Below are 56686 nucleotides of genomic sequence, written 5' to 3'. Positions count from 1 at the left end.
ATCTCCCGGCGCAGCACGATCCGCTGGCGCGGAGTGGTCGTCAGGTCGTGGCTGGGACACGTCGGTTCGCAGAAGCCGCACTCGATGCAGGGGTCGGCGATCCGCTCCACGGCCGGGATGGTCTTCAGGCCGCGCAGATGGGCCTGCGGGTCGCGGTCCAGGACGATCCGCGGGGCGAGCACACCGGCGGGGTCGACGGCCTCCTTGATGCGCCACATCAGGTCGGTCGCCTTCGTCCCCCACTCCAGCTCCAGGAACGGCGCGATGTTGCGGCCGGTGGCGTGCTCCGCCTTCAGCGAGCCGTCGAAGCGCTCCACGGTCAGCTTGCAGAACTCGTCCATGAAGGCCGCGTACCGCTGGACGTCGGAGGGGTCGGCCGCGTCGAAGGCGAGCAGGAAGTGGAGGTTGCCGTGAGCGGCGTGGCCCGCCACGGCGGCGTCGAAGCCGTGCCGTTCCTGGAGGCCGAGCAGCGCCTCGCAGGCCTCCGCGAGCCGGTCCGGCGGCACCGCGAAGTCCTCGGTGATCAGGGTCGTACCGGAGGGACGGGAACCGCCGACGGCCGTCACGAAGGCCTTGCGGGCCTTCCAGTAGCCGGAGATCCGCTTCGGGTCCCGGGTGAAGGCGTTCTCCACGGACGCCACCGGGGCGACCGTGGAGAGGCCGTCGAGCACGGCCCGCGCCGCCCGTTCGTACGCCTCCAGGGCCGGGGTGTCCGGGGCCCGGAACTCGACCAGGAGCGCCGCCGTCTCCTTCGGCAGCTCCGCCCAGTCGGCGGGCACGCCCGCCACGCTCACCGAGGCCCGCAGCGTGTTCCCGTCCATCAGCTCGACGGCCAGCGCCCCGGCCTCGTTGAACAGGGGCACGGCCGCGGCGGCGGTCGGCAGCGAGGGGAAGAAGAGCAGGGCCGTCGACACCTCGCGGTCCAGCGGCACGGTGTCGAAGACGACCTCGGAGATGAAGCCGAGGGTGCCCTCGGAGCCGACCATCAGACCGCGCAGGATCCGCACCGGGGTGTCGCCGTCGAGGAAGGCGTCGAGCCGGTAGCCGTTGGTGTTCTTGATGGCGTACTTGGCGCGGATCCGGGCGGTCAGTCCGGCGTCCGCCTCGATCTCCGCCTTCAGCGCCATCAGCTCCGCGCACAGCCTCGGCTCGGCGCGCGCGAGCTCCTCGTCGGCCTGCCGGTCCGCCGTGTCGACCACGGTCCCGCTCGGCAGCACGACGGTGAGGGAGGCGACGGTCCGGTACGAGTTCCGGGTGGTGCCGGCCGTCATGCCCGAGGCGTTGTTGGCGACGACCCCGCCGATCGTGCAGGCGATCGCGCTCGCCGGATCGGGCCCCAGGACCCGCCCGTGCGGGGCGAGCGCGGCATTGGCCCGCACCACGGTGGTGCCGGGCCGGATCCGGGCCCGCGCCCCGCCGTCCAGGACCTCGACGCCCGCCCAGTGACGGCGCACGTCCACGAGGACGTCCTCGCCCTGCGCCTGTCCGTTGAGGCTGGTCCCGGCGGCCCGGAAGACCACCTCGCGGCCCTTGCCGTGGGCGTACGACAGGACGGTGGAGATGTCGTCGATGTCCTCGGCGACCACGACGACCTGCGGGACGAAGCGGTACGGGCTCGCGTCCGAGGCGTAGCGCACCAGGTCGGAGATCTTCGACAGGACCTTCCCCGGCCCGAGGAGCTCGGTGAGCTCCTCGCGCAGCCGCCGCGGCGTGCCGCGGGCCTGGAGCTCCGGCACGCGGTCGGGGGCGGGGGTCCGCTTCGTGCCGGGACGGAGGGCCCGCGGGTCGGGTTCGAGCAGCGGCATCTGTCGGCTCCCCTTCGGCGCGTCCCCGTGCCCGGCGGGTCAGCAGCCGCGCTCCGGGCCGGGGTCGACCAGGGCGGACAGCAGACCTTCGAGCACCTCGCGCTGTTCGACGGTCAATGGAGCAAGGATGTCCTCTGCGGCGGCCCGGCGCGCGCTGCGCAGCGCGCGCAGCGTGGCGCGGCCCGTGTCCGTGAGCTCGATGCGCACCACCCGGCGGTTGCTCGGGTCGGGCACGCGGCGCACCCGGTCGCCCGCCTCCAGGCCGTCGACGAGACTGGTCACGGCCCTCGGGACGACCTCCAGGCGGGCCGCGAGGTCGGCCATCCGGGGCGGCTCGCCGAAGTGCGCGACCATGCGCAGCAGCCGGGACTGCGCGGGCGTGATCCCGACCGGCTCCAGGTGGCGCTTCTGGATGCGGTGCAGGCGCCGGGTGAGGCGCAGCAGCTGCTCGGCGAGGAGCCCGTCGGTGTCGGTCCCGCTCGGACGGCCGGTCCCGCTCGGGCCATCGGTCCCGCTCGGACGGTCGAAACTGCTCGGACGGTCGGAGGTGCTCATGCGGGAACAATATCAGGACCATGTTCATTGTGAGCATAGGTAACAATGAGCTATGGTCTCATCGACCGTCGATCCTTTCGAAGGAGCCCATGCGCCCCCACGACCAGTCCGACTGGACGCCCCCGCCCCGCGACTCCGGCCAGCCCCAGGAGCCCGCCCAGGTGCGGCGGATCCTGCGGCTCTTCCGCCCCTACCGCGCGCGCCTCGCGCTCGTCGGCCTCCTGGTCGGCGCCGCCTCGCTCGTCTCGGTCGCCTCGCCGTTCCTCCTCCGGGAGATCCTGGACGTCGCCATCCCCCAGGGCCGCACCGGGCTGCTCAGCCTGCTCGCCCTCGGCATGATCGCCACCGCGGTTCTGACCAGCGTCTTCGGTGTGCTCCAGACCCTCATCTCGACCACCGTCGGCCAGCGCGTCATGCACGACCTGCGCACCGGGGTCTACGAGCAGCTCCAGCGCATGCCGCTCGCCTTCTTCACACGCACGCGGACCGGCGAGGTCCAGTCCCGCATCGCCAACGACATCGGCGGCATGCAGGCGACCGTGACCTCCACGGCCACGTCCCTCGTCTCCAACCTGACCGCCGTCGTCGCCACCGTCGTGGCCATGCTCGCCCTCGACTGGCGCCTCACGCTCGTCTCGCTGCTCCTGCTGCCCGTCTTCGTCTGGATCAGCCGTCGCGTCGGCCGCGAGCGCAAGAGGATCACCACCCAGCGCCAGAAGCAGATGGCCTCCATGGCCGCGACCGTCACCGAGTCCCTCTCGGTCAGCGGCATCCTGCTCGGCCGCACCATGGGCCGCGCCGACTCGCTGACCCGGTCCTTCGCCGAGGAGTCCGAGCGCCTCGTCGACCTCGAAGTGCGCTCCTCCATGGCCGGACGGTGGCGGATGTCCACCATCGGCATCGTCATGGCCGCCATGCCCGCCCTGATCTACTGGGCCGCCGGCATCGCGCTCGGCTCGGGCGGCTCGGAGATCTCGCTGGGCACGCTCGTCGCCTTCGTCTCGCTCCAGCAGGGCCTCTTCCGGCCCGCCGTGAGCCTGCTCTCCACCGGCGTGCAGGTGCAGACGTCCCTCGCGCTCTTCCAGCGCATCTTCGAGTACCTCGACCTGCCCGTCGACATCACCGAGCCCGAGGAGCCGGTCCGGCTGCCGGAGATCCGCGGCGAGGTGTCCTTCGAGAAGGTCGTGTTCCACTACGACCCGGAGGGGCAGGGCCGCCCGACCCTGGACGGCATCGACCTGACCGTGCCCGCCGGCGGCAGCCTGGCCGTCGTCGGCCCCACCGGCTCGGGCAAGTCCACCCTCAGCTACCTCGTGCCCCGGCTGTACGACGTCACCGGCGGCCGGGTCACCCTCGACGGGGTCGACGTGCGCGACCTGGACTTCGACACCCTCGCACGCGCCGTCGGCGTCGTCTCCCAGGAGACGTACCTCTTCCACGCCTCCGTCGCCGACAACCTGCGCTTCGCCAAGCCGGACGCCACCGACGAGGAGATCGAGGCCGCCGCCCGCGCCGCCCAGATCCACGACCACATCGCCTCGCTCCCCGAGGGGTACGACACCCTGGTCGGCGAGCGCGGCTACCGCTTCTCGGGCGGCGAGAAGCAGCGCCTCGCCATCGCGCGCACCATCCTGCGCGATCCGCCCGTGCTGATCCTCGACGAGGCGACCAGCGCCCTCGACACCCGGACCGAGCAGGCCGTGCAGAGCGCCATCGACGCCCTGTCGGCGGGCCGCACCACCGTCACCATCGCGCACCGGCTCTCCACCGTCCGCGACGCCGACCAGATCATCGTCCTGGAGGGGGGCGGGATCGCCGAGCGCGGGACGCACGAGGAGCTGCTCGCCCGGGACGGGCGGTACGCGGACCTGGTCCGCCGGGACGCCTGTACCGAACAGGCGAACGTGGGAGCGGTTGTTCCCCAGAACGTGTGATCGTGCCGGGATTCGTTGCCCCGCTCCCCGACGGCATCGGAAGATTACGGAGTGCGAGCGACGGGCTGCAGACCGCGACCGCACCGTCCCACTGATGTACCTGTAAGAGGAGAAGCACCACCATGAACGTCATCACCAACCTGCTCGCCGGCGTCCTCCACTTCCTGGGCTGGCTCGTCTGACGATCGCAGTGCCCGTCGCCGTCGGTCCCCCGTCCCAGGGGGCCGGCGGCGCCGCCGCGTGCGGGGTTCCCCGGAATCGCGCACGGACCGGGTTAGCGTGCGGCCATGACGTACCGGCCGCCGTCCCCGTACGCGCCCCCGCGCCGTCCCCGCCGCCCCTCACTGCCCCGACCGCCCCGCCGCGGCCGTCTCACCCGGCGCGGCCGGCTCGCGCTGCTCCTGGGTGCCGTCCTCACCGTGACCGCCACCGTCGCCGTACCGCTGCTGCTCACCCGCGACGAACCGGCCGTCGAACAGCCCCGCACCCTCCTCGTCCCGGAGGGCTGGCGGGCGGGCCAGGTCTACACGGCCGTCGACCGGGCCCTCCACCTGCCCGACGGCACCGCGCGGAAGACCGCCACCACCCCCGGCGTCCTGCCGCTGCCCGCCACGGCCGGCGGCAACCCCGAGGGATACCTGTTCCCCGCGACGTATCCGGTGCTCTCGACCACCACCCCGGAGGCGCTGCTGCGCTTCATGGCAGACACCGCGGGCAGGCACTACGGCACGGCGCGGATCGCCGAGGGGGCGCGGGCGCGCGGACTCAGCGTGTACGAGACGGTCGTCGCCGCCAGCATCGTGCAGGCCGAGGCCGACAACCCGGAGGACATGGCGAAGGTGGCCCGCGTCGTCCACAACCGGCTCGCCCGGGGCATGGCGCTCCAGATGGACTCGACGCTCAACTACGGGCTCGGCCGCAGCACCGTGGACACGAGCCACGAGGACATGAAGTCCGAGAGCCCGTACAACACCTACGCGCGAAAGGGGCTGCCGCCGACGCCCATCGGGAATCCGGGGGACGAGGCCATGGACGCCGTGATCCGTCCGGCGGACGGCGACTGGCTCTACTTCGTCACGGTGGCCCCGGGGGACACCCGGTTCACCGCCGACTACACGGCCCACCAGGCGAACGTCGCCGAGTTCAACGCCAACCGGGACGCCGAGAGGCGCTGACCGGGCGGCTCAGCCGGCCGGCGCGGCCACCGGTTCGCGGCGCAGCAGGCGGCGGATGTCGGAGACGGCCGCGCGGCCGGCCCGGTTGGCGCCGATCGTCGAGGCCGAGGGCCCGTAGCCGACGAGGTGGACGCGCTCGTCCCGTACCGCGCGCGTGCCCTCCACCCGGATGCCGCCGCCCGGCTCCCGGAGCCGCAGCGGTGTCAGGTGGTCGATCGCCGGCCGGAAGCCGGTCGCCCACAGGATGACGTCCACGTCGACGGTCCGGCCGTCGTCCCAGGCCACCCCGGTCGGGGTGATCCGGTCGAACATCGGGAGCCGGTCCAGGATCCCGCGCGCGCGTGCCGTGCGGATCGCGTCGTTCAGGGGAAGCCCGGTGACCGAGACGACGCTCTGCGGCGGCAGTCCGCGCCGCACCCGGTCCTCGACCAGCGCGACGGCCGCGCGGCCCTCGGCCTCGCCGAAGTCACCCTCGCGCCAGACGGGCTCGCGCCGGGTCACCCAGGCCGTCTCCGCGGCGACCTCGGCGATCTCCATGAGGTGCTGGGTGCCGGAGGCCCCGCCGCCCACGACGAGCACCCGCCGCCCGGCGAACTCCTCGGGCCCCGGGTATCCGGAGGTGTGCAACTGACGGCCCCGGAACGTCTCCTGCCCCGGGTAGCGCGGCCAGAACGGACGGTCCCAGGTGCCCGTCGCGTTGATCAGGGCCCGCGTCGCGTACACGCCCTCCGAGGTCTCGACCCGGAGCCGTCCGCCCCCGCCCTCCCGGACGGCCGTGACGTCCACGGGCCGGTGGACCCGCAGGCCGAAGGTCCGCTCGTACGTGTCGAAGTACGCGCCGATCACCTCCGAGGAGGGGCGCGCGGGATCGGCACCGGTCAGCTCCATGCCGGGCAGCGCGTGCATCCCGTGGACCTTGCCGTACGTCAGGGACGGCCAGCGGAACTGCCAGGCGCCGCCCGGCGCGGGGGCGTGGTCCAGGACGACGAAGTCGCGGTCCGGCTCCAGGCCGGTGCGCCGCAGGTGGAAGGCGGCCGAGAGCCCCGCCTGTCCGGCGCCTATGACGACGACGTCCACCGTCCTGACCGCTTCGAACCCGAAATCGTTCACGCTTCCACCAACCGGGGCGGGGGTGTGGTTCTTCCCCGGTCCCGTCAAGCCTCTGCCACCGGGCGTCTTTCCTTCCGGTGAACGCGCAGATCGGCGCGCGGGTGCGGGACGGGGCCGCTCCACCGGGCAGGTGCTGCTGCCCGCGGAGCTGCAGGAGCTGGTCGGCCAGGTGCGGGACAGGACCGCCATCGGCTTCCCGTGGATCACCGCCGACGACGGCATCAAGCTCTCGGCGTTCACCCTCAGGCTCAAGGGCGACGAGCCGCGCCCGGTCGTCATCGTGCCCGCCGGGTGGACGCCGCTCGGCTGGGCGCCGCGGCTCCACGGTGATCGACTACGCGCAGCAGCACTTCGGCCCGGGCAAGGTCGCGTTCCTCGGCGAGTCCTACGGGTCGGGCATCAGCCGGCTCGTGGCCGCCCACGACCCGGCCGGGTCGACGCGGTGGTGGCGCTCAGCACCCGGGGCGACCTGGCCGAGGCGCTGCTCGGCAACGACACCCGGCACCTGGCCGCCGTCGACGCGCTGTCGAAGTTCACCGGCGGCCCGGAGGAGCGGACGTTCGACCCGGCCACCCGGCAGCTCCTGGACGACTTCCGCGCGGGCCGCAACCTGGACGACGTACGGGCCTGGGCGACGGAGCGTTCGCCGCTCTCGTACGTCGAGGAGACCAACGCCGCCGGGGTGACGGCCGGACAGCCCGTCGAGGCGTCCTGGAAGCTCCAGGCCGCCTCGTACGACATCCCGGCCGGCCACAAGGTCATGCTCGTGATCAACGCCAAGGACGCGCTCTACTCCGACGACAACCCCGCCCTCGCCACCCTGAGCGTCGGCTCCGCCGCCGGCACCGAGGCGTACCTCGACCTGCCCCTCGGCTGACCCCGCGCACCCGCCCGCCGTGGGCCGTCCGACGGACCACGGCGGGCGCGTGCGGGTGAACACCGCGTGTGCGACGGCCCGCCCCCCGAGGGGGCGGGCCCCGCCGGGTGACCCTGACCGGACGCCACCGCACGGGCACCGCCGCGGCCGTCCACCGAGGAGCACACCAGTGAAGCGTCCGTCACGCCGGACGAGCGCCCTCTCCGGCGCGCTGTCCCTCCTCGCGCTCGCCGCCGCGGCGGCACCGTCCACGGCCGACAACGCCCCCGCCCAGGAGCGGTCCGCCTACGTGGTGGTCCTGAAGGACGGCGCGGGCGACCCCGGGACGGTGTCCTCGCGGCTCGCCCGGCGGTACGGGGCTCCGCCGACGGCCGTCTTCCGCCACGCGATCCACGGCTACGGCACCCGGCTCACCCCGGCCGAGGCCGAGACGCTGCGCGCCGATCCCGCCGTACGGTTCGTCAGCCCGCAGCACACGTACCGGCTGCCGCCCGCGCACCACCACCGGACCGCCGTCCCCTGCCGGGAGGCGACCGTCCCGGGGCAGTGCCTGCCGGAGTGGGCGGACCGGATCGAGGCCGACCGGTCCTCCGCCCGGTCCGGGGACGGCCGGGGCACCGTGACCGGCGTGAACGTGGCGGTCATGGACAGCGGCATCGACGCCGGCCATCCCGAACTGAACGTGCGGGGCGGCGCCGACTGCCTCAGCGGCAGCCCGGTCGTACCGGGCAACAGCCTGATCGTCGGCGACCCGCACGGCACCGAGGCCGCCGGTGTCATCGCCGCCGAGGACAACGCCGCCGGCATCGTGGGCGTGGCACCCGGCGCGCCGCTGTGGGCGGTGAAGGTCTTTCCCGACGACGCGAGCGGCCTCGGCTCCGACGAGGCGCTCCTGTGCGGGCTCGACTGGGTCGTCTCGACCCGGCAGGACCAGGACCCCGGCAACGACATCCACGTCCTCAACATGAGCCTGACCAGCACCGAGGACGGCCGCGACGACGTCGACGACGGCGCCTGCGGGACCGTGTCCGGTGACGCCCTCCACATGGCGATCTGCGCCGCGGTCCGCGCCGGCGTCACGCCCGTGGCCGCCGCCGGGAACGAGGGCGTCGACCTCGCCCGACGGGCTCCCGCCGCCTACCAGGAGGTCCTGGCCGCGACGGCCATGACGGACTTCGACGGCCGGCCCGGCGCGAAGGCCGCCCCGGACTGTTACGGGGACGACTACGGCCGCTTCGGAGAGGCCGACGACCAGGCCACCCTGGAATTCAGCAACTTCGTCCGCGGCGAGGAGGACCGGCTGCACACCGTCTCCGCGCCCGGCGTCTGCGTCCTGACCACCAGCTCCGACCCGGCCGGGTCCTACGCGGCCGTGGACGGCACCAGCTTCGCCACACCGGTGGCCGCGGGCGTCGCCGTCCTGTGCATCGCCCACGGGCCGTGCGGAACCTCGACTCCCGCGGACAACGTCTGCGTCCTCGCCGCCGACGCCCGCCGTCACCAGCGCCGCGACCCGGGCTACGGCTTCGACGGCGACGACCGCAGCCCGATCCCCGGCCGCTTCTACGGCCCCCTCGTCCACGCCGGCAGCTACTAGACCCCTCCTCGACCCCTCCTCGACCCCGGCACACCGCAAGACAGGAGCAGACGTGCACCGTTCCCGTCGCACCACCGTGCTGTCCACCGTCGCCCTGGCCGCGGCCCTCGCGCTCCAGGGCCTCGCCCCCTCGTCCGTGCGGGCCGCCGCCGGGGCCGAGCTGCCGGGCCGGTACGTCGTCGTCCTGGACGACACCACCACGGCCGACCCGGGCGCGCTCGCCGGACGCCAGCTCCGGGCCCTCGGCCGGGCGCCCGTGCCCAGGGCGGTGTTCCGGCACGCGCTCAAGGGGTACGCGGCGGACCTCACGCCCGCTCAGGCCGCCGAGCTCCGGCGCGCTCCGGGCATCCGGTTCGTGGCTCCCGAGCGGACCTACCGCCACACGACGGAACAGGGCCGTTCCACCGGGCCGGCCACCCGGACCGTGAGGCCGGGTGGCGAGGCCGCCGCACCCGCATCCCCGCCCTGCCGCACGGCGACCGACATCACCCGCCGCCAGTGTCTGCCCGAGTGGGCCGACCGCGTGGAGGCCGACAGGTCCTCGGCCCGCTCCGGCGACGGCCGCGGCTCCGTGACCGGGGTGAACGTCGCGGTCGTCGACACCGGCATCACCGGCGGCCATCCCGACCTGAACGTCCGGGGCGGCACCGACTGCGTCGCCGGACACCCCGTCGTCCCCGGAGGCAGCCTCTCCGACCCGGCGCTGTTCGGCACCGCCCTGGCCGGGGTGCTCGGAGCCCGCGACAACCGGCTCGGCATCGTCGGCGTCGCCCCCGGCACCCCCCTGTGGTCGTACAAGGTGTTCCCCGACGACGGAAGCACCGCCACCGACGCGGCCGTGCTCTGCGCACTGGACCGGGTCGCCGCGACCCGGACCGACACCGACCCCGGCAACGACATCCACGTGGCCACCGTCGGGTTCTTCAAATGGGACCTCACGCCCGCCGACGACGGCGCCTGCGGCGCCGACAACCAGGACGCCCTCCACCAGGCCGTGTGCGGCCTCACCCGCGCCGGCGTCACCCTCGTCGCCCCGGCGGGCAGCGTCCGCTACGACATCGACCTCATCCTCCCCGCCGCCTACGACGAGGTCCTCACCGCCACCGCCATGGCCGACTTCGACGGTCGCCCCGGCGGGCGCGCGGCCGCCGACTGCGGCGGCACCGCCCTGGGCGGCTCCGGCTTCGTCGACGACCAGATCGCCCTCCCGATGGCCGGTTTCGCGCGGACCGACGCCGACCGGCGGCACCTGGTCGCCGCCCCCGGCGTGTGTCTGGCGGCCACGGGGGCCGTCGCCGATCCGCTGCCGCGGCTCATCACCGCTGCCGGACCGGCCGCCGCCGTCGCTGCCGGGGTGACGGCCCTGTGCATCGCCGGCCGGAAGTGCCCGACGGACGACTCCGCCACGACCGTGCGCAGGATCGTCGGCGACGCCACCCGCCACCACCTCCGCCATCCCGACCACGGGTACTACGGCGACCCCCGCCACCCCGTCCGGGGCCGCTTCTACGGCCCCCTCCTGACGGCCGGCCTCTACTGAACCGGGCCTAGCGCCCGCCGGGCACGAGCAGCGGCGCGCCGCCCGGGGCCGAGGCCGGGCGCCCATTCGCGGCCGGGACTCCGAGCAGCGGGGAGGCGGGCGCCGACGCGAGGAGCCCGCGCGCCGCCAGCTCGGGAGTCACGCCCTCGCCGAACCAGTACGCCTCCTCCAGGTGCGGGTAGCCGGACAGGACGAAGTGCTCGACGCCCAGGGCGTGGTACTCCTCGATCCGGTCCGCCACATCGGCGTGACTGCCGACCAGCGCGGTGCCCGCCCCGCCCCGTACCAGACCGACGCCCGCCCACAGGTTCGGCGAGATCTCCAGCCGGTCGCGGTCGAGCGAACCACCGCCGTGCAGCGCCAGCATCCGCTGCTGGCCGACCGACTCGCTGCGGCCGAGCAGCTCCTGCGCCGCGGCGACGGTCTCCGCGTCGAGATCGGAGAGCAGCCGGTCGGCGGTCGCCCAGGCCTCGCGGGCCGAGTCGCGCGAAATGGTGTGCAGCCGGATCCCGAACCTGACCGTCCGGCCGCGCTCCTCCGCGAGCCGCCGGATCCAGTCGATCTTCTCCTTCACCTGCCACGGCGGTTCGCCCCAGGTCAGGTACACGTCCGCGTGCTCCGCCGCGACCGGACCGGCGGCCGCGGACGAACCGCCGAAGAAGATCTCGGGCAGCGGGTCCGGCGGCAGGGCGGTGAGCCCGCCGTCGATCCGGAAGTGCTCGCCCTGGAAGTCGTACGGCCGGCCGCCCCACACGCCGCGCACCACCGAGAGGAACTCGGCCGTGCGCGCGTACCGCCGGTCGTGGTCCAGGTGGTCGCCGAAGCGGCGCTGCTCGGCGGAGTCGCCGCCGGTCACGACGTTGAGCAGGAGCCGGCCCCGGGTGATCCGCTGGTACGTGGACGCCATCTGGGCGGCGAGCACCGGCGAGATCACCCCCGGGCGGAACGCCACCAGGAACTTCAGCCGTTCGGTGTGCTGGGCGAGTGCGACGGTCGTCAGCCAGGCGTCCTCGCACCAGGTGCCGGTCGGCGTCAGCACGGCCTCGAAGCCCAGCTGCTCGGCCGCCTTGGCGATCTGGACGAGGTAGTCGATGTCGGGAGCGCGGACCCCGGACACGGTCCGGTTCCGGGTGATCCCGCCGTCCGTGTAGGCGTGCCGGTCGACGAGGGTCCGGCCGTCGCCGCCGGTCGGCAGGAACCAGTGCAGGTGGACGGTCATCAGGAGGCCTTTCCGTAGCTGCGCGCCGGGGTGGTGGACGGCGGCAGGTCCTTGTCGAAGCGGGTGTCGACGTAGTCGGCGAAGCGGAACGTGCGGGGGACGAGCCTGAGCTTCACGAACGTGTCGGCGATCTCCTGCTCGGAGGCGACCGCCGCGTCGTCGAGGGCGACGGGGATACGGGTGCCGTAGCTGCGCTTCACGGCGGCGAGGGCCACCTCGTACGGCAGTCCGGTCTCCTTCGCCCAGACCTGGGCCCATTCCTCGGGGTGGTCGAACACCCAGCCCTGGGCGCGGCGCAGCCGCTCGACGAAGTCGCCGATCGCCTTCGCCTTCTCCTTGTCGGCCAGCGCCGAGGGCGCGGCGACCTGGAAGCCGAGGCCGTTGACGAGCCCGCGCCCGTCGCTCAGCACCCGGCCCTTGCCGCTCAGCAGGACCTGGGAGGTGTACGGGTCCCAGACGGCCCAGGCGTCGACCTTGCCGCTGGTGAACGCCGCCAGGGCGTCGGCGGGTTGCAGGAGGCTGACCCGGACGTCGGCCAGTTCGAGGCCGGCCTTCCGGAGCGAGGCGATCAGCAGGAAGTGGGCGGCGCTGCCCTGGGCGACGGCGACGCTCTTCCCCTTGAGGTCCCGCGCGGTGCGCAGCGGCGAGCCCTTGGGGACGAGGATCGCCTCGCCCGCGGAGTCGCTGTGCGTCGCGGCGATCACGGTGATCTTCGAGCCGGCTCCGGCGGCGAAGACCGGCGGGGTGTTCCCGACGGTGCCGAAGTCGACGGCCTTCGCGTTCACCGCTTCGAGGAGCGGTGGGCCGGAGGTGAACGTCGACCACTTCACCCGGTACGGGAGGTCGTCGAGTTCGCCGGAAGCGCGCAGGAGGGCTTCCGAGCCGCCCTTCTGGTCGCCGACGTTCAGGACGAGGGAGCCCTTGCCGTCGGTGGAGGTGTCACCGGCGGCGGAGGCGCCGGAGCAGGCGGAGGCGAGCAGGGCGAGCGGCACGAGCAGTGCCGCGGCGGACAGTCGGAACGACTTCACGGGTGTCTCCTCTGAGGTGGGGGTGTGCGTCGGTCAGGCCGTCGCGTGCTCGATCGACTCACCGTCGGTGACGCCCAGTTCGGCGAGCAGTCGGGCGCGGAGCGCGGTGAGCGCCGGATCGCCGGGGGAGCGGGGCCGGTCGAGGTCGACGGCGGTGTCGTACGCGATCGCCCCGTCCCGCATCACCAGGGCGCGGTCCGCGAGGAGCAGGGCCTCGTCGACGTCGTGCGTGACGAGCAGGACCGTGCAGCCGCGCCGCTGCCACAGCTCGGCCACCAGCCGCTGGGCCTTGATCCGTGTCAGCGCGTCGAGCGCGCCGAACGGCTCGTCGAGCAGCAGCAGGTCCGGATCCCGTACCAACGCCCGTGCGAGCGAGGCGCGTTGGGCCTCGCCGCCGGAGAGGGTCTTCGGCCACGCCCCGGAGCGGTGGCCGAGCCCCACCTCGGCGAGCGCCTTCTCCGCCACCGCCCGGTCCGGCTTCCCCGGCAGTCCCAGCAGGACGTTCCGCCAGACCTTCTTCCAGGGCATGAGGCGGGGCGCCTGGAAGGCGACCGCGCGGCGGAGCGGCACGAGGACCGTGCCGGATACCTCCCGGTCGAGCCCCGCGAGGATCCGCAGGAGCGTCGACTTGCCGCACCCGCTGTGTCCCAGGAGCGCGGTGAACTGCCCGGCGCGCAGGGTGAGGTCGAGTCCGTCGACGACGGGACGCCCGTCGAAGGAGCGGGTGAGACCCTGGAGGGTCACTGCCCGGTGAAGGTCGGTCGCCATTGCAGCAGCAGCCTTTCGAGAGTGCGGACGAGGGCGTCGGCGAGCAGGCCGAGGAAGGCGTACACGACCAGGCAGACGACGATCACGTCCGTACGGAAGAACTCCCGTGCCTGGTTCATGAGGAAGCCGATCCCGGCGTCGGCGTTGATCGACTCGCCGAAGACGAGCGCGAGCCAGGCCGTGGCGAGGGAGTACCGCAGCCCGGTCATCGCCCCGGGCAGCGCGCCCGGCAGCACGACGTGCCGGACCAGGCCCCACCGGCCGAGCCCCAGGGACTCGCCCGCCTCGACGAGGTGCGCGTCGACGCCCCGGATCCCGGCGTACACGTTCAGGTAGAGGTGGAAGGCGACGCCGAGGGCGATCAGCGCCACCTTGGGCGCCTCGCCGATCCCGAGCCAGATGATGAACAGCGGGATGAGGCCGACCCACGGCACCGTCCGCAGCATCTGCACGGGAGCGTCGACGAGGTCCTCCCCGAGCCGCGAGAGCCCGGACACCAGGGCGAGCGCGATTCCCGCCACCCCGCCGAGCAGCAGTCCCACGGCGACCCGTCGCAGCGAGACCCCCATCGCGGTCTGCAGGGTCCCGTCCCCGACGAGTTCGCCGGCGGCCCGGGCGATCGTCCCCGGTGAGGCCAGCACGTCCGCCGGGAGGATCCCGGCGGCGCTGCTCGCCTGCCAGAGGGCGAGCAGCAGCACCGGGCCCACCGCCCGGCGCAGCCAGCGCGGGACGGCCGGGCCGCGGCCGGGCCCCCGGGCGGGAGTCAGGGACTCGACATCCGGCAAAGGCGATATGTCGGGCGGAGTCGAGGGCAGGGCATGGTCGACCGTCATGACGGACTCCGGGGGAGAGGGAGGTGAAGGTACGCCTCAGCGCCCGTGGGCGCGGGACGGACACGTGCGCACGGCGATCAGGGCGTTACGGAGGTGGTACGGGTGAAGGGGCGTCAGCGGCCGCGGCGACACGCGGCGGAGGCCACCCGCAGCAGGTCGATGTGACCGCGCGTGGTGAGCAGGGCTGTACGCAACATGGCGCGAACGTAGCGGCCGTCACGCGCCGGGTCAACGGTGTCTCGGACGCTGGACGGCGGCCGGCACGGCCCGCGGCGGCCGAACGGCCCGAACCGACGTGCGACCGTGCCCCGCGCGTGATCACCACCCCTAGGGCCTGTCGTCACCTTCCCGTCTGCCCCGCGACGCCTGGCACGCGCTCTCGCCGCACCGGGCGAAAGCCCGAGTACGGTCCAGTACGCGGACTTCCCCCCGGCACGCCGAGAGCACGCACCAGACGCCGCAGGGCCGCCCTCCGGGCGACGACGGGAAGGTGACGACAGGCCCTAGTCTCCAGCTGATCAGACGCGTTCACGACGGAGGACACGAGATGACGTACCGGCGCGCGGCGATACCCGCACTGACCGGCGGACTACTGCTCACCGCGCTGCTGTGGTGGGCGGGTGCGAGCGTGGACGCCCTGCACCTGCCCGGAAGCGACGGGACGCTCGGCGTCGAGGCGGTCGCCGAGCTCCGGCGCTGGCTGGCCCCCTGGGCGTACGACCCGCCGGCCTTCCTCGACGCCGGTGCGGCGGTCTCCGGCTACGTCGGGGACACGGCGGGCGGCGACGACAGGGACTTCTACGGGGGCCTGTACACGACCGGCCTGCAGATCCGTTTCGGCGCCGTGTTCGTCTCCTTCGTGCTCGGCGCCCTCCTCCTGATCCGCAGGCTGCCGCCGGTCCGCGGGCGGACGACGGCCGCGTTCCTCGCGTTGTGGGCCTGGTGCGCGGTGGCCGGGACCCTCGCGGTCACCCTGTCCGCGCCGTGGCTGATCGCCTCCACCGGACACGGCGGTTACCGCTTCCTGCCCCAGCTGGCGAACGTGATCGCCTCCGGACGGCAGCTCCCCGTGGCCGTCGGGCTCGTCGTCGCGGGAGCGACCGTCCTCGTCGCACGGATCACCGCCGGGGACGCGGGCCGAACGAAGCGGAACGCCGTCCCGGCCCGCCCCGCGCGCCGGGCCGCCACCGCGGGGACCGCCGTGATCGCGCTGTCCCTGGTCGTCCTCTCGTACCAGTCCGTCGCCGCCTCCCTCCAGGAGTTCTCCCCGGCCGGCGGACTCCTCTCCGAACCGGGCGACCTGCTGCGCCAGTGGCTGGTGCTCGGCGCCTGGTCGGGTCCCCAGGGCGGCCCGCTGGGTGACTGGCTCCTGTACCGCGCGTCCGACGTCCTCCTGCTCGTCGTCGTCTGGTGGGCCCTGCGCCGCCTCCCCGGGCTCCTCACCCGCGCCACGCTCCCGGCGATGGCCGTCGGCGCGGTCTGCGCCACCGTCCTCGGCCTCCTCGCGAGCCAGCTCCTGAGGATCGTGGTGATCCGGACGGGTTCGGACCAGGACCTCCTCTACCCCACCGCCCTCCTCGGCAACGGCATCCCGGCCGCCCTCGTCCTCGGCCTGGTGGCGGGCGCCACCACCGCGCTCGTGCTCCGGGCGTCCCTGCGCGGGACCCCGGCCCCCGGCGCATAGGCTGCGACGCGGCACCGAACCCGACCCAGGAGCGCACCCCATGGACGACCGCGACCGGCAGTACCCCTACCCCGACGCGTTCCGGGCGGACGAGGCCCCCGCCCCGCACCCGCTGCTCGCGCCGGTCGCCGGGCTGCTCGGGACCTGGGCCGGGCGCGGGCGGGGCGGCTACCCCACGCTCGCCGAGGAGTTCGCGTACGAGCAGGAGGTCACCTTCAGCCATGACGGGCGCCCCTTCCTGCGCTACGAGGCACGGGCCTGGCTGATCGACGAGGACGGCACGCCGCTGCGGCCCTCGGCCCGGGAGAGCGGCTGGTGGCGGCTCCAGCCCGAGGGCCGGGTCGAGGCCCTGATCACCCAGCCCACCGGCATCGCGGAGATCGCCGCGGGCCGCGCGGACGGCACCGCCGTCGACCTCACCACCGAGCAGGTCGCCCTCGCCCCCACCGCCAAGCAGGTCGACGCGACCCGCCGCCGCTACACCCTCACCGGCGGGGACACCCTCGAGTTCGTCCACGACCTCGCCGCCGTCGGCCGGCCGCTCCAGCACCACCTGGCGGTGCGGCTGCACCGCGCGCACCGAGGCTGACCCCCGGTCCCGCACAATACGGGGGTGAACGATGACGACCCGTACCTGTGGCTGGAAGACATCTCCGGCGAGGCCGCCCTCGCGTGGGTGGCCGAGCGGAACGCCGAGACGGCGGAGGTGCTGGCCGCCGACGCCGGGTTCGCCCCGCTGAAGGCGCGCGTGCGGGAGGTGCTCGACGCCTCGGACCGCATCCCGTACACCGTCCGGCGCGGCGCGTTCCTCTACAACTTCTGGCGCGACGCCGAGCACGTGCGCGGCGTGTGGCGGCGCACCACCCTGGAGCGGTACCGCAAGGACGCACCCGAGTGGGAGGTGCTCCTCGACGTCGACGCGCTGGCCGCCGCCGAGGACGAGAAGTGGGTGTGGGACGGGGCACGGGTGCGCCGCCCCGCCTACGACCGTGCCCTGGTGCGCCTGTCACGGGACGGCGGCGACGCCGTCGTCGTCCGCGAATTCGACCTGACGACGCGGGAGTTCGTCGAGGGCGGCTTCGAGCTGCCGGAGGCCAAGACCCGGATCGGCTGGATCGACGCCGACACCGTGTTCGTCGGCACGGACACCGGGCCGGGCTCGCTCACCGACTCCGGCTACCCGCGCACGGTCCGCCGCTGGCGGCGCGACACGCCCGTCGAGGAGTCCGAGCTCGTCTACGAGGCCGCCGACGCCGACGTGTCGGCCTGGGGCTACCGCGACGACACGCCCGGTTTCGAGCGGGACTTCGTCGGCCGCTCCCTGGACTTCTTCCGCAGCGAGACGTACCTCCTGGAGCCCGACGGCTCGACCGTGCGCATCGACGTCCCCGACGACGCCCTCGTCCACGCCCACCGCCGGCACCTCCTCGTCACCCTGAAGTCCGACTGGCTCGGGCAGCCCACCGGCTCCCTCCTCGCCTTCGACTTCGACGCCTTCCTCGCGGGCGACCGCACCCCCGAGGTGCTGTTCACCCCGGACGAGCGGACCGCCCTCTCCGGGCACTCCTGGACCCGGCACCACCTGATCCTGGAGACGATGCGGGACGTCAGCACCCGCATCGAGGTCCTCACCCCCGGCCGCGACGGCGCCGGCTGGACGCGGACCCCGCTCGTCGGCGTCCCGCCGCTGTCCGCCGTCGGCGTCGTGGACACGGACCCGGACGTCTCCGACGAGTACTTCCTCGACGTGTCGGGCTTCCTCCAGCCCTCCAGCCTCCACCGCGGGCACATCGGCGGCGACACGGAGGTCCTCAAGCAGGCCCCGGACCGCTTCGACACCGCCGGACTCACGGTCGAGCAGCACTTCGCGACCTCCCCCGACGGCACCCGCGTCCCGTACTTCGTCATCGGCCCCGACCACGCCGTCACCGGCCCGGGACCCACCCTGCTCTACGGCTACGGCGGCTTCGAGGTGTCCCTCACCCCCTACTACGGCGCCGTCACCGGCCGCGCCTGGCTGGAGGGCGGCGGCACCCACGTCATCGCGAACATCCGGGGCGGCGGCGAGTACGGTCCCGACTGGCACCAGGCCGCGCTCGGCGCGGACCGGCCGCGGGCCTTCGAGGACTTCGCCGCCGTCGCCCGGGACCTCGTCGCCCGGGGCATCACCACCCCGGACCGGCTCGGCGCATCGGGCGGCAGCAACGGCGGCCTGCTCATGGGCGCCATGCTCACCCGCTACCCGGAGCTGTTCGGCGCCATCGTCGCGCAGGTCCCGCTGCTCGACATGACCCGCTTCCACAGGCTCCTCGCCGGCGCCTCCTGGATCGCCGAGTACGGCGACCCGGACGACGCCACCGACCTCGAACACCTGCGCGCGCTCTCCCCGTACCACCGCATCGAGGCCGACCGGACCTATCCGCCGGTGCTCCTGATGACCTCCACCCGGGACGACCGCGTCCACCCCGGGCACGCGCGCAAGGCCGCCGCCCGGCTGCGGGAGCTCGGCCACCCGGTGCTCTTCCACGAGAACACCGGCGGCGGTCACGCGGGCGCCGGGGACAACGAACAGGCCGCCCACAACAGCGCCCTCGTGCACACCTTCCTCCGGCGGCACCTCGGCTGAGCCCTCAGAGCCACCCCTGGCGCTGCGCCTGCAGCGCCATCTGGAAACGGCTCGTGGCGCCCAGCCGGGCCATGAGGACCTGGATCCGGCGGAACAGCGTGCGGCGGCTGACCCCGATCTCCCGGGCGATCACGTCGTCGCTCGCGCCCCCCGCGAGCAGCCACAGCAGCCGGCGGTCGGCGGGCAGCAGTCCGGCGGGCAGCACGCCCGCCGGACGGGCCGTGCGGCCGTGGAACGGCAGGGCGCTCCGCCAGGTCTGCTCGAACAGGGCGATGAGCGCGGAGAGGAGCCCGCACGGCTGCACGACCAGCATCGTGTTGTGCACGTCCGCCTCCCTGATCGACAGCGACACCAGTGCGTACGCCTCGTCGATGATCATGAGCTTGACCGGGAGCTGCGGCAGCACCCTGGCCTGCTCGCCCGCCTCGATGCACGGCTCGATCCCCGTCCGCATCTTGTCCGGGTGTTCGAGGGACGCCTGCGAGTAGATGACCCGCTGCGTCACCCCCCGGGCCAGCGTCGCCAGCGCGTCGTCGGTCGAGCCCGGGATGGGCGTGTACGGGGGCGTGTCGAACTGCCGGATCTGCTCGCGGGCACTGCCCCAGGCCTGCCGGCTCCGCGGCCCGATGGCGTCGCCGGTCACGACCTCCACGAGATCGTCGTTGTACGCGGCGAGCCGCTGCCGCCGGAACGACTCGAAGGCGCCGCCCACCGTGATCCGCGACTCGTCGAGCTCGGCCGCCCGGTGCCGCCCCAGGATCTCCAGACCCGCGGCCGGCGGCACCGGGGCCACCAGGTCCGGGCCCTGCGACGCCGGGCTCGCCAGGCCCGCGTCGACCAGCTCCCCGTACGCCGCGGACAGCGCCGCACCGTCGAGACCCGCAGCGGCACCGACGGCGCTCAGCGGCGCCGGACCGAGGTCCAGGAGCCGGACGTAGACCCGCCGGGCCTCGTCCCCGATCCCAAGGAGACGCAGCGCCTCACCGAGCTTCTCGTTCGCCATGGCCGCATTATCGACCGGCCCCGGACACCCCCGCCGCCCGGGGCGTGGCCGATTCGTGCCACTGACCGATCAGGGCACACGGCGGGCCCGCGGCGCCGTACCGTCCAGGTGCCGCCGACGACCGGCGGCCCAGAACGTACCCGGAAGAAGGTGCAGGACGTGGCGAAGGGTCGCAAGAACGGCCTCTACGAAGGCGTCAGCGAGGAGCTTTCCGCTCTGATGAGGACGGGGTGGGCGGACACCGAGCGGCACGACCTCGAACCGGCCGAGCAGGCCCCGTACGCGGCCGGACGCCGCGCCGCGCTCTCCGCGCTCTTCCCCGGCGAGCGCCTGATCGTCCCCTCGGGGAACCTCAAGACCCGCTCCAACGACGACACCTACCCGTTCCGCCCGTACTCCGGCTACGTGCACATGACCGGGGACCAGGCCCGCGACGGCGCCCTCGTCCTCGAACCCCGCGCCGACGGCGGCCATGACGCCTACTGCTACCAGCTGCCCCGCGACAGCCGCGACAACGACGAGTTCTGGATCGGCTACACGGCCGAGCTCTGGATGGGCCGCCGCCGCTCCCTCGCCGAGGCCGAGACCGTCCTCGGACTGCCCTGCCGCGACGTCCGCACCGTCACCGAGGACCTCGCCGCCGGCTCCGGCGTGCCGACCCGGATCGTCCGGGGCGTCGACCCGGCCCTCGAAGCCGCCGTCACCACCGACGAGGAGCGCGACGCCGAGCTGGAGGGGGCGCTCAGCGACCTCCGCCTCGTCAAGGACGCGTGGGAGCTCGGCGAGATGCGCAAGGCGGTGGACTCCACCGTGCGCGGCTTCACCGACTGCGTCGCCGAGCTCTCCCGCGCGATCGCCTCGTCCGAGCGGTGGATCGAGGGCACCTTCTTCCGCCGCGCCCGCCTGGAGGGCAACCACGTCGGCTACGGCTCGATCTGCGCCGCCGGCGACCACGCCACGATCATGCACTGGACCGACAACGACGGCCCGGTGCGCCCCGGCGAGCTGCTGCTCCTCGACGCCGGCGTGGAGACGCACTCCCTCTACACCGCCGACGTCACCCGCACCCTCCCCATCAGCGGCACCTTCACCCCGGTCCAGCGCCAGGTGTACGACGCGGTGTACGAGGCCCAGGAGGCGGGCATGGCCGCGGTGAAGCCGGGCGCCCCGTACCGCGACTTCCACGAGGCCTCGCAGCGCCACCTGACGGCGCGGCTCGTCGAGTGGGGCTTCATCGAGGGTCCCGTCGACCGCGCGTACGCCCTCGGCCTCCAGCGCCGCTTCACCATGGCCGGCACCGGCCACATGCTCGGCCTGGACGTCCACGACTGCGCGCAGGCCCGGACGGAGGAGTACGTCGACGGCGTCCTCGAACCGGGCATGGTGCTCACGGTCGAGCCCGGTCTGTACTTCCAGCCGGACGACCTGACCGTGCCCGAGGAGTGGCGCGGCATCGGCGTCCGCATCGAGGACGACCTCGTCGTCACCGAGGAAGGCCACGAGAACCTGTCGGCCGGTCTGCCGCGCTCCTCCGACGAGGTCGAGGCGTGGATGGCCCGCTTCGCGGGCTGACCCGCGCGGCCCCGGGGCCGTCCGTGCGAACGCGCGCGGCCGGCCCCGGGTGTTGCCCCGGAGTTCCTTCCGCCGTCACCCTCGACCGGGGCGACGCCTGGCGCCTCGACACCGGCGGACCGGGCGCGTCTGGCGGGCCGGCGTCCCGTACACAGGTACGGGCCGCGCGCGTCCGAACGAGAGAAAAGGAGGCGATTGTTCACCGATTCAGGTGACAGCGGTCGAGGCGAAACGTCCCTCCCCGTGGCGGGGCGGCCACGCTCGACGTGACACATGGAGCCACCCTGTGGAGCGTCCGATGCAGCTGATCCCCCGTCATGACCCGTACCTCGTCGTCCGCTCGGCCGACGGCGTCACGGTCGCCGCCCTCCGGGGCGAGCTCGACCTCGTCCTGGTGCGGCACCTGCGGCCCGAGCTCGACGCCCTCGCCCGGGAGTCCGACGCCCTGACCGTCGACATCCGGCGCCTCACCTTCTGCGACGCCACCGGGCTCGGACTCCTCGCCCACTGCGCCGGGCGCGTGCACCGGCGCGGTGCGCGCTGGCGTCTCGTCTGCGACCAGCCGTGGATCCTGAGGCTCATCCGGCTCACCGCGCTCGGCGACCTGCTCCGCCCCGAGCCGGGGTCCCCGGACGCCCCCGGTCAGCCGGGCCCGGGCGCGGCGGTCCCGCTCCCGTCCGAGCCCGGGGTGACGAGGCCCGTCTCGTAGGCGGCGATCACCGCTTGGCCCGGTCGCGGAGCCTGAGCTTCTGGAGGATGCGGCCCACGTGCGTCTTCACCGTCGCCTCGCTGAGCCGGAAGCGCGCGGCGAGTTCGGCGTTGGTGTGGCCGCGCGCCAGGGCCCTCCAGGACCTCCGAACGCCGAGGGCCAGACGATCGTCCTCGTCACCCACGACCTCGCGCTCGCCGAGGCCTGCGCGACGCGCACCATCGAACTCGTCGACGGCCGCATCACCCGCGACGTCCCGGCGGTGTCCCGATGAGCACCCGGCCCGTCACCGAGATCCGTCCGGGCGCGCGCCGGTCCGCCCAGGACCTGACGGGGACGCCCCCCGTCCCGACCGGCGGGAAGCGCGGCGGGGTTCGACGGCGCTGCCGTCACCGCGGAGCGGCCCGCCGCCACCGCCCGGGCGTCCGGAGTGGCCGCCGCCTCGGGCCCCTTCGCCGTCACCTCCCTGCGGCTCGGCGCGGACAGGACCGCTCCGCCCGGGTTCGCCCCGCCCCCGCTGACGGTCGAGGGCCGGGCCTCCGCCGCCGGGTCGGTGGACGCGGTCACCCTGACCGCGGGCCGGTGGGTCACCGCCCCCGGCGAGATCGTCCTGGAGCGCGGATCCGAACCGCCCGGCGCGGGCCCGGGTACCCGGGTGACCGCCGGCGACGTCACCCTCACGGTGGTGGGCGTCGCCGCGGCCCGTACGGTCACGGCCCGGGCGCTGCGGGCGGAGTAGCCGGGACGGTTCCGTACCGCCGGCGCGATAACGTCGCCGCATGTCTGAAGTCCGGTTGACCACGCCCTCCTTCCTCGTGCTCGGCATCATCGACAAGCTGGGCGAGGCCACTCCGTACGACGTGAAGGTGGAGGCCGCGCGGACGGTGGCCCCGTTCTGGTCGATGCCGCACGCGCAGGTGTACGCGCAGTGCGACCGGCTCCTGGAGGCGGGGCTGCTGTCGGAGGTGCGGCAGCCCGGCGGCCGCAACCGGCGCCTGATGAGTCTCACGGCGGAGGGGACGGCGGCGCTGCGCGGCTGGCTGGCCGATTCCGCCTTCGTCCCCGTCGAGGCCCGCGAACGCGGCATCCTCAAACTGTGGTTCGGCGCCAGCCCGCGCGTCCACGCCCCGGTCCAGATCGACGAGCACCGCAGGACCCTGGACGAGTACGAGGGACTGGCGCACGACGTCGGCGAGCTGCTGACGCGGGGGCAGCGCGAGGCGCTGGAGTTCGGCATCCGGTATGAGCGGATGATGGTCGATTTCTGGCAGTGGGTGGAGAGCCGCGAGCCCTGACCCCGCCAACAGCTCCTTGTTACCGACCGGTTGACCCCGGTCGCCTCCCGTCCTACCTTCCTCCATAGTCCAGGCAGGACTATGGAGGAAGGGGAACCGCCATGGGGCGTCCGACCGGTACGCGAGGGAGGTGGGGGAGGGCGGCCGCCGTGGCGGTGACCGTGGTCTGCCTGGCGTACGCGCCGATCGCCGTGACCGAGATCTGGCCGTACGCCCGGCCGGGAGCGCCCGCCCTCGGCGAGTGGCTCCTCGGCCGCTCCGTCTCACCGGAGTTCGTGGCCGAGGCCGTGCGCGACAGGATGGGACCGTACGGCCGCAGTCTCGTCCCCCTGATCGCGCACTCGGTCCTGGGCGGCCTCCTCATGCTGCTCGGCCCCGTCCAGCTGCTCTCCGCGGTCCGGCGCCGCGTCCGGCTGCACCGCGTCGCCGGGACCGTCTTCGCGGTCACCGTGTACGCGTCGATGGCGGGCGCCGCCCTCTACCTGGTGCGCACCCCGCCGGCGGAGGCCTTCAGCGGGGCCGCGTTCTGGATCGTCCTCGCCACCATCCTGGCCGGCACCGTCGGCAGCGTGACCTTCGGCGTCCTCGCCGCCGTCCGGGGCCTTCCGGACCTCCATCAGCGCTGGATGCTGCTCTGCTACGGCTTCCTGATGACCGCTCCGCTGCTGCGGATCGAATGGGGCCTGCTGCCCACGTTCTACCCGGGGCTCGACCTGGCCGACATCAATCGGGTCGCGATCATGCACCTCGGCGCGCTCGTCTCGTTCGGCGCCCTGCTCGCCTCCCGCGCCCTCGACCGGCGGGCCACCGTCCCCGGTGTGACCGGCACGTGGTGTCCGCCGCCGGTGCGGATCGGCGCCCATCTCGCGGGCGCGGCGGGCCTGGTGTGGATCACGGTGGCGTTCCTCGACGAGGGCACCGCCGGACGGCGACTGCTCCTCGCGTACCTCGCCCCGTACGCCGTGACATACGCCGTCATCGCCGTCCGGGCGGCGCGCGCCGGAGCCCGGGGCGCGGACTGGGCGCGCGAGGAGTGGTCACTGCACCTCGCCGCCCTGTGCCTGGCTCCCGCCTTCTCGGCGGTGACCGTGCCCGTACTCGAACGGACCCTGAGCCTCGGCCGGCTCACGGCCCTCGTCGCGGGCGTCGGCATCGGCTGCGGCATGCTCGCGTACGCCGCCGTCACCGTGGTGAGCTTGCGGATCCTGTACGCGCGCGAAGTCCTGAGACGACAGCGGGAGTTCGCCGATCTTCCCACGAGTCCGGCGAACGCTCCGGCCGCGGCGGGCACCACGGCGGAAGGAGCCAGGGGTTGAGCGCCACCGGGCTGGAGACGGCCACCCGTGCGGAAGCCCCCGACGGACGTGCGCTCTCGCCCGCCGTCGTGGTCCTGAGCGGCGTCGTCGGCGGCATCAGCGCCACCGTCGGCACCCTGCTCGCCGTGGCGGCCCTGACCGGGCACGCGGCGGGCGCCTGGGTGTCGCCCGAGGCGCTGAGCCCCGGCCTCGTCGGGGCGGCCATGGCGGGCGTGGCACCCGCGCTGTTCACGATCGGCCGGGCGCGCGTCTGGGAGGAGGTCAGGAGCCTGGTGCTGCCGCTCGCGATCGTCCTCGTCGGCCTGTTCACGGTGACCCTGCTCAACGCCGGAAGCCTCCAGGCCGTACGCGGCGGCCCGCTGTTCCTCGCCCTGTTCAGCCTCGGCTGGGTCGCCGTCCTCGGCGTCCTCGCCCTCGCCGCGGTCGGCTGCCTGGCGGCGCAGTACCGCAGGCGGCCATCCGGCACGGGAACGGCGGGACGGCGTCCGGTCGCCCCGCTGCCCGCCTGGTCGAAACCGCCCCTCGCCGTGCTCGGTTCGGGCTGGCTCGGCATCGGCGCCGGCCTGCTGTTCCTCCCCGCCTTCTGGGGAGGCCTGCTCCCCTGGACGGTGAACCGCGCCGACGCACAGGGCCTCGGCGTGTGGGCGCTCGCGCTCGGCGTCGGCGTCCTCGGCTCCCTCGTGGAGGACGACCTGGCCCGCATACGGCCCGCCCTCGGGGCCGTTCCGGCGGTGGCCGTCGCCCTCGCCGCGGTCCTCGCCGCCCGCGCCTCCGCGGTCGACTGGACCTCGGGCCCCGGGGCCGCCCTCGTCACCCTCGTCGCCGGACTCCTGGTCACGGGCCTCTCGGGCCGGTGGCTGCTCGCCCGCGCCGTCCGGGCGGGCGAGGGCGGCACTCCCTAGAGGGTGCCCGGGGCCATCCGGGCGGCCCCTAGGTCCTGTCGTCAAACTCCCGTCGTCGCCCGAAGGGCGGCCCCGCGGCGTCAGGTGCGTGCTCTCGGCGTGCCGGGCGCGAGCCCTCGTACTGGACGTACTCGGGCTTGTGCCCGGTGCGGCGAGAGCGCGTGCATGGCGTCGCGGGGCAGGCGGGAGTTTGACGACAGGGCCTAGGAGCGGGCGGACTTCCACTCGTCGTGGAGGAGACCGAGCAGGACCTCGTCCAGGAACTCGCCCAGCACCCAGGCGGAGGAGCGCAGCACGCCCTCGCGGACGAAGCCGTTGCGCTCGGCCGAGCGCAGCATCGCGGCGTTGTCCGCCAGGGTCTCGATCTGCAGCCGTTGGAGGCCGCGCACGGCGAAGCCGTAGTGGCAGAGGACCGCGACCACGTCCGTGCCGTAGCCCTTGCCGCGGGCCGACGGGAACAGTCCCAGGCCGATGTGCGCGTTCCGGCTGTGGTTGTCGATGCCCCACAGGTTCGCGCTGCCGACCAGCGTGCCGCCCTCCAGCTCCACGACGGAGAAGGAGACGTTCCGCTCGTCGGTGTCGTCCACCACGAGCCGGGGGTCCTTCGCGCCGGGCGTGATCGGCCGCCACGGCGCGGCCTCCGCCCGCGAGCCGTTGACCACGTCGTCGTAGAGCTCGGTCCGCAGGAGCGGGATGTCGTCCTCGTGCCGGGCCCTGAGCCCGATCGTGGTCCCTCGCAGCATGCGGGATTCCTATCGGACCGGACTCGCTGCGGCAAACGAACAGGCGTGCGCGCGCGGCTCACGGACGCCAGCGGGGCGCCCCGTCGTCCGGGGTGTCCGGGCTCCCGAAGTGGAAGGGGACCGCGAGGTGTTCGGCCAGGGCCCGGCCCGCGGAGCCGGCGGCCGCCGCCTCCGGGTGGAGCAGTCCCCGCGCCTGTGCCTCGCCCAGGTGCCGTACGGCCGTCTCCCGGTAGATCGTGGCGAGGTGGTGCTCGCCCGCGGGCTCCGAGGTGATCGCGAGGAGGATCACGAACCAGTCGTGGACGGTGTCGCCGTCCCAGACCGCCTCGACCGCGACCACGCGCCCCGGACAGCCCGAGACCCGCGCCGCCAGCGACTCCAGGTCGAGGGGGCTCAGCGGGGTGCGCGCGATCCGGTCACCGTGGTGGAGGTACCGGTCGTGGACGACCCTCTCCGCGTCGTGGAGTCCCAGACCGCGCCCCCGGCAGGTCTGCCAGACGATCCGCACCGCCTGGAGCCGGGCGTCCTGGAGGACGTACCCGTCGACCTCCGCGCGGATGCCGTCCGGCAGCAGCTCCCACCACGTGGACGTCGTCGACTCGGTCATGCGGATCCTCTCCCTGTTCCCCGGCCACTGAGGCTACCCGCAGGTCGGAGGCGTGCGCCCGCGGGTTTCCGTCCGCCCGGCCGAGGCCGAAATCCCGTGGCGCGCACGGCCGGTGGGCGTGAAGATGACCGGATGACCCAGCGCGCGCGGCCCGTGGATGCCCTGATCGTCGTCGACGTCCAGTCGGCCTTCGTCACCGGCGAGGGGGCCGTGCCCGCCGCCGGCCGGATCGTCGACCGCACGAGCGACCTGATCGAACGGGCCCGGCGGGACGGGGCGTTCATCGCCCACCTGCAGAACGACGGGCCGCCCGGCGCCGAGGACGAACCGCACACGCCTGGCTGGGAACTGCACCACGCCGTGGAGCCCGGACCCGCCGAGGTCGTGATCCGCAAGCCCTACGACGACGGCTTCGAGGACACCGCGCTGGGCGAGGCGCTCACCGGGGCGGGAGTGCGGGCGGTCGCCGTCTGCGGCGTCATGTCGGAGATGTGCGTGCAGGCGACGGCACGTACGGCCCTGGCGCTCGGCTACCGGGTCGTCGTCCCGCACGACGCCCACGCCACCCAGGACATTCCGGCGGCGCCCGGCATCGGTGAGGCCGTACCGGCCGCGACGGTCTCCCGCGTCGCGGCGTACGCCCTCGGGAGCGACGCGGAGACGACCGTCACGGCGGCGGACGTGACGTTCACGGCACCCTTGGCGCGCTAGGGTCGCGCGCGGGCGCCCTTCTTCACTCCTCGTGCTCCGGCTGGATGCCCGCGAGGAGGTTGAACGCGCCGGTGAGCAGATTGAGGGTGACCACGCCGACCACCTCGGCGATCACCCGGTCGCTCCAGCCGTGGGCCCGTACCTCCGCCACGTCCTCGTCCGAGAGCGAGCCCGGTTCGGCGAGGACCCGCAGCGCCAGGCCGATCAGGGCCGCCTCGCGCGGGTCGGTCGAGGTGCCCTGACGGGCCAGTTCGATGTCGGTCGCCGTCAGTCCCGCCGCGAGGCCGGCCTCGCGGTGCGCCTCGCGGCAGGTGCCGCAGCCGATCCACTCCTGGACGGCGAGCGACAGCTTCTCGCTCAGGGCGCGCGGGATCCTCACCCGCTTCATGGCGCGCGAGAGGCCGAGATAGCCGTCGAGCAGAGCCGGCGAGTGCGCCATCGTGGACACCATCTCGCCGGCGGAGCCGTGCCGTTCGACGATGTCGGTGAGCAGCTCGCGTGCCCGGCCGGGTGCTTGCTCGGGGGCGAGCGCGGTCAGTCTTCTCGTGGTCATGGAACCCCTCCTCTATATACCCTTGGGGGGTATAACTCGCCGGGGTGGCGAGAGGTTCCCGGGACGGCGGGGCCGAGCGCCGCGAGATAGGCGCGGAGCAGGGCGGGGCGGGCGAGCGGCGCGACGAGACCCACGTACCCGTCGGGCCGCACCAGACACAGGTCGCCGGGGTGGCCCAGCCGGCCGGCCTCGAAGGCGTCCCCGGGCGTCACCGGCAGGATCCGCACCGGAGCCGCGAACCGGGCGCACTCCTGGCGCAGGGCGTCGACCACCGCGGGCTCGGCCCGCGCCGCGTGCAGGACCAGCGTCCACCGCTCGTACGCGAGCAGGGTGTGCATCCGCCGCGCGACGGGGCCGCCGGCGACGACCCTGACGTCGGGCATGCGGTCGCCCGCGCGGGGTCCGGTGCGGTGGTACGGGGCGGCGAGGTGCCAGGACAGTGCACCGCCCCGGTGGTCGCGGCGCCGGTCGAGACGGTGCCGGAAGCCGTGCCGCCGGGCGAGCGTGCCGGGCACCGCGGCCGTGAACGCCCGGTGCCCCAGCGGGGGTAGCGGCGGCTCCATGAAGTCGAACCGCATCGCGCGGACGTACCGGACCGCCGTCCGCCGCTGCTCGTCGCCGTACGTGTCCAGGAGCCCCTCGCCCGCGTGTCCCCGGTGCACGGCGGCGAGCTTCCAGGCGAGGTTGTGGGCGCCGAGGATGCCGACGTTCACGCCGTGGCCGCCGACCGGGGCCCAGGCGTGCGCCGCGTCCCCGGCGAGCAGCGCGCGGCCGTGCCGGAACCGGGCGGCGAGCCGGTGGCCGAGGTGGTCGTGGTCCGGTCGGAGCGGCTCTGTCGCGTCGAGGCGGAGCCCGGGAATGCGGAGGGTGTCCGCGACCAGGTCGCGCAGTTCGGGCGTGGTGGGCGTGGTGGGCGTGGTGGCCGCGGCGGCCGGCGTGGGGTCGGGGGCGTCGCGGAAGCAGAAGAAACGGAAGCCCCCGCCAGGCAGCGGGAAGACGAGCAGGGAACGGTGCGGGGCCAGGAGGAGGTGCCCCCGGGCGGGCCCTTCGCCGAACGGCCGGGCGGGGCGGGCGTCGCCCTGGACGACCTGGAGGCCGGTGCGGCGGCCCTCGAAGGGGATGCCGAGCCCGTCCCTGACCACACTGGAGGCGCCCTCGCAGCCGACGATCCACGCAGCCGCGGCGGACTCCACCCGGCCGTCCCCGTGACGCACGGTGAACTCGGCCCGGTCCTCGTCGACCTCGACGCCGGTCACCTCGGCGTTCCACTCGACGCGGGTGCCGAGCCGGGCGAGCTCCTCGCGCAGGAGGCGTTCGACGTCGTGCTGTGCGACGGTCAGCGGGCGGGCGTGGGCGGAGAGCGCCCAGCCGGTGGTGAGCTCGCCGAGGAACCGGTCGCGCGCGTGGATCGTGACCGCGTCCGGCCCGACGCCGTGGCACCGGAGGAGCCCGCCGACCCCGAGGGCGTCGAGCGCCGCGCGGGCCCGCGCCCAGAGCACCAAGGGGCGGGCCTCGCGCCCGGCCGTCGGCGCCTTGTCGACGATCCGCACCCGCAGCCCGAGACGGCGCAGGCCGACCGCGAGCGTGAGGCCGGCCGTCCCCGCCCCGACCACGCACACGTCCACGCCCCCGGCCTCACCCGCGCCGCCACCCATCCGGTCACCCGCTCCCCGCTCGCTCTTCCCGCCGATCAGGGTGGGGGCCGAAGATCGGCTTCGACAGGGCGTGCGGCGGGGGCGCGGGAATCACGCCGACCGGAGGAGAGGACCACCGGTGCATCACGTGTTCCGTTTGGGCGACGGTGGCCAGTTCACGACAGCGGTGACGGTCCGCCCCGCGGGCGGGCGAAGCGCCCGGGGGTGGTGCCCACGAGCCGCTTGAACGAACGGTTCAGATGCGACTGGTCGTAGAAGCCGGTCGCGGCCGCCACGTCGACCGGCGGCCGTCCGTCGAGCAGCAGCCGCCGGGCCCGGTCGATCCGGCGGGCCGTCAGATACTGGTGCGGGGCGATGCCGAACGCGCCGCTGAACGCCCGTACGAGATGCGCGGGATGGGCGTGGAGCAGCAGGGCGGCCTCGTCCAGGGTCACGCCCTCGACGAGGCGGGCGTCGAGCAGCTCCCGCAGCCCGTGCGCCACACCCGGATCGGCCCCCCGCGCGGGCGTGACGAGCCCGCCTCGCAGGTGGCCGCGCAGCCGGTCCCCGATGAAGGCGAGGCGGCTCTGCGCCTCCAGTTCGTCCCCCGGCTCCGCGAGCGCGGAATGCAGCTGCCCGACCCGCTGCCGCAGCAGCGGGTCGACCAGGTCGGGCGCGTCGACCGCCGGGCCGATCAGGCTCTGGTCCAGCTGCGTCAGATCCAGGTAGAGGACCCGCTTCCGGAAGCCGCCGGAGGTCGCGGGCGAGCCGTTGTGCGGGACCTGCGGCGGAAGCAGTGACACCGTGTCGCCGGGCGTGCCGCGCTCGTGCCGGTCCAGGTCGTAACGGACGGCGCCGTCGTCGACGATGAGCAGCGTCCACACGTCGTGCACGTGCATCGGATACGCGTGCTCGGTGAAACGCGCGTGGAAGACCTCCACGACACCCGGCACGCGCGGGCGCCACGCGGAGACCTCCTGCCGGGTCACCGTACGGGCCGCCATGCAAGGAATGTACAAGACCGCGCGCCGGGTCCGGCGGCAGTCTCGGAGCATGACGACGACCGACCACACCTCCGTACGATTCGACACCAAGATCGCCGTGCTGCTGCGCGGCGACCTGGAGACCTGGCAGCGCCTGAACGTGACGGCATTCCTGGTCAGCGGCCTCGGCACGCAGCTCCCCGAGGTGATCGGCGAGCCGTACGCCGACGCCGACGACACCCCGTACCTGCCGATGTTCCGTCAGCCCGTCCTGGTCTTCGAGGGGACGAAGGAGACCCTGACCGCCGCCCACGGCCGCGCCCTCTCCCGCGGACTGCCCCGGGCGGTGTTCACGAGCGACCTCTTCACCACCGGAAACGACCGTGAAAACCGCGCCGCCGTACGGGCCGTCGGCACCGGGCAGCTCGATCTGGTGGGCATCGCCGTGTACGGGCCGCGCAACGCCGTCGACAAGGTGCTCAAGGGGGCCCGGATGCACCCCTGAGGGCCCGGGCCTTCATGCCGTCGGCCCGCCCACTCCAGAGCTCAGCCCGCCGCGCGGTCCGCGCACTCCAGAAGGATCGGGAGCGCGGCGGCCAGCGCCTCCGTGCCGTGCGCGTACGGCAGCCTGAGCCGGTCCCGGAAACCGTCCACCGGCGAGAACGCCGCCCCCGGCACGACCGACACCCCGTGACGCCGCGCCAGCTGGGCGAGGGCCTCCGTGTCGGCGCCCGGGATCCGCACCCACAGCGCGGGGCCGCCCGCCGGCCGCGTCCACTCCCAGTGCGGGGCCGCCCGGCGCACCAGCGCCTCCGCCGCGTCCCGCTGACCCCGCAGCTCGGCCCTGCGCCGGGCGCGGGCCTCGGGCAGCCGCTCCAGGAGCCGGACGGCGACGAGCTGGTCCACGACCGAACAGGCCAGGTCCACCGAGGTCTTGATCTTCGCGAGCCGGGCCACCACCTGCGGCGAGGACCGCACCCAGCCCACCCGCAGCCCGCCCCAGAACAGCTTCGAGAGCGTGCCGACGGTCACCGTCGAGGCCATCGGGAGACCGGCCACCAGCGGAACCGGGGCGGTGGCGTCGTCGTCCTCCCCGTCCCCCAGGGCGAGTTCGGCACAGGCCGTGTCCTCGACCGCGAACAGCTCCCGCTCCGCCAGGACCCGCCGCCACTCCCGCCGCGCCGCGCCGTCGAGCGTGCGCCCGGTCGGGTTGTGGACCGTCGGCTGGAGGTACACGAGCCGGGGCCGCCCCCGCGCGCACAGCCGCCGCAGCTCCGCCGGACCGCCCCCGCCCGCCCCCTCCCCGTCCGGCCCGTCCCCGCCGACCGGGACGAGACGGGCGCCCCGCGCGCGCAGCGCCTCCAGGGCTCCCCGGTACGTGGGGTTCTCCACCACCACCGTGTCGCCCGGCTCGACCAGCGCCTGCGCCACCAGCCACACCGCCTGCTGCGAACCCGAGGTCACCAGGATCTGCTCCGCCTCCGTCGGCACCCCCGCCGCCCGGTAGTACGCGGCGATGCCCTCCCGCAACGCCGCGATCCCGTACGGGTGGTAGCCGTCGTCCCCGAGCAGACCGCCGAGGTCGCCGTGGGTCAGCGCCCCGACGGCCTCGGCGACCGCGGCGAGCCCGGGCAGCGCCCCGCTCGACAGGTCAGCGGTGCCCGAGCCCCCCGACCGCGCGTTGAAGCTGACGAGCCGGCCCTCCGCGACGTACCGGTCGAGCGCACCCGACCCGCGCAGCCGGGAACCGCTGCCCCGCACGCTCTCCAGCCACCCCTCGCCCTCCAGGAGCCCGTACGCGGCCGTCACGGTGGACCGGCTCACGCCGAGCACCAGTGCCAGTTCGCGCTGCGAGGGCAGGACGCTGCCGCCGGTCACGTCCCCGCGCTCGGCCAGCTCCCGCAGCGCGTCCGCGAGCCGGCGTGGCAGCGGCCCCGGCCCCTGCGACGACCAGCCGGTGAGGAGTCGGGACAAACGGGTCGATGCAATCCGGGCCATGGCACCCATCCTGCTCCACGGCCGCTCGGCGATCTCCGCGACGCAGGCCAATCCGCCCCGACTGGTTGTTGTCTACACAGGTCGCCCCGACGGAGGATCGACACCGGCGGGACCGGGGCACGGGACCGGGATGCGGGTACGGGACCGGGAGAAGGGTGGAGGCATGGCGACCGTCGTGCTGGTCGGCACACTGGACACCAAGGGGGAGGAGTACGCCTGGCTGCGCGAGCGGCTCAGGGAGTACGGCAGCGACGTCCTCCTCGTCGACACCGGGATCCTGCCGCCGCCCGCCTCCGCGCCGGCGGCCGACGTCCCCGCCGACGTCGTCGCGCGGGCCGCGGGACACGACCTGGCGCGGCTCCGCGCCGCCGGGGACCGCGGGGCGGCCGTCGCCGCCATGGCGCAGGGCCTCACCCGGATCGTCGTCGACCTGTACCGCAAGGGAAAGCTGCACGCGGTGCTCGCCGCGGCCGGCAGCGGAGGCTCCGCGATCGCCGCCCAGGCCATGCGGGCCCTGCCCATCGGCGTCCCCAAGGTGCTCGTCAGCACCATGGCCGGCGGTGACGTCTCCCCGTACGTCGACAGCAGTGACCTCACCATGATGTACAGCGTCGTCGACATCTCCGGGCTCAACGCCGTCTCCTGCCAGGTCCTCGGCAACGCCGCCGCGGCCGCCGCCGGGATGGCCCGCCGCCACGAGCGCAACCACGACGAGTCCGCGGGCCGGGGACGGCCGGTCGTCGCGGCCACCATGTTCGGCGTGACCACCCCGGCCGTCGACACGGCCCGCGCCCGGCTCGCCGAACTCGGCTACGAGGTCCTCGTCTTCCACGCCACGGGCGCCGGCGGCCGGGCCGTCGAGAAGCTCGCCAGGGACGGCATGCTCGACGGCGTCCTCGACCTGACCACCACCGAACTCGCCGACGAGCTCCTCGGCGGCGTGCTCAGCGCCGGACCGTCCCGGCTCACCGCCGCCGGGGCCGTCGGCATCCCGCAGGTCGTCGCCCCCGGCGCGCTCGACATGGTCAACTTCGGTCCCGCCGCGACCGTCCCCGACCGGTTCGCCGGCCGCCGGCTCCTCGTCCACAACGCGACGGTGACCCTGATGCGCACCACCGCGGACGAGATGGCCGAGCTCGGCACCGGAATGGGCCGCAAGCTCCGCACCGCCCGCGGCCCCGCCGAGGTCTTCTGGCCCCTGCGCGGCGTCTCCGCCGTGTCCGTCGCCGACGGGCCCTTCGCCGACCCCGCGGCGGACCGCGCCGGGCTCGACGCGCTGCGCGCCGCCGTCCGTGGCGGCGAGGTCCGCGTCCACGAGCTCGACGCCCACGTCAACGACCCCTCCTTCGCGGTCGCCATGGCCGACCGCCTCCACCAGCTGATCGCCGAGAACGCCCGCGCCGCCGCCCGCTGACACACCGAGGAGCGACCACCGTGAACACCCCCCGGACCACCATCAGCCGCCAGGACGTGCTCGACCGGTTGCGCGCCCAGGTCGCCGCGGGCCGCCCGATCGTCGGCGCGGGCGCGGGAACCGGCCTCTCCGCCAAGTGTGCCGAGGCCGGCGGGGTCGACCTGCTGATCATCTACAACTCCGGCCGCTACCGGATGGCGGGGCGCGGCTCGCTCGCCGGTCTCCTGCCGTACGGGGACGCCAACGCGATCGTCCAGGACATGGCCCGCGAGGTGCTTCCCGTGGTCCGCGACACCCCTGTCCTCGCCGGCGTCTGCGGCACCGACCCGTTCCGCCGCATGGACCTCTTCCTCGACGAGCTCAAGGCCATGGGCTTCGCCGGCGTACAGAACTTCCCCACGGTCGGCCTGTACGACGGCACCTTCCGGGTCAACCTGGAGGAGACCGGCATGGGGTACGGCCTGGAGGTCGACATGGTCCGCGCCGCCCACGAACGCGACCTGCTCACCGCCCCGTACGTCTTCGACCCGGAGCAGGCCGCCGACATGGCCGCCGCCGGCGCCGACGTCCTCGTGCCGCACGTCGGACTCACCACCAAGGGGGCCATCGGCGCCGGCACGGCCATGACGCTCGACCAGGCCGCCGCCGCCGTCCAGGAGATGCACGACGCGGCCAAGCGGGTGAACCCCGACGTCCTCGTCCTCTGCCACGGCGGCCCCATCGCCGAGCCGGAGGACGCCCGCTACGTCCTGGAACACACCAGCGGCGTCGTCGGCTTCTTCGGAGCGTCCTCGATCGAACGCCTGCCCACGGAGCGGGCCATCACGGAACAGACCCGCGCCTTCAAGGACCTCGCCACCGGCTGACCGCTGTCGGTGGCGTGCCGTACAACTGAGAACTGGGGACCAGGCAGGACAGCAGGAACAGGGGACTTGTACGTGGACACTTTCGCGGACCAGGGGCGTGTCGACCGCGCGCCCCTCGTCGGACGCGAGCGGGAACTCGACCGGCTCGACGCCCTGCTGCGCGCCCGGACCGGCGGCGCGGGCCCGGCGGCCGTGGACGTCACGGGCGAGCCGGGCATCGGCAAGACCCGGCTGCTCACCGAGTTCGCGCTCCGGGCCGGACGGCACGGACCGACGGTCCTGCACGGCCGGGCCGGAACCGTCCACGAGCCCGCCACCCCCTTCCAGCCCCTCGTGTTCCAGCCCTTCGTGGACGCCTTCGCCGACCTGGACCACCGCGACCGCGCCGCCGCCCCCGACCTGGCCGCACTCGCATCGCTCGTCGAGAGCGCCGAAGACGTGCGGCGGATCGCCGCCGCCCTGGCCCGGGTCGCCGCACCCGGACTCGTTCTCGTGCTCGACGACCTCCACACCGCGGACCCCGCCTCCGTCGCGCTCGTCGACCACCTCCTCCGCCATCCGCCGAGGTCGCCCGTCCTCCTCGTCCTGGCCCGGCGCGAGCGCCAGACCCCGCCCGCCCTGGCCTCCGCCCTCGCCCGCGCCGACGACACGGGGTCCCTCGCGCGACTGTCGCTCGCCCCCCTGACGCCCGAGGAGTGCGCCGTCGGCCTCGGCGCCGGGCTGCCGCCCGCGCTGGCGCGGGAGATCCACGCGGCGAGCCGCGGATACCCGCTCTACTACCGCGCGCTCGCCCACACCCGCGCACACGGGGCCGAGGCCCCACCCCCGGGACCTGCCGCCACCCTCCTCGCCGAACTCGCCCCGCTCGACCGGGCGCAGCGATCGACCGTGGAGGCGCTGGCGGTCCTCGGCGACAGCGCGACGCCCGAACTGCTCACGACACTCACCGGCCCCGACCGGACCCCGCACCCGACAGCGGGGGAGGCAGCGGGGGCGGCCCCGCACCCGGAGCCGGGGGTGACGGTGGACACCGCTCCCGAGGGGGCATCGGCCCCGGTACCGGGGAGGGCCGTACGGGGCGCAGGGGTGTCTCCCGAGCCCGGGACGGTGGTGTACCCCACGTCCGAGGCGGCTCAGGTCTCGGCGCCCGGCGGCCTTCGTGCGGGTGCCGTCCCACGGACCGGCCGCCCAGCGCCCCGGCCCCTCGCTCCGGAGGCCCTCGGGGTCGCGCTGCGGGAGCTCGTGCGGCGGGATCTCGTCCGGTGGGGGCCGGACGGGCACGGGCTCGCGTTGCGGCATCCCGCGCTGCCCGAGCTGGTCCTCGGCGCGCTCGACCCCTGGCGCCGGCGGGAGCTGCACCGGCGGGCCGCCGCCGCGCTCGCCGCGGCCGGTGCGCCCGTGACCGAGCGCGCCCCGCACCTCGTCCGGGCGGCCGCCGTCTGGGACCCGGCCACCGCGGCCGAGCTGACCGAGGCCGCCGAGCGGATCGGTGCGGCCGACCCCGCCCGCGCCGCCGAGTGGCTGGGCGCCGTGCTCGACCTGCTGCCCGCCGCTCCCGAACACCGCTCCGCCCGGAGCGAGCTGACGCTCCGGCGGGCCCGCGCCCTCGGCTCGGCGGGCCGCGTCGCGGAGAGCCGTGACCTCCTCCACCACCTCATCGACGGCGGCCACGGCGAGACGGACGGACCCGGCGACGCGGAACCGCGGACCTCCGCCGTGCTGCTCTGCGCGTTCACGGAGCGCCACCTCGGCCGCTACCCCGAGGCCGACGCCCTGCTCCGCCGCGAGCTGGAGCGGAGCCCCGGCCCCCGGCCGGACCTGCGGACCCGGCTCGTCGTCGAGTGGGGCTGCCGCGCCCTGTTCGCCGCCCGCTACCCCCAGGTCCGCCCCACCGTCGCAGAGAACCTCGACGCGGCCCGCCGGCGCCGCGACGACACGGGTACGGCCGAGGTCCTCACCCTGGCCGCCCTCGGCGAGGCCTACGAGGGCGAGACCGCAGCCGCCGGCGTCCACGTCACCGAGGCCGCCGCCCTCACGGACGCCCTCACCGACGGCCGACTGGCCGAGCACGCCGAGTCGTTGGTGCGCCTCGGCTGGAGCGAGGTCTTCCTGGAGCGGTACGGCGCGGCCGAGCGGCACACCACCCGGGGCATCGCCATGGCCCGCCGCGCCGGACGTCCCTTCGCCCTCTCGCAGCTCCTGCTCTGCTCGGCGTACGCCCACCTCCTGACCGGCAGGGTCGGCACCGCGCTCGACCAGGCCGAGGAGTCCCTCGCGGTGGCCCGCACCCTGGGCGGCGCCGAACTCATCGGCTTCTGCGGGGCGATGCGCGCCACCGTACTCCTGCACGCCCGGCCCCTCGGCGACCCCGAGGCGCCCGCCGCCGCGGCGGAGGCCGCCGCGACCGTCGGGACCGCCGAGGGCTGGTGGGCCACCCAGGCCCGCTGCATGCTCGCCCACACCCTCCCGCTCGACCAGGACCCGCACCGGGTCCGGGAGGTGCTCGTGCGCGCGGGGGGCGACCGGAACCTCTCCCGGCTCCAGCCCTCCCTGCGTCCCGGCTACCTCGAAGTCCTCTCCGGCGCGGCCCTCGCCGCGGGGGACCTCCCGGAGGCCGAGCGGACCGCCCGTCTGGCCCTGGCGGAGGCGGAGGCGCTCGGGCTGCCGCTGCAGCGCGGCGCGGCCCGCCGCGCCCGGGGCCGGGTCCTCGCCCGGCGGGGCGAACCGCGCACCGCGGCACGGGAGTTCACGGAGGCGGCACGGGACAGCGCGCGTTCGGGCGCGGTCCTGCGCGAGGCGCACAGCCTGCTCCTCGCCGCCCCGCAGCTCCAGGCCTCGGGCGACGGTCCGCAGGCCGCCGCCGCGTGGCGCAGGGGCCGCCGGCTGGCCGCGGACGCGGGCGCCCGCATGCTGGTGGACCTGGCCGACCGCACCCGGCCCGCACCGCCCCGCGGTGACGGCGGGGGCGGTGCGGGCGGGCGGCTCGCCGTCCTCACCCCGCGCGAGCGGGAGATATCGGCCCTGGTGGCCGAGGGCCTCACCAATCAGGCGATGGCCGACCGGCTCTGTCTGAGTCCCCGCACGGTCGAGAGCCATGTCGCCCGGGTCTACCGCAAGACGGGGGTGGAGACCCGGGCGGGCCTGGCCTCGCTGGTCGTCAGGGACGGGGCGGCGGGCGGTCAGTCCTTGCGGGGGTAGGTGGCGGTCACCCGGCCCTTGGCGTCGGCCTTCAGATAGGCCACGCCGTACGTGTCGGACAGGTAGACGGTCAGCCCCGCCTCGTTCCCGACGAGCGTCGACGCCGGGGTGAGGACGAGGTAGCGGCTCGTCGGCTCGTCGATGCCCAGCTCCTTGTCGGCGCGCTTCATGAGCGCCGGCAGCGCGTCCCACGAGAACGCGTCCAGGTCGGCCGGGACGGCGCCGGGGAAGGCGGTGCCGCCCGGGCCCTCCCGGACGGCCACGTCACCGCCCCGGTACACGTACCGGTCGTACCGCTGCGTACTGCCCTTGACCAGCGACTCGGCCACCGCGTAGTCCGGGTACACGACGAAACCGGTGACCTTCGTCCCGCCCGAGGCCGCCTTGACGGCCGCCACGGCGGTCCGGACCCCGGCGATCGTCAGCAGGTCGGGCTTCTCCGAGGCCGTCCCCTTCGCGGGCGCCGACGACGCCGGCCGCCGTGCGGAGGGACCCTGCTGCGAGGGCGGGGCGCTGCTGGGCCCGCTCCCCGGGTCGGCCGGCCGCCATTCCCAGCTCATCGCGGCAACGGGGACGCCGACGGCGAGCACGACCACCGCGGCCGACCCCAGGAACCGGGCGACGCGCCCGCGCCGCCGGCGTCCGCCGGCGGGCACGGGACCGTCCCCCACCGGAGCGGTGGCGGGCGGGCCGCCGGAACCGGACGACCCGGAGGCCCCGGACGACCCGGACGACCCAAACGACCCGGAGGACCCGGAGGACCCGGACGGCGGGGCCGGGACGGCATCGGACGGGGCCGGCGGCGCCAGGCGGAACGAGGTCGTCCCGCCCCCTCCGGAGGCCGTCCCCACCCCGAAGCCCGTCCCCTCCCCAGAGACGCCCCCCTCCCCGGAGACGCTCTTCTCCTCGGCGTGCGGGGCCTCCCGGGCGGACGGCGTCTCCTCGGCCGGCGGCGCCTCCTCGGCGGCCGGAGTCTCCCGCACCACGTCCGACAGCGCGCGGTCGAGCGCGTCCGCGTCGGGCCGGGCCGCCGGATCCCGTACGAGGAGCCGGGTCAGTACGCCGGTCAGCGCGCCGGCCCGCCGCGGAGGGGGCACGTCGTCGGAGAGGACGGCGGCGAGGGTGGCCAGGGTGTTCGCACGGCGCAGCGGATGGTGGCCCTCCACCGCCACGTACAGCAGCATGGCCAGCGACCAGAGGTCGGCGGCGGGGCCGCTCGCGCCGCCCCGGATCCGTTCGGGCGCCATGTAATCGGGCGAGCCGATGATCGAACCCGAGGCCGTCAGGACGGTGGACTCGCGGATCGCCGCGATGCCGAAGTCGGTGAGCACCGGCCGGCCGTCCGGCCGCAGAAGGACGTTGGCGGGCTTCACGTCACGGTGCTCGATGTCCCGCTCGTGGGCGGCGCGCAGCGCGGACAGCAGCTCCCGGCCGAGCACGGCGGCCTCGGCCGGAGTCAGCGTGCCCCGTTCCAGCCGGTCCTGGAGGGAGCCGCCGGTGACCAGCTCCATCACCAGCCACGGATACGTCCCCTCGCCCGCGTCCACGATGTGATGGATCGTCACCACATTGGGGTGGTCGATCCTGGCGAGGGCACGTGCCTCGCGCAGCACCCGCGCCCGCAGGGTGCGGGCGCCCTCGACGTCGTGCTCGGCCATCGCGGGGTCCGGCGGACGCACCTCCTTGACGGCCACGTCACGGTGGAGGGCCAGGTCGCGGGCGCGCCACACCGTCCCCATCCCGCCGCCCCCCAGCCGCTCCACGAGTTCGAAACGGCCGTCGATCACTCTGCTCACTCGCACCCCTGCACTTCGGTCACACTCCGCTCCTCGAGGCGACGCCGGCCGCCCGGACCGGTCCCGGCCCCGCCCACCTCGCCGTACGCGTCCACCTGATAGCGCCCGGACGGCCCGTACGGCTCGGGGAGCCTGCGCAACGAGGCCCGCGCGCCGTCCGGTTCTCCGTCGTCCCCGCCCGGCAGCGCGCGTGCGGCCTCCCGCAGGGCCTCCTCCTCGACCACGTCGGCGGCGTCCGCGCCCCACACCTCCCGTACGCGCCGGGCCCGGGCGTGCAGGGAGTGCGCGGCGGCGGCGTGGTGGCCGGCCGACCGCCACAGGTCCGCCGCCCGTTCGTAGGCGCGGGCCGCCTTCTCCGGCGACCCCGCCGCGCAGAGGGCGTACGCGGTGAGGTGGCTCAGGGCCGCGCCGTGGCGCCGGTCGTCCCACCGCCGGACCTCCGCCGCGGCGCAGGCGAAGTCCCCCGCGGCCCGGCAGGGTTCGCCGAGGCACAGCGCGCAGTACGCGAGCCAGGCCCTGGCCCGTACGCGTGCCGTCTCGTCGTCGCCGTCGTCCTCGGCGAGCCCGGACAGGGCCTCCTCCAGCACGGCGGAGGCCTCACGCCAACGACCCCGCTCCGCCCGTGCGATGCCGAGCGCGAGGCGTGCGAGGGTGCTCAGCCTGCTGTCCCCCGTGACCGCGTCGGCATGCCGTACGGCCTCCGCGAGGAGCGCGACCTCCGCATCCCCGTCGGGCCCGCTGTCGGACAGGGCCAGCGTCCGCGCGAGGGCGAGGCCGTGCCGCGCCCGGTCGGCACCGCGCAGCGGCGTGGCGGCCTGGAGGACCGCGGCCGCCTCGTCGTGGGCGCCGGTGGCGCGGAGCACCCCGGCGAGGAGGAGCTCGCTCTCGGCGGCCTGCCACGGCCGGCCGCCGGCCCCGTGGTCCGCCACCGCCGCCCGCAGCTGGACGAGGGCGGCGGCCGGGTCGTCGGGCACGGTGACGCGGCCGAGCAGCGTACGGGCCTCGGCGAGCGCGCCGAGGACGGCGGGGTCCGCCCGGTGAGGCGTGGCGAAGGCGATCAACCGCCCGAGGTCCCCGCGCAGGTCGGCGGCCTCCGTCGCCGGGTCGGGGCCGGTGTCGAGGAGGTCCGCGCGGGCCCGGCAGCGCAGCAGGAGCACCGTGGCGGTCTCGGCGGCGCTGGCCTGCCCGGTGCTGTGCAGGACCGTCGCCCGCTCGCCGAGGGCCGCGAGCCCGGCGCAGACCGTCGCGCCCGGCTCCGGGTCGCTGAGCAGCGCCCGCGCCCGGGAGACGAGCGCCTTGCCGCGCCGCCCGGCCCGTTCGTGCAGGCCGGCGGCGCGGGAGAAGAGCGGGCCGGCGGCCTGCCGGGCCCGGCCCCGGCAGTCGAGCGCGGTCGCGTCCAGGGCGTCGGCGTGGTCACCGGGGGTGAGGGAGCCGCCCGCGCGCCGCAGGGCGGTCGACGCCCGTTCCCAGGCGCCGCCGGCCGAGGGGTGTCCGTCGGCGGTGAGCCGCCGGGCCCGGTGGAGCAGCTCGTGCGGGTCGGCCGGCCCCTCGTCGGCGCGGGCCCCGGGGCCATACAGGGCCACGCCGGGGAGGAGGTCGTCGGGCGAGCGGCTGCTCATGCGGGGCTGCTCCGGGGAGGGGGGAGGGACGCGAGGTCCGTGCACAGAGGTCCGACCGACTCTCGCACCCCTGCCCCGCCCGCACATCCGTAGAACTACGGAACCCTCGCGGGCGCCCCCTCGGCACGGTCGGGGCCCCCGGGGGCCGTACCGATCGGCCGCACTGCGCAGCGCCCGCCGTCAGCTCCTCGGATAGGGTGATTCGGTAGGGATTGCGCCCCCTGGGGCCAGGCCGATGCGTAGGTCGAGGCGTTGGAGACTCATCAGTCGTCGAGCAGGGTTCCGCAGCCGCCCCGGGCGGCCGTCGGGGATGCGGGCGTGCTCCGCGAGCTGCTGCCGATCGCCCTCTGGCGGGAGGACGCCGAGGGCCGCATCGTCGAGTGGTCGCTCGCCGCGCAGGATCTCCTCGGCCACCGGCCCGAGCACGTCCTCGGGAGGCTCGCCGCCCCGCTGCTGGTCCCCGACGCGAACCGCGAGCTCGCCGGCCGGCTCACCGACCGCGTCCAGGCGGGCGAGACCATGGTCGGCACCCTGCCCGTCCGCCACCGCGACGGGCACATGGTCCCCATGGAGATGTGGATCGTCCCGGCCGCCGACCCGGAGGGGCGCCCGGGGGCGATGCTCATCGCCGTGGAGACCTCCGAGGTCCTGCGGATGCGGGAGAACCTGGCGGCCATGGAGAGCCTCTTCACCCAGTCGCCCATCGGGCTGGCGCTGCTCGGCCCCGATCTGCGGTTCCTTCGCGTCAACGACGCCCTGGCCCGGATGAACGGCGTGTCGGCCGCGCGGCACGTGGGCCACCTGCTCACCGAGGTCGTGCCGGGCGTCAACGCCGACTCGCTCGAAGCGCTCATGCGCCAGGTCCTGGACAGCGGTACGGCCGTGGTGGACGCCCGCCGGGTCGGCCGCACCCCCGCCGACCCCGAGCGCGACCACATCTGGTCCTGCTCGTACGCCCCGCTCGTCGACCGCGCCGGCACGCGGCCGCTCGGGCTCATCGCCTCCCTGGTCGACATCACCGAGAGCCAGGAGGCGCACATCGAGGTCGAGCGGGCCCGCCACCGGTTCGCGCTGCTCGCCGAGGCCGGGGCCCGGATCGGCACCACCCTGGACCTGCGGCAGACGGCCGAGGAGGCCGTCCGTTTCCTCGTGCCCCAGCTCGCCGACTCGGCCGACGTACAGATCCTGGAGTCCGTACTAGTACCCGACGATCCGGCCGACTCCACCCGCGGAGTGCTGCGCCGCCTCGCGGCCCGCTTCCCCGACCCGACCGCCCCCACGGCCCTCCTCGTCCCGGGGCAGACCTTCCAGATCCCCCTGGACTCCGTCTACGAGCAGGTGGTCGGCCGCGGACGGCCCACGAACCTCTACACGTCCGACATCCCGGCGCTCTTCACCGATCCGCGCACCGAGGCGCTCCGCGCCTACTTCGCCACCCGCATCGGCTCGGCCCGGCTCGTCCCCCTCGTGGCCCGGGGGCAGGTGCTCGGGGCGATCACGGTGACCCGGCTGCGGACCCGTGAGCCCTTCGACGCGCAGGACTGCGTCCTCATCGACGAGGTCGTCGCGCGCGCCGCCCTCAACATCGACAACGCCAGGCTCTACACCACCCAGCGGGAGGCCGCCCTCACCCTCCAGCGCAGCCTCACCAACAACGAACTCCCCGACGTCACCGGCCTCGAACTCACCGGCCGCTACCTCCCCGCGAGCTCCCACGACGTCGGCGGCGACTGGTTCGACGCCATCGCGCTGCCCGGCGGCAGGACGGGCCTCGTCATCGGCGACGTCATGGGACACGGCATCCACGCGGCCGCCGTCATGGGCCAACTGCGCACCGCCGTGAGGACCCTGGCCCGCCACGACATCCCGCCGGCGCGCATGCTCAGCTCCCTGGACGCCGTCGTCGCCGACCTCGGCGAGGACGAGATGGCGACCTGTGTCTACGCGGTGCACGACCCGGCCACCGGCGGCTGGGTCATCGCCCGCGCGGGCCATCCGCCGCCGGCCGTCGCCACCCCGGACGGCACCATCACCTTCCTCGACGGACAGCCCGGGACCCCGCTGGGCACCGGAGCCCACGACTTCGGCACGCAGGAGGTCGTACTGCCCCGGGGCGGTCTCCTCGTCCTCTACACGGACGGCCTCATCGAGGCCCGCGACCGGGACCTCGACCAGGGCATGCGGCAGCTCGCCGAGGCGCTGAGGCCCCCCGACCGGCCCCTCGGCACGCTGTGCGACGAGGTCCTCGGGCGGCTCCTCGCGGGATCCGCCCAGGACGACGTCGCGATGCTCCTGGCCCGTACGACCCGCTGAACTCCCCTACCCGAGGGTCCGGTGGAGGTCACGCAGAAGGGCGATCTCCGCGCCGTGGTGCAGGAGTTCCTGGTTGACCCACCAGACGATCTCCAGGAAGGGGTTCTCGGCGTCGCTGCCGTGCGGGTACGTGCAGTGGCCCACCCTGTCGAGGGCCTCGTCGTCCACGGACAGCAGCGCCCCGCGCCAGGCGGTGGCGGCGGCGTCGAAGGCCGCGACGGCGGTGGCGACGTCCCCGGCGACCACGTGGTCGTCGCGGGTCAGGGCGCGGCTGCCGTCGGTGTGGTCGGCACGCAGGGCGAGCATCTCGGAGAGGTGGCTGAGCCGCCAGGCGATCGTCGTGAACGGCGGGGGCGTGGGGTGCGGCGGAGGCGTCGTGTCCCGCCCCCACTCGCCGGCGCCCACCAGGAGCGTCGCACCCTTCCCCGGGCCGTCGGCGTGCCGCCGGACCGACCAGCAGCCGGGGACGGGCTCCCACAGGTACTCCGCGTCGGTCATCGGGCCGACCTCGATGTCCGTGCCGTTGCCGCTGTCCATGACCGGTCCCGCCATGCGGTCGGTGAGCCGCTTCCGGGCGAAGTCGAACTGGTCGAGGAGGGGGATGAGCCGCTCGGGCAGGGGCACGGGAACGCTCCGGATCACGCGGGGGACAGGGCGGTCGTACCCTGCCACAGGATGTCGTCCGGCGCCCCTGAATATCGCGTGCGTCCAGCGACCTCGAACGAGGCTGCTGGGCTTGTCCTTTGACGGTCCGTCACGCCGACGGGACGGCTGCGGGGCGGTCGTCGCATGCCGATAGTGGCGGCTGCGGGGCGGTCGTCCGTACGCCGCCAGGACGGCTGCGGGGCGGTCGTCCGTACACCGACAGTGTGGCGGCGGGGCGGTAGCTCCCCCCTCGCCCCCGTGGCGTCTCAGGCCCGGTCGATGTGCACGCTCGTCGACTTCACCCGGGCGGTGGCCTGCATGCCGACCTCCAGGCCCAGTTCCTCCACCGCCTCGCGGGTGAGCAGCGACACGAGCCGGTGCGGCCCGGCCTGGATCTCGACCTGGGCGGCGACGTCGCCGAGCTTGACGGCGGTCACGATCCCGGGGAACGCGTTGCGGGCCGAGGTGTACGACCCCTCCTCGTCCCCGGCGGAGCCCTGTCCGACCTCGATCGAGAAGGCGGCCAGGTCGTGGCCTTCGATGAGCCGCCGGCCGTTCTCGTCGCGGTGGGTCGTGACCCGGCCCGCGTCGGCCCAGCGGCGTGCCGTGTCGGGGCTGACGCCGAGCAGACGGGCCGCCTGACCGATGGTGTAGGACTGCATGGCGGCCACGCTAGGGCGTAGTGGGTCTCATGTGCAAGGAATTCACGCCCATTTCATGGCATGTGCCAACCTACTTCGGGTGGGCCGCCGAAGCGGGGCCGTCGTTCAGACCGCCCTCGACCGCCGCCCGACCGCCTCGACCAGCGGGAGCAGCCGGTGCGCCACCCGCTCGCGCAGCGCGATCTCCGTCCGGGTGCGGACCACCCCGGGCAGCTGGATCAACCGCTGGATGACATCTTCCAGGTGCCCGGCGTCCCGGGCCACCACCCGGGTCAGGAGATCGCCGCCGCCGGTGATCGAGAAGGCCTCCACGATCTCCGGCACGCCCGCGAGCGCGTCGCCGACCTCGTCCAGGTGCCCCTGGGTGACCTCGACGTGCACGAAGGCGAGCACCGGGTGCCCGAGGGCGGCGGGGGAGAGGACCGGACCCGTCGCCGTGATCACCCCGTCCCGCTCCAGGCGGTCGATCCGCGCCTGCACGGTGCCCCGCGCCACCCCCAGGATCCGCGCGTACTCGCGCACGCTCGTCCGCGGCTGCTCGATCAGCAGACGCAGGATCCGCGTGTCGAGTTCGTCCACCGCCATGCTCCGTCGGCCTCCTTCGCCCCGGCTCGTCCGGTTTCCGACTGTACCCATGCCCCGGCGGGCGCCACGCCCCGGTGCGCCGTCCCCGGAGCGGGTCCGGGGGTGTCGTGCCCGCTGTTCCGTTCGCGGGACGGCGCGATCCGGGAGAGGCTCGTCGGAATGGGCTGAGGCGCGGCGCGGCCGCGCACGGGCGGCGGGAGCGACGACGAGTGGACGCGTACCGTGATCAGGAGCAGGAGGGGACGCCCCCGCGCGAGGACGCCGGGCCCTGGGGTGCGGAGACCGCGTGGGGCGATGCCGTCCTCGACGCCGTCTTCACCCAGTCGGACATCGGACTCCACGTCCTGGACACGGACCTGCGCATCGTCCGCCTGAACGCCGTCGTGGCCGGACTCCACGGCATCCCCGCCGACCGCATCCTCGGCATGCCCGCGGTCGACGCGTACGCCGCGTTCGCCGGCGTCCGCGTCGACGAGGCCGCCCTGCGCAGGGTGCTCACGACGGGCCGCTCCGCGACCGACCGGCTCGTCACCGGCCGCTCGCCCGGCACCGAGCGCACGAACCACGTCTACTCGACCTCCGCGCACCGCCTCCAGGACGGCGCGGGGCGTGTGCTCGGCGTGGTCGTCACCAGCACCGACGTGACCGACCGCGAACGGGCCCAGGCCCGGCTGCGGCTCCTGCACGACGCCCACGAGCGGGTCGGCACCAGTCTCGACGTGGAACGCACCGCGCAGGAGCTCGTCGACGTCACCGTGCCGGAGTTCGCCGACTCGGTCGTGGTGGCCCTCACGGACGCCGTCCTCCGGGGGCAGGACCCCTCCCTCCAGTCCCGGGACACGGTCCCGCTGCTGCGCTGCGCCGCCACTGGCAGGACGGAGACCGGGCCGCGGGTCCCGGAGGCCGGTGTGGTCCTGCTGCCGGGGATCTTCGGCGACCGCGCGCCGACGGCGGACGGCCCGTTCCCTCCGGCGGGGGACCGCCCGTTCCCTCCGGCGGAGGACCGCCCTCCGACGCCGGACCGCCCGTTCCCTCCGGCGGCGAGGGGTGGCGACCCGGCGACGCGCCTCGTGGTGCCCCTGACCGTACGCGGACAGATCTTCGGCGCGGTCGCCTTCCGGCGCCGCGCCGACGCGGAGCCGTACGGCCCCGACGACCGTGCCCTCGCCGACGCACTCGCGTCCCGTACGGCGAACTGCCTGGAGAACGCGCTCCGGTACACCCGCGAGCACATCGTCATGACCGCCCTGCAGAGCTGGCCGCCGCCCCGGGAGGAGGCCACCCAGAGCGCCGTGGACGTCGCCCGCCGCCACCGCGCCGGCGGCACCGGAGCCGGCTCCTGGTGCGACGTGATCCCCCTGCCGGGCGCGCGCGTGGCCCTCGTCGTGGGCCAGGTCGAGTCCCCGGGGCCCGGCGCCGTCGCCACCATGAGCCGGCTGCGGACCGCCGTCCACAGCCTGACCACGCTCGACCTCGATCCGCACGAACTCCTCGCCCGCCTCCACGCGACCACCCTCCGGTTCGCCGCCGAGGGCGACGGGACGGCCGTGGCGAGGACCGCCGCCCCGCCGGGCCCCGGGGGCGTCCACCCCACCGCAGGCTGCACGATCGCCGTCCACGACCCCGTCGACGGGCGGCTCGACATCGCACGCGCCGGCGCCTCGCTGCTCGCCGTCGTCCACCCCGACGGGTCCGCGGACACCCGGCCGCTCGACGAGGGGCCCCTGCTGGGCGGCGAAGGACCGCCGTTCGCCTGCGCGACGCTCTTCCCGCCCGAGGGCAGCACCCTCTGCCTGGCCTCCGCCGGCGACGGACCCCGGACGGAGGACCTCCTGGCGGCCCTCGCCCACCCGGAGCGCGACCCGGAGGCGATGGCCGGCGACGTGGAACGGCTCCTCGCCCGCGACCGGGTCCTGCTCGTCGCCCGTACCCGCCGTCTGCCGCCGGACGAGCTCGCCACGTGGGAGGTGCCGCACGACCTGTCCGCCGTGGGCGCCGCGCGGGCGCACGTCGAGGACCGCCTCGGGCGGTGGAACCACCCCGCGGACCCGTTCACGGTGACCCTCGTCGTCAGCGAACTCGTCACCAACGCCCTCCGCTACGGCGCCGCGCCGATCACCCTCCGCCTCATCGCCGACGGCCGGTCCCTCACGTGCGAGGTGAGCGACGCCGGACAGGCCGCACCGCACCTCCGCCATGCCAAGGCCGTCGACGAGGGCGGTCGCGGCCTCCTGATCTGCGCGTCCCTCGCGGACAACTGGGGCGTGCGGTACACCGACGACGGCAAGACGGTCTGGGCCGAACTCGGCGGGGACGGTCCCTGAGGGATATCTCGCCCGGCTGGTCCGTTGGTCCCCGCATGGCCGAGTGTGCGCGCGATCCACTGGGCCAATGGCCCACCGGACCGGTGATGATTTGAGCCAGCGGCACCCGGATGGTTTCCTTGTCGTATCCAGGTACTTTCGGCGCCGCAGCGCCGGGGCGGCGACGAGGCCGGTCCGGACCGCGGCGCCTTCGTCGTGTCCGCGTGCTCCCACCACCCCGGGACGCCGCGCGACAGGGCGGAAGGCAAGACAAGGGGGCGGCTGACCGCCGTGAAGAGGATGTTCGTGGCGCCGGATCCGGGGCGCGTCAGATTGAGGAACTCACTGCGGGCCGTCCTGGGGATCGCGCTCGCCGTCGCACTCGCGGAGCTCGCCGGGCTCTCGCTGACCGCTTCCATCACCGGCGGCCTCGCCGCGCTGCTCGCGCTGTTCACCGTGGCCGACACCACCGTCCGCGCCCAGGCCGTGACGACCCTGCTCCTGCCCGCCGCAGGGTTCCCGGTGCTCGCCGTCGCCACCGCGCTGCACGACCTGACCCTGCTCCGGGACCTCGCGTTCCTCGCGGTCGTCTTCTGCGGCGTCTACGCCCGGCGCTGGGGCCCGCGCGGTCACGCGCTGGGGATCTTCGCCTTCATGAACTTCTTCACCACCCAGTTCCTGCACGCCGTGCCCGGCCAGCTCCCCGAGCTCTACGCCGCCGTCGGCATCGCCCTGGCCGCGGCGGCCACGGTGCGTTTCGTCCTGTGGCCGCTGGAGCGCCGTACGCCCCCCGCCGCCGTTCCGGCCCCGCTGCCCGGCTCCGGCCTCGCCCGCGTGACCACCCGGCAGGCCGTCCAGGCCGCCGCGGCCTGCGCCGTGGCGCTGGCGATCGGCCAGGTGCTCTCCGAGGACCGCTGGTACTGGGCCGTCGGCACCACGTGGTGGATCTTCGTGAACACGGTGTCGCGGGGCGAGACGCTCGTACGGGGCTTTCGACGGGTCCTCGGCACGGTGATCGGCATCGCCGTCGGCCTGGTCGTCGCCATCCCCCTCCACGGCGCCCCGGCGCCCACCGCCGTCCTGGTCGCCCTGTGCGTCTTCGGGATCTTCTACTCGGCGCCCGTCTCGTACAGCTGGATGATGCTGGCCGTCACGGTGATGGCAGGCCTGCTGTACGGGCTCCTCGGCGTGCTCGACCCGGCGCTGCTCGTGCTGCGCCTGGAGGAGACGGCCGTGGGCGCGGTCTCCGCCGCGCTCGCCGTGCTCCTGATCCTCCCGGTCACCACGCACGCGATCAACGACGCCTGGATCCAGCGGGCCCTCCAGGGCGTGCGGGCCGCCACCTCCGCCTCCCTGCGGCGCCTGTCCGGCGAACCGGACGCCGACCCGACGCCGCACGCGGCCGAGCTGGAGCTGCTGCTCGGCCGCGTACGGCTCTCGCTCGCACCGCTGGTGCACCCGCTCAGCCCGTTCCGCGACCGGAAGGCCCGCGCCCGCCAGGTCCTCGCCCTCCTCGACGAGTGCGCCGACGAGGTGCGCGGACTGGCGGCGGTCGCGGCCGATCCCGCCGCGAGCCACGACGCCCGGCTCGCGGCGGCCTGCTGGCGCGTCGAGGCCGCCGTGGAGCGGCTCACCTCGCCGGACGGCGACCGCGGAGCCGGCCAGGGCGCGCCGGCCATCGAGGCCGCCCCGCCCGCCGGTCAGGGCGCGCTCGGGCACGTCAGCGGCCTGGAGAAGCTCCTGGCCGCCCTGGACGAACCCCTGCGCACACCCCCCGGCTCGCTGCTCGTCCGCTCCTGACCCCCGGGGACGACCGATCGCCCCGAGCGCCCGGGCGGCCTGTTCCGGCCCGCCTCCCCCCGTTTTGGTCTAGACCGACTGCTACCGTCGGCCCGACGAGACGACGGCCGGTCGCGCGCGACCGGCCCCGGGGCAGGGGAGGCGCCGTGGGCGGCACAGGGACGGATCAGGGCCGGAGCGCCGTACGGGCGTACATCGGCTCCTTCACCTCGGCGGGCGGCCTCGGCGTCCTCGCCGCCGACGTGGACCCGGACACGGGCGCGCTCACCGTCACCGGCGGCAGCGACGCCGTCCCCGACCCCTCCTTCCTCGCCCTCGACGGCCCCGTGCTGCACGCCGTGTCCGAGACCGGGGCGGGCGCCGTCGCCGCCTTCGACGTCACCGGCCCCGCACCCCGGCCGCTCGGCGCCCGTGTCCCCGTGGGCGGCTCGGGCCCCACCCACCTGGCGCTCGCCGCCGGACACCTCCTCACCGCCAACTACACCTCCGGCAGCGTCACCGCGCTGCCCCTGGCCGAGGACGGCACCGCCCGCCCCGCCACGACGGTCCTGCGGCACGAGGGCAGCGGCCCCGTCGCCGACCGCCAGCGCGGCCCGCACGCCCACCAGGTGCTCCCCGACCCCAGCGGTGGCTGGATCCTCAGCGTGGACCTCGGCACCGACTCCGTACGGATCTGCGCCCTCGACCCCGCGACCGGGACCCTCACCCTCCACGGCGAGACCGCGCTGCGCCCCGGCACCGGACCGCGCCACCTCGCCTTCCACCCGGCCGGCACGCACGCGTACGTCCTGAACGAGCTGGAGCCCACCCTCACCGTCTGCCGCTGGGACGCCGCGACGGGCGTGCTCGAACCGCTCGGCGAGACCCCCGTCGTCCCCGAGGGCACGGCCGGCCCCAGCTACCCCTCCGAGGTGGTCGCCGCCCCCGACGGCCGGTTCCTCTGGGCCGCCGTGCGCGGCGACGACACCCTCGCCGTGCTCGCCCTCGACGCGGACGGCGCGCGGGCCCGCCTCACCGCCACCGTGCCCTGCGGCGGCACCTGGCCCCGCGACCTGACCGTCGACCCCTCGGGCCGGCACCTGTACGCGGCGAACGAGCGCTCCGGCGACGTCACCTGGTTCACCCTCGACCCGGAGACCGGAATCCCCACGCGCGCGGGCGCGATCGAGGCTCCCGCGGCCTCCTGCGTCGTCCTCGGCTGAGCCGCCGGGCGCCCACCGTACGACTCCGCCGGGCGCCCTCCGTACGACTCCGCCGGGCGCCCACCGGACACGACGAAGGGCCCGCACCGGACGCATCCGGTGCGGGCCCTCCGTACGACAGGAAGCCCGTGGCCTCAGAGCGACGGCGCGCCCTGCGGCTGCTGCGGCGGAATGCCCAGCGCGGCCGTGTACTGCGAGAGCACCAGCTTGCCGATGGCCGGGTAGGCGCCCAGCGGTTCGGCGGCGGCGCACCCGGCCTCCTTCGACGCCTCGTCGAGGAGACCCTCGGCCAGCTCCGGGCCGATCAGGTACGGGGCGAGGGCCAGCTGCTCCGCACCGGCGACGCGCAGCTGCTCGGCGACGGAGGCGATGGAACCCTCCTGGTCGAGCGCGGCGGCCATCACCGGGACGGCGAGGCGCGCGGCGAGCAGCATGCCGGTGATCCCGGCGGCCTGCACGGCCTCCTCGCCACCGACCGTGGCCAGGATGATGCCGTCGGCGGCCGTCGCGACCGTGAACAGGCGGGCACGGTCGGCGCGGGCCAGACCGGCCTCGGACAGCCGCACGTGCAGCGCCTCGGCGAGCAGCGGGTGCGGGCCGAGCACGTCGGTCAGCTCGGCGGTGTTTCCGCCGTCCATGAGGGCCTGGCGGACCTGGCGCATGTGGGCGCTGTCCGGGCCCGCGAGCAGCGGGACGACGACCGCGGCCGGGCCCGCGGGGGCGGTGGCCTCGCGGCCGGCGGCCAGGGCCAGCTCGTACCGCTCGGTGCGCAGCGTGGCGGTCGCCGCGAGGACGGTCGTGAGCGAGGGGTACTCGGTGTCGTCGCCCTCCAGGAAGCCGATCGCGGCCTCCAGGCCGGGCAGCTCGGAGCGGGCGATGCTCACGACCTCTTCGGCCAGCGAGCGTATGGCGGCGGACGGCGCGCCGGGCACGGCGAGAACCAGCGCGGGAGCGCCCTCGGGCGCCGCCGCGGGTTCGGGGCGACGGTGCCGCCCGGACTGGCGGGGTCGAGGCATTCGTACAGGCAGGCCGGAAGCAGGCCCAGTGGGGGAGCTCATGGCGCCGCATGCTACTGGTTTCGCCCGCCGCGCCGTTGGCTGAGGTGCGGTCACGCGCCTTCTGCCCCTCTATGTCCGCTCTCGGTGCGGGCTTCCGTTCCGCTCCGCTCGCGCTCCCGTTCCACTTTCCCCTCGCGCCCGCGCCGGCCGGACCCGCTCCCGCTCCTACGCACCGTCTCCCACCTGGGCGGACGGTCCGTCCGATGCCGGCCCGGAGCCGAACACGCGGAGCAGCGAGGGGTCTTCCGGCAGGCGGAGGGAGCCGGTGGCGAGCGCGGAGGCGAGGGCGACCGCCCCGGTGAGCGGATCGCCCGCCGGGGCCACCCTCCGCGCCGTCGGCAGCAACTCCCCGAGAGCGGCCCGGAGGGGGGCGAGCAGCGGCTCGCCCATCCTGAACAGCCCCCCGGTGAGGGCCACCGACGCACCGGGCTCCGCCGGACACGCGGCCTCGGCGGCCTCGGCGATGTGCGCACCGGCCCGCGCGAGGATCCCGGCGGCCACGGGGTCGGTGGCGGCCGCGTGCCCCACCTCGGGGGCGAAGGAGGCGAGCACGGCGGGCCGGTCCGTACGTGGGTAGAGGACACCCGCCAGTCCGGCCGCCGGCCCGAAGAGCTTCTCGGCCCGGGCCAGGAGCGCCTCCGAGCCGCCGCGCCGCCCGTCGTGCGCGCGCATCGCCGCCTCCAGGCCCGCCCGGCCGATCCAGGCGCCGCTGCCGCAGTCGCCGAGCAGATGGCCCCAGCCGTCGGCCCGCCGCCAGGACGTCAGATCCGTGCCGAGCGCGATCAGACCCGTACCGCCCGCGACGACGACACCGGGCCGCTGTCCGAGCGCCCCGGCGTACGCGGTGACGGCGTCGGCCGCGAGGGCGAGCCGGCGCACACCCCACGCCACCTCGAACGCTCCGGGCAGTTCGGCCCGCAGCTCGTCCCCGAGGGTCGCCATCCCGGCGGCGCCCACGGCCACGGCGACGAGCGGGCGCGCGGGGAAGGGCTCCCTGAGGGCCCGGACGGCGGGCAGGACCTGCTCCAGGAGATGCCCGGCGGAGATCCCGCCGGAACCGGTGCGCACGGGCTCGCGCGAGGCCCGGTCGGCGAGGACGACCCCGCTCCCGGCCTCGGCCAGAGCGATCCGGATCCCCGACCCACCGGAGTCGACGCCGACGACAAGACCGTCAGAGTGCTCGTTCACGGAAACCACGGTGCACCATCCTCGAAGACGTGCGCGGGAGCGGGCGGAGGTCCGGGCCGGACCGGGTTGTCACTGTAGGCCGGTAGAGTGACGGACCGTGACAGCGCGACCCTTGAACGAACTGGTGGAGCCCGGCTGGGCGGAGGCTCTGGGCCCCGTCGCGGGGCGTGTCGCCGCGATGGGCGACTTCCTGCGGGCGGAGATCGCCGCGGGCCGGACGTACCTGCCCTCCGGGCCGAACGTGCTGCGGGCGTTCCAGCAGCCGTTCGACGAGGTGCGGGTCCTGATCGTGGGTCAGGACCCCTATCACACGCCGGGGATGCCGATGGGGCTCAGTTTCTCGGTCGCGCCCGAGGTCCGCTCGCTGCCGCCGAGCCTGGAGAACATCTTCCGGGAGCTGCACACCGACCTCGGTCTGCCCCGGCCGTCGAACGGTGATCTGACGCCGTGGACCCGCCAGGGCGTCCTGCTCCTCAACAGGGCGCTGACCACGGCCCCGCGCAAGGCGGGCGCGCACCGGGGCAAGGGCTGGGAGGAAGTGACCGAGCAGGCCATCCGCGCGCTGGCCGCCCGGGGCAAGCCGCTGGTGTCGATCCTCTGGGGCGGTGACGCCCGCAGGGCCCGTCCGCTCCTCGGGAACCTGCCCGCGGTCGAGTCCGCGCACCCGTCGCCGATGTCGGCGGACCGGGGCTTCTTCGGCTCCCGCCCGTTCAGCCGGGCGAACGAGATGCTCCTGAGCCAGGGCGCCCAGCCGGTGGACTGGCGCCTGCCCTGATCCCCGGAAGGGGCGCCGGGTCGTTCCGGCGCCCCCGGAACGGCTCAGACGAACACGAAGCTGAACTTCTGGTTGGCCCCGTAGTGGCAGTCCCACAGGCGCAGCGGGGCGCCCGCGTTCTGGCTCCAGTCGGCGATCTCCAGGCACTTGCCGGACGCGTACGTGAAGTCCGGGTAGATGAGGCCCGAGTTGCCGTACCAGGTCTGGTTGGCGCCGTAGTGGCAGGTCCACTGGTTGGTGGTGGCGCCGTTGTTGGTCGCCCAGCCGCCGATCTCCAGGCACTTGCCGCTGTTGACGTTCACGTACCAGTACGGGCCGGTGGAAGAGCCCGGCATGTAGTACTTGCGCCACTGCTGGTTGGCGCCACCCGTGCACGGCCACTGGCGGACGGGCGCGCCGTCGTCCTTGCGCCAGTCGGCGACCTCCAGGCACATCCCCGAGGCGTGCTGCGGACGGATCGTGAACGTGAAGTCGTAGACGGGCGAGTCGGCCTGGGCCGGGGCGGCGGTGACGCCGAAGACGAGGCCGAGGGCGGCCGCGAGCACGAGCAGGCCACGGCGGGCGTGGGAGAAGAGGCTGAGCTTCATGGTCCTCTGCAATCAGGGAGGCCCCGGCCCGACGGCCGGGAGAGCGGCCCCATGATCGCATGACTGTGCGAACGAACTCGCCTTTCCCTGGCGGTAATTGATCAGATCCGGCGGAATCCGGAATTCCGTCAGATCATCGCCGCCCGCACGCACAGCACGTCCGGCAGGTGCTCCGCCAGGAGCCGCCAGCTGTCCCCGTCGTCGTCGCTCGCGTACAGCTCGCCGTTCCGGTTGCCGAAGTAGACGCCCGCCGGGTCCGCGTCGTCCGTGCAGAGCGCGTCCCGCAGCACCGTGCCGTAGTGGTCGCCCTCGGGCAGCCCCCGGCCGAGCGGCTCCCAGGTCCCGCCCGCGTCCGTCGTGCGGTAGACGCGGCAGCGGCGCTCCGCCGGGACCCGGTCGGAGTCGGCGGTGATCGGGAAGACGTAGGCGGTGTCGGGGCGGTGCGGGTGCGCGGCGATCGCGAACCCGAAGTCGGACGGGAGCCCCGCGCCGATGTCGGTCCAGGTCGCGCCCGCGTCGTCGCTGCGGAAGACCCCCCAGTGGTTCTGGAGGTAGAGCCGGTCCCTGTCGCGCGCGTCCTGGGCGATCTTGTGGACGCACTGCCCGAACTCGGGATGCGGGTCGGGCAGGAAGACGGCCGACACCCCCTGGTTCGAGGGCGCCCACGCGGCCCCGCCGTCCCGCGAGCGGAACACCCCGGCGGTCGACACCGCGACCGTCAGCGCGTCGGGGTCGCGCGGGTCGGTGACGACGGTGTGCACGGCCTCGCCGCCTCCGCCGGGCACCCACTTCGAGCGCGTCGGGTGCTCCCAGAGCGGGCGGACCAGCTCGAAGGACTCGCCGCCGTCCGCCGACCGGAAGAGCGCGGCGGGCTCGGTCCCCGCGTACACGACGTCGGGGGAGTGCTCCGGTGCCGGGTGCAGCTGCCAGACGCGCTCCAGGGAGGCCCCGGTGTCCTCGGGGAACTTCACCGCCGGCCGGGACGGTTCGGTCCATGTCCTGCCGAGGTCGTCGGAGTGGAAGACGGACGGCCCCCAGTGGGCGCTGTCCCCGCCCACGAGCAGCCGCGGGGCCGGCCGCCGGGTGTCGACGGCGACGGAGTACACCGCCTGCGCGGGGAAGGCGGGATCGTCGAACTCCCACCGTCCGTCGTGCCTCCGGCCGATGAAGAGGCCCTTGCGGGTGCCTACGGTGAGGAGTACGTCGGGCATGACTGCCACCTCCAGGACGCCGTTGTCGCGGATACGGGCCAGTCTGCACCCGCCCACTGACAACGGCTCCCGGAGACACTCCGGACCCGGGTCCGACCCGGAGCGCGGGAGTCCCGGCCCCCGGGGCGCGCGGGTCCCGGTCCCCGCCGGCGCGTCCGGCGGTGTGCTCAGATCGCCCAGGCATACGGCGAGGGGGCGGGCGTCCGCACGCCCAGTTCGCGGGCGGCGCGGCGCGGCCAGGAGGCGTCGCGCAGCAGCTCGCGGCCGAGGAGGACCGCGTCGGCCTCTCCGTTCGAGAGGATCTTCTCGGCCTGCTCGCTCTCGGTGATCAGGCCCACCGCGGCGACCGGCAGCCCGGTCTCCGCCTTGACCCGCGCGGCGAAGGGCACCTGGTAGCCGGGGCCCACCGGGATCTCGGCCGGTCCGCCGTTGCCGCCGCTGGAGACGTCGAGGAGGTCGACGCCGTGCTCGCGCAGGAGCGCGGCGAACCGCACGGTCTCGTCGACCGTCCAGCCCTGCTCCTCCAGCCAGTCGGTGGCGGAGATCCGGAAGAAGAGGGGAAGCTCCTCGGGCCAGACGGCCCGCACCGCGTCGACGACCTCCAGGGCGAGCCGGGTGCGGTTCTCGAACGAGCCGCCGTACGCGTCCGTGCGGTGGTTGCTGTGCGGGGAGAGGAACTCGCCGATG

At 74.9% G+C, this 56686-nt stretch carries 48 protein-coding genes and 2 pseudogenes (2 of these 50 running past the window's edge); 25 read left to right on the top strand and 25 right to left on the bottom strand.

Annotated elements, in window-relative coordinates:
- Together ACN9MM_RS06155 and ACN9MM_RS06150 are read right to left on the bottom strand one after the other, a co-directional pair.
- A protein-coding gene (locus ACN9MM_RS06155; RefSeq protein ID WP_426362688.1) for an FAD-binding and (Fe-S)-binding domain-containing protein crosses the window boundary here: on the bottom strand, positions 1-1805 show its 5' portion. Its footprint begins 1120 nt before the window's first position; 1805 of the gene's 2925 nt are visible here — the first part of the coding sequence; it begins with the start codon at positions 1803-1805; the stop codon falls past the left edge of the window.
- 39 nt (positions 1806-1844) lie between these two features.
- Complete coding sequence (locus ACN9MM_RS06150) at positions 1845-2360, bottom strand: MarR family winged helix-turn-helix transcriptional regulator (protein WP_426362687.1); 516 nt, start codon at positions 2358-2360, stop codon at positions 1845-1847.
- A gap of 89 nt (positions 2361-2449) precedes the next feature.
- Between ACN9MM_RS06150 and ACN9MM_RS06145 the strand changes: the two genes are divergently transcribed.
- Both ACN9MM_RS06145 and mltG read left to right on the top strand, forming a co-directional pair.
- A complete protein-coding gene (locus ACN9MM_RS06145; protein WP_426362686.1) occupies positions 2450-4294 on the top strand; it encodes an ABC transporter ATP-binding protein in 1845 nt (614 codons plus the stop codon).
- A 287-nt stretch (positions 4295-4581) separates the two neighbouring features.
- Positions 4582-5469 carry an endolytic transglycosylase MltG gene (gene mltG / locus ACN9MM_RS06140; RefSeq protein ID WP_426362685.1) on the top strand — a complete coding sequence of 296 codons (888 nt, stop codon included), beginning with the start codon at positions 4582-4584 and terminating at the stop codon, positions 5467-5469.
- Between the two features lie 9 nt (positions 5470-5478).
- On the opposite strand, the gene ACN9MM_RS06135 is transcribed toward mltG, so the two are convergent.
- On the bottom strand, positions 5479-6579 hold the full coding sequence (locus tag ACN9MM_RS06135; RefSeq protein WP_426362684.1) for an NAD(P)-binding domain-containing protein: 1101 nt from the start codon (positions 6577-6579) through the stop codon (positions 5479-5481).
- Positions 6580-6709: 130 nt separating this feature from the next.
- Here ACN9MM_RS06135 and ACN9MM_RS06130 point away from each other — a divergent pair, with 130 nt between their 5' ends.
- From ACN9MM_RS06130 to ACN9MM_RS06120, 3 genes are all read left to right on the top strand, one after another.
- Positions 6710-7456, top strand: coding sequence for a hypothetical protein (locus ACN9MM_RS06130; RefSeq protein WP_426362683.1), 747 nt, complete (start codon positions 6710-6712; stop codon positions 7454-7456).
- Positions 7457-7625: 169 nt separating this feature from the next.
- Positions 7626-9053, top strand: a complete 1428-nt coding sequence (locus ACN9MM_RS06125; protein ID WP_426362682.1) for a S8 family serine peptidase — start codon at positions 7626-7628, stop codon at positions 9051-9053.
- A 52-nt stretch (positions 9054-9105) separates the two neighbouring features.
- Entirely contained in the window at positions 9106-10593 is a 1488-nt protein-coding gene (locus tag ACN9MM_RS06120) for a S8 family peptidase (RefSeq protein WP_426362681.1), read from the top strand.
- 7 nt (positions 10594-10600) lie between these two features.
- Here ACN9MM_RS06120 and ACN9MM_RS06115 read toward each other — a convergent pair whose 3' ends face one another.
- The 4 genes from ACN9MM_RS06115 to ACN9MM_RS06100 are packed head-to-tail and all read right to left on the bottom strand — an operon-like array spanning position 10601 to position 14441.
- Entirely contained in the window at positions 10601-11812 is a 1212-nt protein-coding gene (locus tag ACN9MM_RS06115; protein WP_426362680.1) for an LLM class flavin-dependent oxidoreductase, read from the bottom strand.
- Positions 11812-12840: an ABC transporter substrate-binding protein gene (locus tag ACN9MM_RS06110; RefSeq protein WP_426362679.1), complete on the bottom strand. Its 1029-nt coding sequence runs from the start codon at positions 12838-12840 to the stop codon at positions 11812-11814. Before ACN9MM_RS06110 ends, ACN9MM_RS06115 begins: the two co-directional genes overlap by 1 nt.
- Positions 12841-12873: 33 nt before the next feature.
- Positions 12874-13608 carry an ABC transporter ATP-binding protein gene (locus ACN9MM_RS06105; RefSeq protein ID WP_426362678.1) on the bottom strand — a complete coding sequence of 245 codons (735 nt, stop codon included), beginning with the start codon at positions 13606-13608 and terminating at the stop codon, positions 12874-12876.
- Positions 13581-14441, bottom strand: coding sequence for an ABC transporter permease (locus ACN9MM_RS06100; RefSeq protein WP_426362677.1), 861 nt, complete (start codon positions 14439-14441; stop codon positions 13581-13583). Before ACN9MM_RS06100 ends, ACN9MM_RS06105 begins: the two co-directional genes overlap by 28 nt.
- Positions 14442-14988: 547 nt before the next feature.
- On the opposite strand from ACN9MM_RS06100, the gene ACN9MM_RS06095 reads away from it, so the two are divergent.
- From ACN9MM_RS06095 to ACN9MM_RS06085, 3 genes are read left to right on the top strand one after another with little or no spacing between them, the layout of a single operon-like run.
- Complete coding sequence (locus tag ACN9MM_RS06095) at positions 14989-16125, top strand: hypothetical protein (protein ID WP_426362676.1); 1137 nt, start codon at positions 14989-14991, stop codon at positions 16123-16125.
- A gap of 40 nt (positions 16126-16165) precedes the next feature.
- Positions 16166-16714, top strand: coding sequence for an FABP family protein (locus ACN9MM_RS06090; protein ID WP_426362675.1), 549 nt, complete (start codon positions 16166-16168; stop codon positions 16712-16714).
- Positions 16715-16738: 24 nt separating this feature from the next.
- A complete protein-coding gene (locus ACN9MM_RS06085; RefSeq protein ID WP_426362674.1) occupies positions 16739-18751 on the top strand; it encodes a prolyl oligopeptidase family serine peptidase in 2013 nt (670 codons plus the stop codon).
- 4 nt (positions 18752-18755) lie between these two features.
- Here the strand turns inward: ACN9MM_RS06085 and ACN9MM_RS06080 are convergent, their stop codons facing one another.
- The gene (locus ACN9MM_RS06080; RefSeq protein ID WP_426362673.1) at positions 18756-19754 is read right to left on the bottom strand and encodes a LuxR family transcriptional regulator; all 999 of its coding nucleotides are present in this window, start codon (positions 19752-19754) and stop codon (positions 18756-18758) included.
- 159 nt (positions 19755-19913) lie between these two features.
- Between ACN9MM_RS06080 and ACN9MM_RS06075 the strand changes: the two genes are divergently transcribed.
- On the top strand, positions 19914-21326 hold the full coding sequence (locus tag ACN9MM_RS06075) for an aminopeptidase P family protein (protein ID WP_426362672.1): 1413 nt from the start codon (positions 19914-19916) through the stop codon (positions 21324-21326).
- A 298-nt stretch (positions 21327-21624) separates the two neighbouring features.
- On the top strand, positions 21625-22035 hold the full coding sequence (locus ACN9MM_RS06070; protein WP_426362671.1) for an STAS domain-containing protein: 411 nt from the start codon (positions 21625-21627) through the stop codon (positions 22033-22035).
- On the opposite strand, the pseudogene ACN9MM_RS06065 reads toward ACN9MM_RS06070, so the two are convergent.
- Positions 21969-22168 (bottom strand): annotated as a pseudogene (locus ACN9MM_RS06065) (response regulator transcription factor); the annotation flags it as partial. The gene ACN9MM_RS06070 and the pseudogene ACN9MM_RS06065 overlap by 67 nt on opposite strands.
- A gap of 15 nt (positions 22169-22183) precedes the next feature.
- Between ACN9MM_RS06065 and ACN9MM_RS06060 the strand changes: the two are divergent.
- The 5 genes and pseudogenes from ACN9MM_RS06060 to ACN9MM_RS06040 form a co-directional block, all read left to right on the top strand.
- Positions 22184-22309 (top strand): annotated as a pseudogene (locus ACN9MM_RS06060) (ABC transporter ATP-binding protein); the annotation flags it as partial.
- A 156-nt stretch (positions 22310-22465) separates the two neighbouring features.
- Complete coding sequence (locus tag ACN9MM_RS06055) at positions 22466-22774, top strand: hypothetical protein (RefSeq protein ID WP_426362670.1); 309 nt, start codon at positions 22466-22468, stop codon at positions 22772-22774.
- 40 nt (positions 22775-22814) lie between these two features.
- Positions 22815-23330: a helix-turn-helix transcriptional regulator gene (locus ACN9MM_RS06050; protein WP_426362669.1), complete on the top strand. Its 516-nt coding sequence runs from the start codon at positions 22815-22817 to the stop codon at positions 23328-23330.
- A 149-nt stretch (positions 23331-23479) separates the two neighbouring features.
- Complete coding sequence (locus tag ACN9MM_RS06045; RefSeq protein WP_426362668.1) at positions 23480-24646, top strand: DUF2306 domain-containing protein; 1167 nt, start codon at positions 23480-23482, stop codon at positions 24644-24646.
- On the top strand, positions 24643-25548 hold the full coding sequence (locus tag ACN9MM_RS06040; protein WP_426362667.1) for a hypothetical protein: 906 nt from the start codon (positions 24643-24645) through the stop codon (positions 25546-25548). The genes ACN9MM_RS06045 and ACN9MM_RS06040 overlap by 4 nt, the downstream gene beginning before the upstream one ends.
- A 203-nt stretch (positions 25549-25751) precedes the next feature.
- On the opposite strand, the gene ACN9MM_RS06035 is transcribed toward ACN9MM_RS06040, so the two are convergent.
- Complete coding sequence (locus tag ACN9MM_RS06035; protein WP_426362666.1) at positions 25752-26291, bottom strand: GNAT family N-acetyltransferase; 540 nt, start codon at positions 26289-26291, stop codon at positions 25752-25754.
- Between the two features lie 58 nt (positions 26292-26349).
- A complete protein-coding gene (locus ACN9MM_RS06030; RefSeq protein ID WP_426362665.1) occupies positions 26350-26898 on the bottom strand; it encodes a hypothetical protein in 549 nt (182 codons plus the stop codon).
- Between the two features lie 132 nt (positions 26899-27030).
- Between ACN9MM_RS06030 and ACN9MM_RS06025 the strand changes: the two genes are divergently transcribed.
- Entirely contained in the window at positions 27031-27609 is a 579-nt protein-coding gene (locus tag ACN9MM_RS06025; RefSeq protein ID WP_426362664.1) for an isochorismatase family protein, read from the top strand.
- A gap of 22 nt (positions 27610-27631) precedes the next feature.
- On the opposite strand, the gene ACN9MM_RS06020 is transcribed toward ACN9MM_RS06025, so the two are convergent.
- The 3 genes from ACN9MM_RS06020 to ACN9MM_RS06010 form a co-directional block, all read right to left on the bottom strand.
- The gene (locus ACN9MM_RS06020; protein WP_426362663.1) at positions 27632-28162 is read right to left on the bottom strand and encodes a carboxymuconolactone decarboxylase family protein; all 531 of its coding nucleotides are present in this window, start codon (positions 28160-28162) and stop codon (positions 27632-27634) included.
- Positions 28159-29817, bottom strand: coding sequence for an FAD-dependent monooxygenase (locus ACN9MM_RS06015; protein ID WP_426362662.1), 1659 nt, complete (start codon positions 29815-29817; stop codon positions 28159-28161). Before ACN9MM_RS06015 ends, ACN9MM_RS06020 begins: the two co-directional genes overlap by 4 nt.
- Positions 29818-29972: 155 nt before the next feature.
- Positions 29973-30800, bottom strand: a complete 828-nt coding sequence (locus tag ACN9MM_RS06010) for an AraC family transcriptional regulator (protein ID WP_426362661.1) — start codon at positions 30798-30800, stop codon at positions 29973-29975.
- Positions 30801-30849: 49 nt separating this feature from the next.
- Here ACN9MM_RS06010 and ACN9MM_RS06005 point away from each other — a divergent pair, with 49 nt between their 5' ends.
- Positions 30850-31284, top strand: coding sequence for a DUF2000 family protein (locus ACN9MM_RS06005; RefSeq protein ID WP_426362660.1), 435 nt, complete (start codon positions 30850-30852; stop codon positions 31282-31284).
- Positions 31285-31325: 41 nt separating this feature from the next.
- Here ACN9MM_RS06005 and ACN9MM_RS06000 read toward each other — a convergent pair whose 3' ends face one another.
- Positions 31326-32777 carry a PLP-dependent aminotransferase family protein gene (locus ACN9MM_RS06000; protein WP_426362659.1) on the bottom strand — a complete coding sequence of 484 codons (1452 nt, stop codon included), beginning with the start codon at positions 32775-32777 and terminating at the stop codon, positions 31326-31328.
- A 163-nt stretch (positions 32778-32940) separates the two neighbouring features.
- On the opposite strand from ACN9MM_RS06000, the gene ACN9MM_RS05995 reads away from it, so the two are divergent.
- From ACN9MM_RS05995 to ACN9MM_RS05985, 3 genes are all read left to right on the top strand, one after another.
- A complete protein-coding gene (locus ACN9MM_RS05995) occupies positions 32941-34191 on the top strand; it encodes a Tm-1-like ATP-binding domain-containing protein (RefSeq protein WP_426362658.1) in 1251 nt (416 codons plus the stop codon).
- Between the two features lie 20 nt (positions 34192-34211).
- Positions 34212-35057: a phosphoenolpyruvate hydrolase family protein gene (locus ACN9MM_RS05990; RefSeq protein ID WP_426362657.1), complete on the top strand. Its 846-nt coding sequence runs from the start codon at positions 34212-34214 to the stop codon at positions 35055-35057.
- Between the two features lie 72 nt (positions 35058-35129).
- The gene (locus ACN9MM_RS05985; protein WP_426362656.1) at positions 35130-38255 is read left to right on the top strand and encodes an AAA family ATPase; all 3126 of its coding nucleotides are present in this window, start codon (positions 35130-35132) and stop codon (positions 38253-38255) included.
- Here ACN9MM_RS05985 and ACN9MM_RS05980 read toward each other — a convergent pair.
- Positions 38237-39994 carry a serine/threonine-protein kinase gene (locus tag ACN9MM_RS05980; protein WP_426368687.1) on the bottom strand — a complete coding sequence of 586 codons (1758 nt, stop codon included), beginning with the start codon at positions 39992-39994 and terminating at the stop codon, positions 38237-38239. The two genes, ACN9MM_RS05985 and ACN9MM_RS05980, sit on opposite strands and share 19 nt — an antisense overlap.
- Positions 39995-40047: 53 nt before the next feature.
- Complete coding sequence (locus ACN9MM_RS05975; RefSeq protein WP_426362655.1) at positions 40048-41670, bottom strand: hypothetical protein; 1623 nt, start codon at positions 41668-41670, stop codon at positions 40048-40050.
- Positions 41671-41988: 318 nt separating this feature from the next.
- Between ACN9MM_RS05975 and ACN9MM_RS05970 the strand changes: the two genes are divergently transcribed.
- Positions 41989-43983, top strand: a complete 1995-nt coding sequence (locus ACN9MM_RS05970; RefSeq protein ID WP_426362654.1) for a SpoIIE family protein phosphatase — start codon at positions 41989-41991, stop codon at positions 43981-43983.
- A gap of 6 nt (positions 43984-43989) precedes the next feature.
- Here ACN9MM_RS05970 and ACN9MM_RS05965 read toward each other — a convergent pair whose 3' ends face one another.
- From ACN9MM_RS05965 to ACN9MM_RS05955, 3 genes are all read right to left on the bottom strand, one after another.
- Positions 43990-44607, bottom strand: coding sequence for a DinB family protein (locus tag ACN9MM_RS05965; protein ID WP_426362653.1), 618 nt, complete (start codon positions 44605-44607; stop codon positions 43990-43992).
- 287 nt (positions 44608-44894) lie between these two features.
- Complete coding sequence (locus tag ACN9MM_RS05960; protein ID WP_426362652.1) at positions 44895-45290, bottom strand: TOBE domain-containing protein; 396 nt, start codon at positions 45288-45290, stop codon at positions 44895-44897.
- Between the two features lie 105 nt (positions 45291-45395).
- Positions 45396-45875: an Lrp/AsnC family transcriptional regulator gene (locus ACN9MM_RS05955; protein WP_426362651.1), complete on the bottom strand. Its 480-nt coding sequence runs from the start codon at positions 45873-45875 to the stop codon at positions 45396-45398.
- Between the two features lie 209 nt (positions 45876-46084).
- Between ACN9MM_RS05955 and ACN9MM_RS05950 the strand changes: the two genes are divergently transcribed.
- The 3 genes from ACN9MM_RS05950 to ACN9MM_RS05940 all read left to right on the top strand — a co-directional run bounded on the left by ACN9MM_RS05950 (position 46085) and on the right by ACN9MM_RS05940 (position 51180).
- Positions 46085-48199 (top strand): SpoIIE family protein phosphatase, encoded by a 2115-nt coding sequence (locus tag ACN9MM_RS05950; protein ID WP_426362650.1) that lies wholly within the window; start codon positions 46085-46087, stop codon positions 48197-48199.
- A 279-nt stretch (positions 48200-48478) separates the two neighbouring features.
- Complete coding sequence (locus ACN9MM_RS05945) at positions 48479-49978, top strand: FUSC family protein (RefSeq protein WP_426368686.1); 1500 nt, start codon at positions 48479-48481, stop codon at positions 49976-49978.
- A 146-nt stretch (positions 49979-50124) separates the two neighbouring features.
- Complete coding sequence (locus ACN9MM_RS05940) at positions 50125-51180, top strand: lactonase family protein (RefSeq protein WP_426362649.1); 1056 nt, start codon at positions 50125-50127, stop codon at positions 51178-51180.
- Positions 51181-51314: 134 nt separating this feature from the next.
- Here ACN9MM_RS05940 and ACN9MM_RS05935 read toward each other — a convergent pair whose 3' ends face one another.
- Both ACN9MM_RS05935 and ACN9MM_RS05930 read right to left on the bottom strand, forming a co-directional pair.
- On the bottom strand, positions 51315-52238 hold the full coding sequence (locus ACN9MM_RS05935; protein WP_426362648.1) for a sirohydrochlorin chelatase: 924 nt from the start codon (positions 52236-52238) through the stop codon (positions 51315-51317).
- 165 nt (positions 52239-52403) lie between these two features.
- Positions 52404-53435: an N-acetylglucosamine kinase gene (locus ACN9MM_RS05930; protein WP_426362647.1), complete on the bottom strand. Its 1032-nt coding sequence runs from the start codon at positions 53433-53435 to the stop codon at positions 52404-52406.
- A gap of 88 nt (positions 53436-53523) precedes the next feature.
- Between ACN9MM_RS05930 and ACN9MM_RS05925 the strand changes: the two genes are divergently transcribed.
- Positions 53524-54201 carry a uracil-DNA glycosylase gene (locus tag ACN9MM_RS05925; protein WP_383692784.1) on the top strand — a complete coding sequence of 226 codons (678 nt, stop codon included), beginning with the start codon at positions 53524-53526 and terminating at the stop codon, positions 54199-54201.
- A 44-nt stretch (positions 54202-54245) separates the two neighbouring features.
- Here ACN9MM_RS05925 and ACN9MM_RS05920 read toward each other — a convergent pair whose 3' ends face one another.
- The 3 genes from ACN9MM_RS05920 to ACN9MM_RS05910 form a co-directional block, all read right to left on the bottom strand.
- Entirely contained in the window at positions 54246-54788 is a 543-nt protein-coding gene (locus ACN9MM_RS05920; RefSeq protein WP_426362646.1) for an RICIN domain-containing protein, read from the bottom strand.
- 128 nt (positions 54789-54916) lie between these two features.
- A complete protein-coding gene (locus ACN9MM_RS05915) occupies positions 54917-55999 on the bottom strand; it encodes a WD40/YVTN/BNR-like repeat-containing protein (protein WP_426362645.1) in 1083 nt (360 codons plus the stop codon).
- Positions 56000-56166: 167 nt separating this feature from the next.
- Positions 56167-56686 carry the end of an NADH:flavin oxidoreductase/NADH oxidase gene (locus ACN9MM_RS05910; RefSeq protein WP_426362644.1) on the bottom strand. 560 nt of this gene lie beyond the right edge of the window, so only the last 520 of its 1080 coding nucleotides appear in the window; its start codon lies beyond the right edge, outside the window; the stop codon is at positions 56167-56169.

Origin of the sequence: Streptomyces sp. E-08 (genome assembly GCF_049913095.1) — a bacterium.
GTDB lineage: Bacteria > Actinomycetota > Actinomycetes > Streptomycetales > Streptomycetaceae > Streptomyces.
Note: the sequence above shows the minus strand (reverse complement) of the source record. Positions and strands in the feature narration are given on the sequence as shown.

Excerpts from the sequence above, each read along its gene's own strand:
- ACN9MM_RS06035 (WP_426362666.1), bottom strand. The coding sequence starts at position 26,291 with ATGCTGCGAGGGACCACGATCGGGCTCAGGGCCCGGCACGAGGACGAC.
- ACN9MM_RS06025 (WP_426362664.1), top strand. The coding sequence starts at position 27,031 with ATGACCCAGCGCGCGCGGCCCGTGGATGCCCTGATCGTCGTCGACGTC.
- ACN9MM_RS06000 (WP_426362659.1), bottom strand. The coding sequence starts at position 32,777 with ATGGCCCGGATTGCATCGACCCGTTTGTCCCGACTCCTCACCGGCTGG.
- ACN9MM_RS05915 (WP_426362645.1), bottom strand. The coding sequence starts at position 55,999 with ATGCCCGACGTACTCCTCACCGTAGGCACCCGCAAGGGCCTCTTCATC.
- ACN9MM_RS05945 (WP_426368686.1), top strand. The coding sequence starts at position 48,479 with ATGTTCGTGGCGCCGGATCCGGGGCGCGTCAGATTGAGGAACTCACTG.
- ACN9MM_RS06100 (WP_426362677.1), bottom strand. The coding sequence starts at position 14,441 with ATGACGGTCGACCATGCCCTGCCCTCGACTCCGCCCGACATATCGCCT.
- ACN9MM_RS05955 (WP_426362651.1), bottom strand. The coding sequence starts at position 45,875 with ATGGCGGTGGACGAACTCGACACGCGGATCCTGCGTCTGCTGATCGAG.
- ACN9MM_RS06105 (WP_426362678.1), bottom strand. The coding sequence starts at position 13,608 with ATGGCGACCGACCTTCACCGGGCAGTGACCCTCCAGGGTCTCACCCGC.
- ACN9MM_RS05980 (WP_426368687.1), bottom strand. The coding sequence starts at position 39,994 with ATGGGGACGGTGTGGCGCGCCCGCGACCTGGCCCTCCACCGTGACGTG.
- ACN9MM_RS06090 (WP_426362675.1), top strand. The coding sequence starts at position 16,166 with ATGGACGACCGCGACCGGCAGTACCCCTACCCCGACGCGTTCCGGGCG.
- ACN9MM_RS06145 (WP_426362686.1), top strand. The coding sequence starts at position 2,450 with ATGCGCCCCCACGACCAGTCCGACTGGACGCCCCCGCCCCGCGACTCC.
- ACN9MM_RS06030 (WP_426362665.1), bottom strand. The coding sequence starts at position 26,898 with ATGACCGAGTCGACGACGTCCACGTGGTGGGAGCTGCTGCCGGACGGC.
- ACN9MM_RS06080 (WP_426362673.1), bottom strand. The coding sequence starts at position 19,754 with ATGGCGAACGAGAAGCTCGGTGAGGCGCTGCGTCTCCTTGGGATCGGG.
- mltG (WP_426362685.1), top strand. The coding sequence starts at position 4,582 with ATGACGTACCGGCCGCCGTCCCCGTACGCGCCCCCGCGCCGTCCCCGC.
- ACN9MM_RS06095 (WP_426362676.1), top strand. The coding sequence starts at position 14,989 with ATGACGTACCGGCGCGCGGCGATACCCGCACTGACCGGCGGACTACTG.
- ACN9MM_RS05995 (WP_426362658.1), top strand. The coding sequence starts at position 32,941 with ATGGCGACCGTCGTGCTGGTCGGCACACTGGACACCAAGGGGGAGGAG.
- ACN9MM_RS06005 (WP_426362660.1), top strand. The coding sequence starts at position 30,850 with ATGACGACGACCGACCACACCTCCGTACGATTCGACACCAAGATCGCC.
- ACN9MM_RS05960 (WP_426362652.1), bottom strand. The coding sequence starts at position 45,290 with ATGCAGTCCTACACCATCGGTCAGGCGGCCCGTCTGCTCGGCGTCAGC.
- ACN9MM_RS06115 (WP_426362680.1), bottom strand. The coding sequence starts at position 11,812 with ATGACCGTCCACCTGCACTGGTTCCTGCCGACCGGCGGCGACGGCCGG.
- ACN9MM_RS06150 (WP_426362687.1), bottom strand. The coding sequence starts at position 2,360 with ATGAGCACCTCCGACCGTCCGAGCAGTTTCGACCGTCCGAGCGGGACC.
- ACN9MM_RS06020 (WP_426362663.1), bottom strand. The coding sequence starts at position 28,162 with ATGACCACGAGAAGACTGACCGCGCTCGCCCCCGAGCAAGCACCCGGC.
- ACN9MM_RS05975 (WP_426362655.1), bottom strand. The coding sequence starts at position 41,670 with ATGAGCAGCCGCTCGCCCGACGACCTCCTCCCCGGCGTGGCCCTGTAT.
- ACN9MM_RS05920 (WP_426362646.1), bottom strand. The coding sequence starts at position 54,788 with ATGAAGCTCAGCCTCTTCTCCCACGCCCGCCGTGGCCTGCTCGTGCTC.
- ACN9MM_RS06050 (WP_426362669.1), top strand. The coding sequence starts at position 22,815 with ATGTCTGAAGTCCGGTTGACCACGCCCTCCTTCCTCGTGCTCGGCATC.
- ACN9MM_RS06070 (WP_426362671.1), top strand. The coding sequence starts at position 21,625 with ATGCAGCTGATCCCCCGTCATGACCCGTACCTCGTCGTCCGCTCGGCC.
- ACN9MM_RS05935 (WP_426362648.1), bottom strand. The coding sequence starts at position 52,238 with ATGAGCTCCCCCACTGGGCCTGCTTCCGGCCTGCCTGTACGAATGCCT.
- ACN9MM_RS06010 (WP_426362661.1), bottom strand. The coding sequence starts at position 30,800 with ATGGCGGCCCGTACGGTGACCCGGCAGGAGGTCTCCGCGTGGCGCCCG.
- ACN9MM_RS06015 (WP_426362662.1), bottom strand. The coding sequence starts at position 29,817 with ATGGGTGGCGGCGCGGGTGAGGCCGGGGGCGTGGACGTGTGCGTGGTC.